This is a genomic window from Dolichospermum sp. UHCC 0352, assembly GCF_009711925.1.
GTDB lineage: Bacteria > Cyanobacteriota > Cyanobacteriia > Cyanobacteriales > Nostocaceae > Dolichospermum > Dolichospermum lemmermannii.
Genome location: NZ_VIKY01000290.1, coordinates 1 through 55,754, shown reverse-complemented (window position 1 = coordinate 55,754; position 55,754 = coordinate 1). Strand labels below are relative to the sequence as shown.

Here is a 55,754-nt window from a genome sequence, read left to right as displayed (position 1 = left end):
CCAAATGCTTCGCCCGTACAGTTGTCAGTTGTTCGTTGTCCCTAGTCCCTAGTCCCCAGTCCCCAATTCCTATGGCTATCTTATCATCATTATTTAGTATAAAAAAAAATACACGCACAGTTGGACGTGGTGTCCAATCCACATTTGTAATTTTATTCACATTATTAATGTTATCTGGTATCGGCGCTAGATTAATATATTTACAAATTATCGAAGGAAAAAACCACCGCATCCGCGCAGAATCTAATCGGATTCGGATTATTTCCAAACAACCAGAAAGAGGTAATATTTTTGACCGAAATGGTAAATTATTAGCCAGCACCCGTTATCCCCGATCTGTATATTTGTGGCCAATGGCACATACCAAACCCTCCTGGCCGGTAGTTGGTCCACGTCTAGCCAAAATTCTTGACACCTCCCCAGAAGAGATCGAGAAAACACTTGAACAATCTGCTGTTAATCATTCTTCACTAATTCGCATCGCTCGCAATTTAAACGAAGCACAGGTAACAGCCTTAAAAGAGTATGAAAATGAACTACCAGGAGTAGAAATAAATACTGAAGCGGTGCGTTATTATCCTCATGGTCAAGAGTTGGCTCATATACTTGGCTACACCCGTGAAGTTACCGCTAAACAGTTGGAAAAAAAGAAAGCTGAAGGCTACAGATTAGGAGATGTCATGGGTCAAATGGGAGTAGAAAAAGCGTATGAAAAATTGTTAAGAGGTGAATGGGGAGGGCAGCAAATAGAAGTAGATGGTAGCGGTATACCTCTACGAATATTGGGGAGCAAACAAGCGAAAGCTGGTAATGATCTGCACTTGACCATAGATTTAGATATACAAATGGCAGCAGAAAAAGCTTTAGGTAAACGCAATGGCGCAATAGTCGCCATTGACCCTAAAAATGGGGCTATCTTAGCCATGGTATCTCATCCCACCTTTGACCCCAATATCTTTTCTAAACAAAAACTTTCTCAAAAAGATTGGGAAACTGTCCAAGGTTCTGAACATCCTTTAGTCAATCGTGCCATTAGTGTCTTTCCTCCAGCCAGTACCTTTAAAATCGTCACCACAACCGCTGCACTAGAATCAGGTAAATTTTCTCCTGATACGGTATTACAAACCTACGGTTCTTTAACTATTGGTGGGACTACCTTTGGTGAATGGAATCATGCTGGTTTTGGACCATTGGGTTTTGTAGGAGCGATGCAGTGGAGTAGCGATACCTTCTTTTATCAAATTGGTAAGCGAGTCGGTGGACCAACATTGATCGAATGGACTCGTAAATATGGATTTGGTCAAAAAACCGGCTTTGAATTTACTACAGAAGAGTCCAAGGGTTTAGTTCCTGATGAAAATTGGAAACAGAAAACATGGAAGATACCTTGGAGTGTCGGTGACACTGTGAATATGTCCATTGGCCAAGGTGCTTTACAAGCTACACCTTTACAAGTCGCTGTGATGTTTGCTGTTCCGGCTAATGGTGGTTATCGCGTCCAACCCCATGTGTTGAAAGATAATGAAGAAGCTAAAAGCTGGAGAGAATCATTAAATCTCAAGCCCACAACTGTCAAAATTTTGCGTGAAGGATTACGAAAGGTGGTTAGTGAAGGTACAGGTAAGGTCTTAAATGTCCCCTCTCTTCCCCCGGTAGCCGGTAAGAGTGGGACGGCTGAAGCTTGGAAGAAAGGAGTTAAAGAAAATCACGCTTGGTTTGGGGCTTATGCACCTGCGGATAAGCCAGAAATTTTAGTGGTGGCCTTTGCTGAACATTCCGGTGGTGGTGGTGGTAGTGTTGCAGCACCCATGATTTTAGAAGTAATGGAAAAACATTTTGCTCGAAAATAAGTAGGTCGGCGTTAAAGAATCAATCTATGTAACGAAATATAAATTAACGAATACCTTATAAATAGGGTGTTTCACGGTTTTTACAAAACTAAACATATATCGATTTTATTGGGCAGACTTACTTAGGTGATTGTTAAAAACACAAAAAAATACCCTGAAATTATCTCCAGGGTACATATACGTTTTTCAGGCATTAATAAATTTAAGACTACTCAACCTCAAAAAATATTTCTACTACCTAAAGTAGAGTTATCAGAAAATAGGCTGAAAACCCCGGAATTGACACCTAAAAATCCAAAAAGTTTTTAGTCATCCTTGATGATTAGCGGGCAAGATGCCCGCACTACCAAAAACCCGTCAAAATAAATTTGACAGACTAAGTAGGTGAACGGAAAAAAACCGTAGACGCGGAGCGGCTTCTCGAAGAGTAATATGTAACGAAAAGTAAAGTTGCTCAAAACCTCTTATCTGTTTCCCGTTCCCCGTTCCCTGTTCCCTCTGAATTTGATTTCGCTTCCAAATTTTCCAGCCGGCTTTTCAATTCCTGATTTTGCTGTTTAATTTGATCAAGTTCCTCACGTAATTGCTTCAGGGTTTTGTCTGTGCCAATATTCTTTTGCACTTTACTCACTTCCTCTTCAGCATAGCGACGAACACGGCCATCTGCGGTTTGATTGGCTAAAGATTGCAAAATACCAATGGCTTTGGGAGTTTCCATTTGTCCCAAGGCTGTTAAAACCGCTACCTGAGTTAAAAAGAAAGTCTCTCTAGCAATTTCCGCTAATCGGTCTAAAATTCGTTCAATATTAGCGGGAGTTTGACCAGTGGAAATTTTGCCAACAGCGCGAATTGCACCGAGACGTAATGGTTGCGGTATCCCAGCTTTTGTGTATTCCAGTAATAAACTTAAAGCTGCTTCTGAGGATTTGAATTCAGCTAAACCAGCCACAGCCCCACTGCGGACAACTTCATTCCAACCAGCCCGTTCTTCTAAAACAGATTTGAGTAACTTGATTACCTTGTCTTCATGGGGTTTATCTTCCAAATGTGCCGCTGCTATAGCCGCAATAGTCCGACAAGCCGCAGCTTCTACATAGTAGCTGGCATCCCCATGTTGGACAACACTCTTTACAGCTTTATAGCTATTATGAGTTTTAATTCGCGCTAAAGAACTAATCACAGCCTGCCGCACAAAGGGACTAGGATCATCTAATCCAGCTACTAAACCATCAAAAGCTTGATCTAATTGAATTTCTGCCAATTCCTTAGCAATTTCGACCCGCACACCCCAAAAAGGCTCATTTTTCAAAGCTGAGGATAGGGCTAAAGTCGCTTCCAATCCGCCTTTTTTCGCTAAAGCTTCCGCAGCATAAATGCGAGAAATGGGATGAGGATCAAATTCTAATTGGGCTTTTAATTCGGAAATTGGAAATTCTAACTTGACTGTTTTTAAGTAATTATTGCCCACATCAAAGCTAATAAAATCAGGCTTTTGTGTTAGTGGAAAGTAAAAACTTTGTTCTTTTTCATGTACCCGAACTGTAAAAGTTGTGAGTTGGGAATTTTCTTTATATCCAAAACCAATGGGAATCCTGAGATTAAATAAATCCTTACTATCGGCTGTGGCTTGGGTTTGGGTGACTGTCACCTTCGCTAAATTTGCGTCACCATCCCAGGCATAAGCTACTTTAAAATCAGGATGACCACCACGATAGACATATTGATCAAACAGGAAAGCCAAATTTCGTCCTGTGGCTTTTTCAATTGCTCTTAATAAGTCTATAGTTTCGACAGTGTTGTGGGCGTTGTCTTGAACAAATGTTTGGACTGCTTGCCAAAATAATTCATCGCCCAATTCTGCCCGAATCATGTGATAAACACAAGATCCTTTTTCATAAATGTGGCGGTCATAAAGTTCAATTGCTTCCCGGTAAACATGAGTTACCATGGGTCTGCGGTAGCGACTGCTATCTTCACTTAAATAACTACACGCTTCCTTTAACCGATAATATGCGGCTTCTTGGTCGCCATATTCCCGTTGGGTCCACATTACCTCTGAATAGGAAGCCATGCCTTCCTTAATCCAAGCATGGGACCAATGTTTAATTACCACCAAATCCCCAAACCATTGGTGTGCAAGTTCGTGGACAACTAAACTTTCGGTATTACGATTATCTAATATTGCTCGTTCGTCTAGTAAACATCGGTCACTTAATAGAGTTGTGGAAGTATTTTCCATGCCTCCAAAAATAAAGTCGTCTACGCAAACTTGAGCATATTTGGGGAAAGCGTAAGGATAACCATACTTTTCACTGAGAAATTCAATCATTTGGGGAGTTTTGCCCATGCTGCGTTGAGCATCTGCTTCTCGTCCCTTTTCGACGTAGTAGGTAACGGGTTTATCATGCCACTCGTCCCGAATTTCCGCAAAATCACCAACGGCTAAGGTCATCAAGTAGGTAGGATGAACTTGTTGTTGTGACCAATGGTAGGTTTTGTATTTTGCCTCCTCTACGGTGTCAATTAGTTCACCGTTGGAGATAGCTACTAAGGGATTGGGAACACGAACGCGAATTTCTGAAGTTGATAATTGTCCAGGGTAGTCGAAACAGGGAAACCAGTAGCGAGAATCTTCGTCTTCTCCTTGTGTCCAGACTTGGGTCGGTTTGTGGGGGTAGTGTTTGTTTGGTTGAATAAAGTAAATGCCCCGTTGGGGTTTTTCGGCGGCGTAGGCGATCGCAATTAACAAGCGATGACCAATTTCAGTGGGTTGTGACAGGTAGATACCAAGTTTTTCGCCATCATATTCAAATTTTTGCTCAACTGCGTTTACTTGTACAGCGGTGATCTTCAGATTTACCGCATCCAAAGTCAATCTATCAATCCCATTCCGCACTGGTAATAGGCGAATACTACAAGTTCCGTAGCAACTTTGGTTAGGGATATCCAAACTCAGATCCAGAAAAATATGTTCTACCTGTCCAGGTCGGTCAGGGTTATAGTGTGGTTTTGCCCCTGGTAACTCAAAACGGTTGTGTCCGGTTTTTTCGGTATCAAAATAAAACTGCAACATTTATTATTTCTAGCCTTCTAATTCTAAAAGATTTAATGGGATGTAAATCATACAAGTAAAGAAGTGTAGCGTAGTATGACATTTTTTGATCAGCAAACTCTTCCCTACCTTGATTCAAGAGAATCTTGATCCGTGATCATTTGTTATTGAGTACAAATACTACTAATTTTCCATATAGATTAGTTTTAGAATAACTTGGAGATGAGAAATTGACTATTGTTTTCACAGGAATAAGATATCATTTGCGGATTCAGCCTTAACCATAATGGAGTATTATTTAGACCCAATTACAACTTTTTGGTGAGCATAAACCGTTAATTATATCAGTAATTACCGTAAAATTAGCGGAAATTAGGGATAAAAAAAGGATTTAAACATCAAAATCTCTGGGAATTATGTTTTTTCACCACTTGATTGTAAACTGTCTCTAACCGCGAGGTATTTTCAACCCTTTTATACTCAATATGCGATATTTACTGATATCAACTCAGTTGACAAAATCCCCAAAATATACTTGTTTTTCATGGGTTCTCCATTAGATAAAATCCTCTGTCTACCAATGATCATTGCGTAGATTCTGCAATAAAATTTACAACAACAAGGAGCATTTACCAATGTCTGAAAAGAAATCATCATTTTTAATCCCTATAATCGGTACTGCTGTAATTATAGCAGGAGGCATAGCAGCTTATATGTATCTAAAGGGTGGTGGTGATAGTTCTAGTCCTTTAGGTAGTGCTAAATTAGTACCTGCAACTGCTCTAATGGCAACTTATATTGACACTAATCCTGAATCCTGGCATAAGTTACAGCAGTTTGGTACACCGGAAGCGCAGAAATTACTGGCAAAAGAATTCCAGAGTTTCAACCAACAAATGTTGAATGATCATAAAATTTCTTACGAAGCAGATATCAAACCTTGGGTTGGTGGGGTGATGATTGCGGTACTACCACCAGATGCAAAAAAAGTATCCGAGAATAACTTTCCCGCCTCCGAAGCCCCAAATTATTTGTTAGTGGTAGGGATTAAAGATAAAATAGCTGCTTTGAAATTTGCCAATAAGTTGAAAGACCAAAAAAACGTCAAAATTCAGGAATCGGACTACAAAGGTCAAAAAATTATCGAATCTACTGGTCAAGGTCAACCGACTTATGTAACAGTTTTGAATAATGACCATTTGCTGTTTACATCCAATAAACAATCTGTAGAAAAAGCGATTGATACCTATAAAGGTGAACCTTCTTTTGCTAGTAAAGAAGGGGCAAATGATATTCTTAGCAAAGGTGTGGATGTTAAAAACAGTTTAGCGCAAATTTATGTTCCTGATTATGCCAATATGGTACAACAATTAACTGCTTTCAATCCTCAATCTAAACAATTACCTCCACAAACCCTCGCGCAAATTAAGCAAGTCAAATCACTGACAGCAGGTGTGGGCATAGATGATGGCGGATTAAGATTAAAAGCAATTGTGAATTTAGATCCCCAACTGAATAAATTTGAATATCAAACTACTCCCGCCAAAATTGTGGGACAATTCCCCAGTGAAACTTTGGCTTTAGCTAGTGGACAAGGTATTAGTAAAAGTTGGCAAACTTTTGTGGAACAATCTAAAGATTATCCCGAATTAAATCAAGGAATTCAACAAGCGCGGACTCAATTAAAAAGTCTGCAAATTGATTTAGATAAAGATATTTTTGGCTGGATGAATGGAGAGTTTGGTTTAGGTGCAATTCAATCTAATCAAGGTTTATTAGCTAATACCGGTTTTGGAGGTGCGCTAGTATTAGATACGAGCGATCGCAAAACTGCTGAAGCCACTTTCACTAAACTCGATAATTTTGCCAAACAGCAACGGCTGAATGTCGCTCAAAGAACCATTGGCGGTAAAAATGTCACAGAATGGCAAATTCCCCAACAAGGCGCTCTAGTGGCACATGGTTGGCTCAATGATAATACGGCATTTCTGGCTATTGGTGGACCCGTTGCGGAAACACTAGCAGATCGCAAAGGTGCAGCACTTGATCAAAGTGATACTTTTAAAACTGTTACAGGTTCTTTACAAAAACCCAATGGTGGTTATTTCTATTTAGATATGGAAAAAACCAAAACCATAATTGAGCGTTTATCCGCTCAAAGTCAACCTTTACCTGCGGACGCTACTGCTATTCTCGATTCTCTTCGTGGTATTGGTGTGACTGTTAATAGTCCTAGTAAATCTCTGACTCAAATGGAGATGCTGTTATCTCTTAAATCTGGTAAAGGGAAATAATATTCTTTTTTGAATTTTTTTCACTTTCAGACGCACAAGGCACAGAGAGTAGTTTGTAGGGTGCGTCAGACCCGATAATTTCGTAAAAAACAGATATCTTCTCTCTGACGCACCTTATTCACTGGAATCAGATTTCTAGAATAATTGACCGCAGATGAACGCAAATAAACGCAGATAAGAACGGATGAATTAATGGATTTTATGATTATGTGCAGTCAAAATAGATCGGTTTGTAGCAAAGAGTTTAGCTCTACTTTTGAGAATCCAAAATATAGAAAAATATCTCTTTGTTATTAGAGGTTGTTTGAAAACTTTTTCGTGTGGGATCTGACACCCGCAGATCCCCCTAAATCCCCCTTGAAAAGGGGGACTTTGAGGAATTTAGCCCCCCTTTGTAAGGGGGGTGGGGGGGATCTCGATTAATTCTGATACTTTTCAAACATCCTCTTAGATACAATTAGCTCTAACCTCCATTATAAGAGTATTGTAGTTTTACAAATCAGTCAACAACCGTGCTTTTCTAAGAATAAACTTTAACACAGTTTCATTTTTAGCAATAATATCAGCTTGCATTTCCATTCCAGACTGTAAAGCATTTTTTGAATCATCTTTTAAATATAACTTGTCTGGTTTAATGGTTACTTCATAGTAAGGAATAACCGGATTATTGCCTGTATTTTGTGGGGTGATTGCATCAGGAGAAATTGCAATTACTGCCCCTTTTAAAATACCATAATCTGGATAAGGATAGGCACTCACTCGCATTTGTGAGACTTGTCCAATTTTAACCTTACCAATATCTTGTGTAGAAACCCTAGCTTTAATTACCAAAGGAGTATTACTAGGAGCAATTTGAGCAATTTCTTCTCCTGTGCGGACAGTTTGATTAGTGTTACGCAAATTTAACTTCAGAATAACTCCAGATATTGGTGCAGAAACAACAGTTTTATTGATATCTTTTTGTACTTGCAAAAATTCTTGTCTATCACTCCAAAATTGTTTTTTTAGTTCGCTTTGACGCTGTAATAAACTATTACCCTCTTGATTTAAACGAGCTAAACTGGCCATTCCTGATGCTTTTTCTTGGGCAATTTTTTCTTGAGCTATTTTTACTAATCCATCACTAGGATTAAGAGTAGCTAATACTGCTTGTAATCTGGCTTTTGCTGATTCTAAGGATTTGGATTGACGGATTATAGTTTGCTTTTGACTTTGTAATAATGCGGTGCGTTCTGCTACTGCTTCCTGTTGTTGTTCAACTGCTAATTGTGCTTCTTCTAATAGGTTTTTACCTAATGCAGATTGTCCTACATTTTGATATCGTTCCCGTTTTTCCTGTGCTATCCTCAAGGCAGACTGACTAGAACGTAAAGATGCTTCGGACGCATTGAGATCACTTTGGGCTTTTTGCCATTCTTCCTCAGCAACTTGCACATTTGCCTTAGCTTCATTAACCTGAGCTTTTACAGCTAAACTACGCTCTCCATACTCTTTCTCTACTCGTAGATAGTTATAGATATTAGGGGTTTAGCAATGCTAAACCCCTACCATTATTCTGTATAAAATCCTCAGACAAAATAACCAAATCTATAGAGACGTTTGTTGTACATAACTAAAGATAGTTATCAATATTCATGAAAAAATATTCCATTGTCCTACAACAAAACGAAGAAGATTGTGGTGCTGCTTGTTTAGCAACTATTGTTAAATATTATAAAAAGAATTTTAATATTAACCGCATTAGAGAAGCTATCGGCACAGGACAATTAGGAACAACATTAACCGGATTAAGAAGAGGTGCGGAAAACCTGGGATTTGATACTGTATCAAAACGAGCGCAACCAGAAATATTCGACAAAATGAAAGATGCACCTTTACCAGCGATTATTCACTGGAAAGGATATCATTATGTAGTATTATATGGACAAAAAGGCAAAAAATATATTATAGCTGATCCGGGTGTGGGAATTCGTTATATTACCCGTGAAGAACTGGCTCAAAATTGGGCAGGATTAACGACACTTTTATTACAACCTGATCCAATTCGCTTTGCACAACAGCCAGATGATAAAGTTCAAGGTATCAGTCGCTTTATCCACCGTGTTCAACCTTATAAATTCATTCTATTCGTAGCATTTTTAATTAATATTTGCGTTGGTATTTTGTCTTTGAATTCACCATTTTTAATTCAGATTCTCACTGATGATGTGCTAATTCGTGGAGATACAAATATTTTGCGAGGAATAGCAATAGCCATTATCGTCATGAATCTAGTTAGTAGTTGTTTAGGAGTAGTACAAGCTAATTTAATTACACAATTTGCTCAACGTTTAGAATTAGGATTTGTTAAAGAATTTGCCAGAAAAATACTCCGGTTACCCTTAACTTACTACGAAACCCACCGCAGTGGCGAAGTGATTAGTCGTTTACAAGATATTCAACAAATTAATCAATTAGTCAGTCAAATAGTTATTAGTTTACCCAGCCAGTTCTTTATTGCAGTTATTTCTTTTGCTTTAATGCTGTTTTATAGCTGGAAACTTAGCTTATTCATTATATTATTAACCATTTTAAATGCTGTATCACCTCTAGTATTTCTCATACCTTTGCGTCGAAAAATTCGAGATATTATGGTTTTAGATGCAGAAAATCAAGGTATCTTAGTAGAAACATTCAAAGGTGCAGTTACTCTAAAAACAACCACCGCAGAACCTCAATTTTGGGAAGATTTACAAAGTAGATTTGGAAGACTTGCTAATTTAGGGTTTAAAACAGCCCAAATAGGAATTACTAATAGTACCTTTTCTGGTATTATTTCTAGTATTGGAGGAGTTGCTTTACTTTGGATAGGTAGCAGTTTTGTCATTAGTAAAGAACTAACTATTGGGCAATTATTAGCTTTTAATAGCATGAATGGTAATTTTTCTGGTTTTATTGGTGCAGTTATTGGTTTAATTGATGAGGTTGTCAGAGTTAAAACTGCAATTGAAAGATTAACATCAGTAATTGATTATCATTCAGAAATAGAAAATGACCAGCAGAAAGAATGGGCAAATATTAGAGATACTGATGATATTTATTGTGAAAAATTACTATTTCATCATTCAGGAAGATTAGATTTACTAGATAATTTTAATGTAAAGATATCAGGTGGTAAGGTAACAGCAATTATTGGTCAATCAGGTTGCGGTAAAAGTACATTAGTGAAATTAATTACAGGATTATATGAACAACAAGGAGGAACAATTAAAGTAGGAGTTTATAATTTACAAAACTTAGCCACAGAATGTATTAGAAAACAGGTTATTTTAGTTTCTCAAGACTCTCATTTTTGGAGTAGAAGTATTATCGAAAACTTCCGCTTAGGTTCACCACATCTTACCTTTGAAGAAATAGTTAAAGCTTGTCAAATTGCCGAAGCTGATAAATTTATTGATAATCTTCCTGAGAAATATCTGACTGTATTGGGAGAATTTGGATCAAATTTATCAGGAGGACAACGACAAAGATTAGCCATTGCTAGAGCTATCGTTAATAATCCACCTATTTTAATTTTAGATGAATCTACTGCTGGTTTAGATCCTATTAGTGAAGCCAAACTACTAGATAAACTATTTGAATCACGTAAGGGAAAAACAACGATTGTTATTAGTCATCGTCCTAGCGTCAATCGTAGAGCAGATGAGATAATTTATATGGAAGAGGGACGATTAAAATTACAGGAAAATTTAAATGACGTTCTGAAAATTGAGGGAGAACATTTAAAATTTTTAAGTACGTTATGACATTGCCCGTCCTGCTACTCCTAAGGAGAGACGTGAATATGAAACCGGAATATGATTTTGATCAAGCTAAACGGGGTGCGATTATCCCACAACAAGGTAAAACTCGTATTACCATCTATATTGATGATGATATTTTGGAAGCGTTTAGACAAAAAGGAGACGCTGAAGGGAAAGGTTATCAAACAATGATGAACCAAGCGTTACGAGAATATCTTGATCAAGCCAACCCCCCCTTAGATGAAGATACACTACGCCGAGTCTTTCAAGAAGAACTGCGGGCTGTAACTTTTGTTAGTTAAGTTTATGATTAATTGAACGCGGATAAACGCAGATAAACGCAGATTTTTATGATTCTGTACAGTTTCATATAAAATTGTGATTATTCCATGACGGCTAATACAGATTTTGGTAAGAGTTTTTCTTTAAACCAAATTATCCTTGCGGGAACGTTATCTAGTTTAATTCCGGCTTTTTCTAGGTTCAATCTTTCGGAAATTGCTAAAATTAAGTTATCACAATTAGCCTTTCTAACTTGAGCAAATTTCTTTTGTAAATATTCTGGTCGCCAATAACCGACAATTTCTAAGATAAACACCCGTCCGTCTGGATGAACTAGCCGAAAATCGGGAATCATCACACTACCAGGAATGGGAATTAAATCTACTTCTCGTTCTAAGATCCAACCACTTTTTAAGCCATCCCATTTACTCGCAAAGGATTCTTCTAACATACTATCATAGGGTTTACCTGGGGGATAATGGGATACTAATCCACATTCTGAATTGAGGGTGAATCGTCCGGTTTTCCATTCGTTTGTATAAGAATCACGGGTTTTTAAGGTTGCTGATAAACTCCATTTGGTGACATGAAGTAAAGCCGGAATTAGTTTGGCTATGGCTAAACCGTAGCGGGTGCTGGGAGTAAATAAACTGGTAGGACCATCCACACTAATTGTAAAACCATGATCAGCATCACCTTCAATATAAGCCATTAGTTGAAATAGCTTTAAATAACGAAATAAGAGTTTATATTCTCCGGGAACATTGCGATGTGCATTTAATACTAATTGACTAGCTTTATAAAAAACTCCTTGGACTTGAGATAAATTATAACGATGTAAAACTTCTTCTGGTTTAGGTGCATCAAAAGCAGTTAAAATTTTATTTTCTGATAAATCAGCATAAAGTCCATTTTTTATTTGAGCAGGTAAAACTTCTTGGTTGAGTTCTTGACTTAAATCATCAGCAATTTTATTTAAAATAATATCAGTTGATTCTCGACTAGCAACGGATTTTGCTGCTAATGCAAATACTTTTGCTCTTAACATGGGAGGTTCGAGGGGACTAACTACTTCAAATGTACAAAAACCACTTTTCAGAATATAAGCTAAACCCCGTTTCATGCGGTAATCTGTGGTATCTCCTTCAAAGTCTGCTAACTGACGTTCTAATAATCCTTGAGTTTTTCCGACTGCTTCCTGAAAAAAGCTAATTAATTCAGTTGCTAGATTCAAATGTTTTTGATCAAGTTTCAGTCTTTTTGGGATAATTTCTTCGCCGTTTTGGCGGTGTATCAGTAGGTCTGTTGGTAACATCTTTCTTTTCGGTTGAATAATTAATTTCTAACTGTTCTGCTGCTTTTAAATCGCTTTTCTTTTCACTACTATAAACAACTTGTAAATTTGCTCTTTGCGGTTTTTCTTCCTGACTATTATTTTCTCCTCTGCGTCTGGTTGAAGTTCCTTCTTCGCTGGTATCTTCGGCTATGACTTCATATAAAATTGCCTGTTTATTTTCTATATTACCTTTGCGTAAAATCCTCCCTAAACGTTGAATATATTCCCTCGTTGAACCTGTTCCTGATAAAATAATGGCAATACTAGCTGCGGGGACATCTACACCTTCATTTAAGACATTAGAAGCAACTAAAGTATTATATTCACCTGATTTAAATTTAGTTAGGATTTCATGTCTTTCTTTAACTGGTGTTTGATGAGTAATCGCGGGAATTAATAAGTCTTGAGAAATGCGGTAAACTGTGGCATTGTCAGCGGTAAAAATTAAAATTCTTTCGGGATAATGGGTGGCTAATAAGTCTACAAGTACCCGGATTTTACCATCTGTGCCTAAAGCGATTTCTTTGGCTTGACGATGTGATAACATTGCCCTACGTCCAGGTTGAGAACGCGCACTCATTTGCACAAACATTTGCCAACCTTGGAGACTTCCTAAAGATATTTTTGATTGCTTTAAAAAATCATTGCGAGTTTGAATTAACTGATTATATTTTTCCCGTTCTAATTGGGATAATTTAACCTTAATTTGCACAATTTCATGAGCAGCTAAAGCTTTTCCTGCTAAATCTTCAGCGCATTTGCGATAAACTTCTTTACCAATGAGGATATCTAAATCAGCGTGTTTACCATCTGTGCGTTCTGGGGTTGCGGACAGTCCTAGCCGATAGGGAGCGATCGCATATTCCGCAATAACTCTGTTAAAATCTGTAGGTAAATGGTGACATTCATCAAAAATTATTAAGGCATATTTATTACCCAAACTTTCTGCGTGAATAGCCGCACTATCATAGGTAGCAACTAAAATTGCGGTTCTATCCCGCGAACCACCCCCCAGTAAACCTACTTCCCCGTCAGGAAAAGCCGCTACTAAGTGAGCATACCACTGGTGCATTAAGTCCAAGGTGGGGACGACAATTAACGTGGTGCGCGGTGTGGCTTGCATCGCCATTTGGGCTAAATAGGTCTTACCCGCTGCTGTCGGTAGCACAACTACCCCCTGTCGTCCTGCGAGTTTCCAAGCCGCTAACGCCTCATTTTGGTGAGGATAGGGAGTCATTTCTAAACTGGCAACCAACTCTAAGGGATAAAAAGCCTTAGCTTGATCAATAAAATCTGTGGCTTCTGCTTGGAGTGCTTCAACTAAGGAACGGTATCTAATAGCGGGAATACGGAATTTTTCAATTCTATCATCCCAAATTGCATAATCTATCCAAGTTTTACTGCGTGGTGGTGGGTGTAAAATTAACGTACCACGATCAAAAGTTAAAGTCGGGTGACGAGCCATTTATTTTCTCTCAATCCAGTTACACTGATGTAACTACTCATAACGCAAAATGGGGATTGAGAGAGAGCACAGAATAATAATCATCCATATTTATCTGCGTTTATCTGCGTTTATCTGCGGTCAATTATTCTTGATATTTTATTCTATGCAGCTTCATATTAATTTGGTTTTAGATGTTCTTAATGCCAAGCGCGATCATACTGCTTGGGGACTGATACAGGTTGGCGTAGTTGCTTTGCAGCCCGCCTTGCCCAGTAAGGATCACGTAACATTTCTCGACCGATTAACACCATGTCTGCTTGTCCAGTGCGAAGGATCTGATCGGCTTGTGCCGGTTCTGTAATCATGCCCACTGCTCCGGTAGCGATTTTAGCTTCGCGGCGAAGGCGATCGCTAAAAGCAGTTTGATAACCAGCACCAAGGACAAATTTCTCTCCAGGTACAATTCCCCCTGATGAGCAATCTATTAAATCAACACCCAGGGATTTTAAAATATGACAGAGGGCAATACTTTGCTCAATATCCCAACCATCACTAATCCAATCAATGGCAGAAATCCTCACCCACAGCGGCATCTGATCTGGTAAAATGTTTCGCACGGCTTGAACTACTTCACATAAAAACCGAATCCGATTTTCAAAACTGCCACCGTATTCATCTGTCCGCTGATTGCTCAGTGGAGACATAAATTCATGCAACAAGTAACCATGAGCCGCGTGAATTTCAATTAAGTTAAATCCGGCTGCTAGGGAACGTTGAGCCGCATTTACAAATGATGCAATCAGTTCTTTAATATCTTCAATACTCAATGCTTTGGGAGCAGGACTTTCTAACCTAAAGGGAATAGCACTGGGAGCGATTGGAGTCCATCCTCCTTCAGATTCAGAAAGCTCTCCACCTCCATCCCAAGGTGGTGTGGTACTAGCTTTTCGACCAGCATGAGCAAGCTGAATCCCAGCTACAGCCCCATGATGATGTAGTGACTCGACAATTTTCGCCAGCATTTCAATGTGGGCATCTTGCCAAATTCCCAAATCTTGCGGTGTAATTCGTCCTTGTGGCTCAATTGCCGCTGCTTCCGTCATAATCAGTCCTGCACCGCCCACAGCACGACTGACAAGGTGAACGAGATGCCAGTCATTTGCAAAGCCATTTTCGCTGGAATACTGGCACATGGGTGACACCGCAATGCGATTGGGAAAGTTAACACTGCGTTGATTTAATGGCTCAAATAAATGCGGCATAATTGAATGTCCTGCGGATACCTGTAAAAGATTATTATAGGGTGACTCGATCCGGTTAAAATAACGTACCTATCAATGAAATTGAAAAATGTAAACTTGAAATAATATGGAACAATTTGCAAGTTAGCAAAACGCAAAGCAGAAAATCAAAATATCCTGATTTTCCTGTCTCCTTGCTTTTAACTTCTGACTCCTGAATTTTTTTAAAGACTATTCATTATCTATATTATTTGGCAAAAACTTATTAATCAAAACTTGCAAATTAATTCAACGAATTTGAGCTAATTGAATCAATGCTTCTGCACGTTCCGCATCTTGTTTTTCAATCAGTTCAACATAAATTAATAACTCTTGATGCTCTGTTTCTGTAATTTCTTCAGTTTCATTTTGCTGACGCAAATAATTCAATCTCTCTTGTTGTTCAGCAGATAAACGCCGTTGAATAATTTGAATTAAATCAGTTTCTCTGGTGTCAGATGTCTTTGTTTCTGATACCTGTAAAGCTTGATGAGAAAGAGATTCTAAAAATTCAACTGCTTTTACTAAAGATTCTCCCGGTAATTGTTCCAGGAGTGCAATTGCCCTTTGACGAATTTCTGTAGGTGCAATCATACTCAATCTGACCTCATTTATATATAGCTTAGATTATAAATCTTGCTCTAAACTAAAATTTATTACCTAATTTCAATAGAATACAATACCCATGACCGTACAACTATCACAAACAGACTTCCAACGCCTAACCCGTATAATCCAAAATTTACCAGATTTTGCCAACGTGCGCGATCGCTGTTGTAATTGAGATGCCAAATTGTGATTATTTTAGATTCTATCGCTCAGTCTTCAAACTTATGTTTATGGGAATTTAATCACAGTCAATTCCCAATCTCTCAACCTGCAACAGCTACAATGAGAATTGTTGTGATGTTCTCTATTAGCTAAAGTGTCAGACTCTTTACCATTACGCGAGCATTATCTCGCTTTAATTAACGATATTATCGAAACCACTCTCAAGGGTAAAATTAGCTCTGTAGAGCAGGTTTATCAAATGTTGCTCAAAGGTATCACTTCCGGGACTGGGGAGGTGTTTGAATTAGTTTTGAGCGATCGCCTGAATACGATACAATCTCAGGTAGACTCGGAAACCGATGAACTGAAAAAAGCCAAAGCCACCCGGAGTTTACGCGCGGCTAAAACTATCCAAACTCAATGGCAACGGTGGCAAGAACAAAATAAAGCCACTGAAGCGATATCTCTATCTATGCGGGAAATTACCACAGCCACCGCAGATGAGCGATTAACGGCTTTGCTACGAGCTACTGATCCTAATCAAAAGTATCCCTTAAATTTGTCTCAACTTCAACAGTTAGCCAAATCTTTACAACAATTTGCCAGTGCTAATCAAGATTTTCAGCAAATTGCTGACGGGATTAATCGTGGTATCGCTTCTTGGCAAAGAATCCAAGCAAATTTACTGAATTGGATGTATGAACGCAAAAATTCATTAGGATTTGGAGGTGTACCTGGAGAAAATAGTCCCTGGGCAAGTTGGGCTAAAGTAGTTAATAGTGAAGTTCCCCAAGCCTTTTTTCATACCTTAGCAGTAGAACAATCAGCCCTAGAATTTGCCGAAAAACAACAGGCAATTAGTTTGAGTAATTGGGTAGAATTAACAATAATTTTACAGCTTTTACAAAGGGGTTTAATTAATTGGTTTGACCAACAAGCTTATGATATTCAAGCAGGACCCAAATTATCTATTTCCACATTTTTAACATTTGCCGTAATTTGGAGTCAATTAGCCAGCGGTTTTCAAAATCAAGCTTTAATATATAGTAACAGTGCATCGCAAATCATGCTGCAAATTTTGCGAACCTTTGCCCAACGTCCTTACTTTCCCCTTTACGGTGGGATTTTTGCCTCATTTTCTGGTAGTTATTTACGAGATGCTTTAGATTATTTAGATGCCCCTTTACGTTCTGCCGAAGGTACTCAAGAAAAAGCCCGGATTTTGACATTATTGGGGTATTCCCAGCGCGGTTTAGGCAGATATGATCGCTCCCTTGATTTTCATCAACAAGCCGTAGAAATAGCCAGAAATGCCGGAGATAAAATCTGTGAAATCGCCAATCTTAACCATCTGAGTCGGACTTATGTGCAACAACAAAATTATGGTGAAGCAATTAATTATAGTCAACGGGCATTAATTTTTAGTAGACAAACCGGGGACAAAACTGGAGAAGCTAACGCTTTAGTAAATCTAGGTTATAGCGAAGTCATGCAAGCCAAGCAAACAGAACTTAGTGAACCAGAAGTTTATGAATTTGCAATTAACTATCTGGAACAAGGATTAAAACTAGCAGAAAAATTAAATGATTTACAAAGTCAAGCTTTATGTTTTAGTAGTTTAGGAATTGCTTATTTAGTTACCGCACAATATCCAACAGCAATTAACTATTTAGAAAATGCCTTTAAAGCCGCCCAAATTTCCGGAGATTTGTATTTACAAGGCAGAAATTTAGCATATTTAGCTGAAGCTAATTATCTTATGGCTAATTATGAAAAAGCCAGTTATACTGGTAGTCTGGGAATGTATCTTTTAGATCAAATTGCTTCTGATGAATGGCGACAACCTGCTGGTTTATTGACTATTATTAGGGGACAAATTGGTACAGACAAATTCCAATTATTACTCCAACAAAATCGCCCCAAAATGATTGCCATTATTGGTGTTGATGGCTATGATTATATTCCTACATTGTTAGTGAAATATCAAGAGGATATGTAATTACTTACCTGTGGGTAGAGAAGGCAAATTAGGGAAAAATACGTTGATTTACCCTTAATATAAAATGTTGGGTTTTCTTGCGTCAATCCAACCTACCTCACTAGAATGGACACCTATTCTATAATTAGGACTAAATGTCTTTGAAGTGCTGAATAAATCTTGTCTAACCCCTAGTGTTTAGAATTAGGTTGCGAATTTTGCTATGCTTAATGTATTGTAGACTATATGTCACAGAACAGTAACCTTTTATATCAATTATCGAATGCAAGGAACACAAATTTCTTTTTTACCTAACGAAGATGAACATAACCCTAGTAAAAAGCAAAAGAAACCAAAATTAGGGCGTTATGAGCGTATTAAGCGCGAACTAGATCAAAACAATTCTGATCCATATAAGATATTTACTGATGTTAGTTCTCAAACAAGTCCATTATCTCAATATACTTTTGTGGATCTGTTTTGTGGTGCTGGGGGAATTACACAAGGATTATTTCAAGCTGGATTTACACCATTAGCTAGTGTTGAAATTAGTCAAGTTGCTTCGGCTACGCACAAAAAAAATTTCCCACAATGTCATCACTTTTGTGGAGATATTGAACAATTTTCTGCCCAAGATTGGCTGCAACAAATAGGCTCACCTGATGTTAATGTTGTTGTTGGTGGTCCACCATGTCAAGGATTTTCAGTAGCCGGAAAACGTGATCCAAAAGATCCTCGAAATAGGTTATTTTATGAATTTGTACGTGTTGTTTCCGAAATACGTCCTTGGTATGTCGTGATGGAAAATGTACCAGGTATTTTGACAATTCAAAAAGGGGATGTAAAGACAGCAATTATTGAAGCTTTTGAATCTATTGGTTATCCTCATATTTCTGTGGCAATTCTGGAATCTGCGGCTTATGGAGTTCCACAAATTCGACCAAGAGCTATTTTTATTGCTAATAGATTTGGAATGCCAAACCCTTATCCTCAATCTCAATTAAATCAAGAAGAATACAAACCTATTGAGTCAGCAATTTCTGATTTACCCGAATACACTCGAATATCAGAGATTAATCACGAGTGGACTAAACATTCACAGGAGTATATGGAACGTCTTGCTCAAGTTCCTCCTGGTGGTTCATTATATGAAAAATATGTTGATGCTTTCAAAAGACAATATCCTGGTAAACCAAGTATGACTGTGAAAGAAAATCATGGTGGTACACATATTCATCCATATTTAAATCGCGTGATTTCCGCTAGAGAAATGGCAAGATTGCAAACATTTCCTGATTCATTTATTTTTGAAGGTAGTATGAAAAAAGCGATGTGGCAAATTGGTAATGCTGTACCACCACGTTTAGCAGAGTGTATTGGTTATGCACTGATTCCTTACTTAAATAATATTTACTTGAACCAAAAACGACCAGTTAATTTTCCTCATTGTCAACAAACTCAGCTAACTTTTGATTAAGTGAATTACGCCACTTTTCCATATCGTACCAACCACAGCCAATACAGCCTGTTTCAGCATCTTTGCCATTTTTAGGTATATAATTTGGCCATTTTTCATCACCTTGATAATAAAACTTAATGCCAAATGGATAAGGTCGAATATTACTTTCATAGCATTGACGGCAAACTTCTCTTTTTTGCAAGTTACGCTGATTTGTCATCAGTTGAAAATCATTTTTAATTTCTTCATCTGTAAGATTATCAAGAACTTCTTTGGTTCTTGGTGTGGTTATATTCCATCTTATTTCAGGAAATTTATGTTCTATTAATAATCCTTTTTTATTGACAGTTTTTCCTTCATAAACATCATAAGAATTAAAAATAATAAAGCATCTATTTATGAAAGTAGGTGACATTATTTCATATTGTAATTCATCTCTACGAGGAAGTGGAACAAGAAGAATATGAGTTCTTTTATCTCCACACTTTTGACATAGCATCAACTCATGAGTTGCAATGCTATAACCCACATCTTTTAACCTCTTGTATCTATTTGCAGGATTATTATTCCCTGGAAGTACGCAGGTAACACAAGTCCACTGAAAGGTTAGTAATTTGTAAAATAATGGTTTTGTTACTAACTTGGGAGGTGATTTTGTAGACTTAGTTGGTAATGGTGATTCCCAAAATTCTTGTTGTTTCTCTATCCATTGCTTATGCTGATTGGGGTCACAATAAATATAGGCCTGTTTTAGATAGTCTTTAATCTTTGATTCTTCCTGTATATCAATACCTGCACGGCGACACTTAATTACGATAGAACCTTCCCATGATCTATCATCATTATAAGTAAAGGTTACATCCAAATAGCTTTCTTGAGCTTTTCTATTATGACGTGGTTGACTATGAACCTTTATATTTTCCAGATCGTCATAGTTATAGTTGAATTCTGGAGATTTTTTTGAGGCTTTACTACTAGTGCGCTTACGAGTAACCTTGTTTTTTTTCATTCTGTGTAACAGCTTTTTCTTCTAGATCACTAAGCAGAACGGAAACACTAATACCTAAGCCATCTGCAAGACTTACAAGAGCAGTGAGAGAAGGATTTCTGACTCCACGTTCCACACCAGAAATGTATGTGCGGTCTAAGTTAGCACGTAGTCCTAACTCCTCTTGTGAAATTCCTAACTCCGTTCTGCGTTGTCTGACTAGATAACCTAAAGCATTCAGAATTTTTTGTTTTGATTCATCCATCTGCTGATTTTGAGCGTTTATGGACTATCAGTCTACGGACGATGTGTCACATTAAACAAGGAAATTCTCAAAAAGAACAACTACTTAAATTTATGATTGTCAGCAATAGCATATTCAAATTACACAACTCGGACAGGCAAGATGCCCGTCCCACAATGGTTTTATTTAAATATAGTCTGCAAATTAGAGATTTTTTAACTGATTACTCCATTGCTTCATTCACAGGGAATCTATCAATTAACTGCATCGCCCGTTGAGCATTCCGCCGCAACATATCTGGTAAATTAGGAACATGAGGAATCTGAGATAATAAATCCAGAGTGCGGCGTAAAATTCGCACTACGTCTCCTTCATCTAAAGTGGTTTTTTCACATAATGATTTCCACTCTACCCCTAACGCCCATTGTTCCACCAAAGAAATTAAGCTGATAAAACGAGTTTCTAAACCTACAGGTAAGGCTACCCCATGACGATACTGCACCTTTAATACAGAACGACGAATGGGTTGCAATGTTAACCAAGCTGCGTCCGCTTCTGGAGATAGATTAAAGTCAACTTTTGTATCTGGACGGGGGCTTTCAGTCACCAAAGCGGCTATTACTGCTGCTAAGTTATGGGGACCAATATTATCTAACTCTCCACTGGACAGAACTAAACCTAACCATAATTCATTTTCACCGCGAATAGCCGCAGCAATTTGTCCTAATTTTGTGGGGACTAAATTATCTAAACATTCAAAGGATTGCAAGATTTCAATTAAACAGAGAAACTCTTCCCAATATCGTTGGGATTGTAATGATACTTGCTCTTGTAAATGTTCAAGTTCTGCTTCTAGTTCCACACAACGCGCTCTATTTTTAAATATTTTGGCAATATTCCCCGATTTATAAATGGGATGGGTTTCTAACTGTTCTTGAACCGCAGTTAAGCGACTGAGTTGCTCCTGTACCTCTGTCGGTAGATGATTAAATTCTTCAGGATTGGGTATACTCTGAGCGATCGCTATCGTGCTTTCATCACCACGGATTGATTGTCCTCGTTTCAAGCTCAATTCTGAAGGTGGTATTAGCTGCGCTGGAACTTCTACCCGTGGTATTTCCGCATACATATCTAATATATCTGCTGAAGTTGCTACATACCAACGGTTATTTTGCCCTAAGCAGACAAAGTAAGATGTTTCACCCACACTCACGGCTTTGTCAACCAACACTACTGTTATCGGTAGGGGTGACATGGCGTTTCTGTCGTTGAGACTCAACATAGTTCCAGATATGGCAAAATCTAGCATCATTGCCAATTGTGCCTGTCTATCTTCCTGTGCTTGTTCTTGTAAGGTTTTGAAAATTTGCCGTTCTACTTTCAGCCGTTGACGCAATTTTTCATATTGCATCAATTCATTTTCATCAATAGCTGCCAATTGTGACTGAATTTGCGATAATTCGCCTTGAACTTGCGCCAGTTCTTCAAAATCTGGTTGCAAATGCAAGTTGGACATATATTGTCCAAAACTTCGTTCTATCAGTTCTCTGGCTTTTTCGATGGTGTGAGTTTGCAGCAGGTTCAATACCATGCCGTAACTGGGTGTAAACTGACTAACTAAGGGATCAGCCTTAGATGTAGCTAAATAAGACGCTTCTTTAGCTCCTTCAAAAGGAGTTTGTAATGTCACTACATAGCCTTGGAGATCCATGCCCCGACGACCAGCGCGACCTGCCATTTGCAGGAATTCCGAAGCATTGAGTAAGCGGTGTCCATTATCAGTCCGCTTAGACAAAGTAGAAATTACTGTTGTCCGGGCGGGCATATTAATTCCCGCTGCTAAGGTTTCCGTAGCGAATACAACTTTAATTAATCCCTGTTGAAACAGTTCTTCGACAAATCCTTTCCAGGCTGGTAAAATCCCGGCATGATGGGCAGCTATGCCTCGATACAGTGGGGCAACTTGTCCAGCCCTGCCAGCATCAGGGTTTTTGCGTAAAAATTCATCAATTTGTTGCCGCAGGATTTGGGACTCATCATTATTAACTAACCATAAATCACCAACTTCTTCGACAGCCTTATCACAGCCCCGACGACTGAAAATAAAGTAAATCGCAGGGAGCATATCCCGTTCTTGCAGTTGGCTGAGGGTATAAATAATACCGGGCGGTTCTGGTCTACCAGCTTTGCCTTTTTCCCAATATCCTTTTTTAGCCTTTTTGACTAAGCGGGGATTAATTTTGGTATTGGTTTCATTTAATAACGGAAATAATCCTTTGGGATTACAAAAGTTAAATTCTAGGGGAACGGGGCGAAAATCGGAGTAAATCAGGTCTGTTGGCCCATGAACATGATTTAACCAACTGGTGAGTTGATCACTGTTGGCAACGGTAGCGGAAAGGGCTACAAGTTGGACGCTGCGGGGACAGTAGATAATTGATTCTTCCCACACTGTACCCCGTTGGCGATCGTTCATGTAGTGGCATTCATCTAGCACTACAGCCTCAACATCTGTCAAGGAGATCCCGATTTGACCTATGGGTGTACCATAGAGCATATTGCGGAAAATTTCTGTGGTCATGACCAAAATTGGTGCATCCCTGTGAATGGAAGCGTCTCCGGTGAGGAGTCCAACTTGATCAAAGCCAAATTTTTCGCGGAAGTCTCGAAGTTTTTGATTAGATAATGCCTTTAAGGGAGTGGTGTAAAATACCCGTTTCCCGCGAGATAAGGCACGATAGATAGCATATTCCCCGATGAGGGTCTTTCCTGAGCCTGTGGGCGCACAGACGACTACTGAACGGTCAGCATTGAGGGAGGCGATCGCTTCTTTCTGGAATTGATCTAATTCAAAGGGGAAGATTGACCCAAGGTCAATTTCATTAGCGAAGGCAGAATAATTCACTCAATCATAATTTACAAGCAGACTATCCACTATCATAACGTGATTCGTGGTTTGCTACGTTGACATGAAAAGCGCAAGTTGTGAGGCTATTACTGAGCTTTTTTTAATCATTTTACTATTTCAGCAATTTTGCGGAGAACTCGCCAAGCAATTACACTGACTACTTCCGCCAAGAAGTTTGTTGCAAAATTTGATCTATTTCTTGAGGAAAAGGACAATCATCAGGAAAAGAAAAAGATTGATAATCAGAGTTCTCTCGCAGAGTCGTTAATGCGCTGATATAACATTCTATAAATATTTCATCCCAATACGGTCTTAAGCTGGGAGAGTCTTCCAATAAGCCTTTCAATTCTCGCTGACTACGCTTAATTGTTTCTGTCCAACCACGATAGTCTTGAACGTAGTCTGAATAACAAAGTTTAAGACAATGTTCTAGCATTGTGATGAGCCGATTTCGCAATTCTCGCTTTTGACTCCTTCCCAAACTTTCAATCTCCTCAATTAAGTCTTCCCAGTCAACACTATGATAATTTTGCTCTTTCAATAGATTAATTGTCTCTTCAATCCAGAGGGCGTAATCTGTTTGGGTTAGCATAGTATTTTTCCTCTTTCCCTAATTTTACACTTTTTTATCATTTTACTATTTCGGCAATTTTGCACAGAACTCGACAGGCAGATTCTAATTCGCTTTGGGTAGACAATGGGGCAAATACTCGTGATATGGCATAGTGTTGATTTTCTAGTTTGACAAACACAATATCGTCGCCATTGGTTAACATTCCAAAGTTAGGTAAATCAGTGTTGGGGCTAGCCATTAAGTAAGTCAGGGTTTGTGGCAATGCTGACCAAACTGATCAATACTATTGCCAAAATAAGAGCCTTGATAATTTTTGGCAAAAACGGCAAAAATAATCATATATAAGCGTTTCGATGAAAAGGTAGTTTAGAATCTAAAACCCTTATCCTACCGTCAATACATTTAAAAAATCCTTGTCGGAAACCTTTAAGGAATTTTTAGGGGTGATTGTTTTTGCCAAGCAAGAGCGAGGAACGGGAGTTCATGGTTAAAGCATTATCATCTCACCCTCGTAATTTGACTAAGGTATTGAACTGATAACATGGTTTTTTTGGATTCTAAAACAATTACCCATAGACGGTCTTGTAATACCAGTAAATCTATTCGACCCTGGAGAGTTTCTTCGCTATCAGCTATTGTTATTTGTACAGATTCTTCTGCTTTGATGCGAAAAGGTGGATCATATAAACCTGCAACGGTCAGCAATGGAGAAACAAGTAATAGCATCACCGTACTTTCTAATAAATGTCCACCTGAACGATGATAAAGATAACGTTTCCAGAGAATTTCTAGGTTGGTGTGGTCATTAGAGTTAATCTCAGGTAATTGATCATGCCATTCTGTGAAAAAATCCAAGCTACTGCGACTCAAGCCAAATCGTTTTTCTGCTTCAGCAATGGTGGTGATAGTTTCAGTAACGGCTAGTGTTTGCATGGTGGATTTTTGTCTCAGTAGTTGCATCTACGATAAAATAATTTCACCGACCTGATTTTATCTAAAACTCTATTATGACTATTGCTGAACAGATTTATGCACTTGTCAAAACTCTTCCTCCAGATCAAGCTGATGAGATTCTGACTTTTGCTGAATTTATCCGTGCTAAACATCTAAATAACAGTCAAACTGTTAAAAATATTGACGAGTTATCTTGGTCAGAATTAGTTTATTCACTTGCTGGAACTTGGAAAGATGACTTTCCCACTTTAGAAGAAATTCGCACCGAATCAGGACAAGACATTCTACGGGAGAGCCTTTAGATGTACATTTTGGATACCAACACCCTTGACCCGCAAAACGCACCAGTAGTGTGATATTATAGTCTGAGTATAGAAAAATTTATACAAAAGATAAATTTTTTGATACATAAAAATTAAGTGCCAATAAAAAACATGAAAAGACAAACCGAACTTTTGGCAGAAGTTGAAAGATTAATATTTATCGTAGCTATAGTCGCATTGATAACATTAGTAGCTACCTACTTCGTAGTTTCTTCAATACAAAATATTCCTCCAGGGATATTGGAGTTTCTAAAAAGTATACTTACAAATTTGATACCAGTTCCCTTTCTTTTCATATTGTCATTTGTTATATATCGACGTATTCAATCTATTCGTCATAAAAATGATACTGAAAAGTTATCTGAATTATTGGTTGAGGATGTAGTTAAGAAGTTACGTGAACCAACTACTAAAATTGGGCATTTGCTCAAGATTGAAGAAATTCTATCCAAATTTGATATAGAAACTATGTCTCAGTTGCTGAAGGAAGCTCATTATGCTGGAATAGTAGCTGTTCATCAAAGCTTATATGATAAAGATTTTGAGAAGCTCATTGGTAGATCAAAAAAAGTTACTATTTTGAATACATGGATTCCAAATCTTGATTTTTTAGCTGATGCCTTAGTAGATGCTTTAAGTAAAAAAAACACTGTGCAGATTCTGATGCTGTACCCTAATTCGGGTATTGCAACATTACGTAGTGAAGCATTACACAGGTTTGGTACTTCTAAATTTCAAGAAAACCAAGTTAGATCAGGTGTAGAACATTGTCTTGATGTATTAAGTGACATTGCTGAGAGAGTAGACGAGGAAAACAGAAAATATTTGCAGATTAAGCTTTATAATGCAATGCCTTCAATTTCTGTATATAATGTTGATGAACACTTTTTTGTAAGCCTGTTCTTTCATGGACAACTTGCTATAAAAGCCCCTCAAATCGAAGTACAGAGTGAAACTTCTATTCTGGGAAAATCAGTCTCTAGGGAAGTAGCAATGTTATGGAGTATTGGACAGGAATTTTCTGATGTGAGAAATTGGCGAACGGAAATCAGTATTATGGCTGACAAATTCTAATTATAATCCTTTAACGTTTAATAGAGAACACTAATGATTACCAATCTTGACAACGAAGAAGAGAAACTGATTGCTTTATTTAGAAGTCACAAAGTTTTTCAAGGAATTGAGTTTATATCTCAAAAGGATTTTCTTCAAATACTTCTTCAGCGAAGATTCCTTTCGCTCGAATTTACTAAAGTTTATGATATGGCGATTGATGGTCTTACAGATATAGAAGCTACCAAGATAGCTCGAAAGATTTTACGGGAAGAGTACCCTGATATCAATGGAAATACGCCATCACACAGGGAAGAATTAGTTCATGACTTAATTTCTCTTGGAGCTACGCAGTCCGAGATTTCAGGTTCTCGTCAAACAGTTACAACAACTCGTACAATTGAGGAGATTGAATCGCTTATCAGTGTTGCTGGATCTGAACTATGTGATATCAAGTTATTAACTGTATTGAGATTTTGGGGTGAGATTTTGATCTCAGTTGAATATGGTGAATTTTGGAAAAGAATGTCTAAGCAACTGAGTATTAGTGGAGACAATCAATCACGCTTTTACTATCCTCACTATTGTCACGATGCTAGAGAATCTATGGAGAAAGCATCACTTTTATCATCTACTCATTCAGGTAGATTGGGATCACGTTTAAGAGAAATGCTAGAAACTGAAAAAAATGGAGAATATTTTCTTGAGATGGAAAGAGAAATTTTAGATATAAAGACCAAGTTCTATGATCAGTTTACCGAACTGCCAAGTTATAAGTTACTTCTTGTGAATTAAATCACAATTTGACGGCTTGCTAATAGATAGTGTTGATGTTACTAAGATTGTCTGTACAGCTAGTTGTTTAGCGATCGTTCTCCCAGACCAATTTAATGAAATTGAGGATAGCGATTCCTACGGAGCGTTTCGCTATCGCACTATATTTTAGGGTACGTTAATGAAGCGATTAAATAAGGCTATGATATAGGGGTAAACCTTTGATTTCTTCCCCTGCGGCTAGTTTATGGAGATATAAATATGACTGTGCAATTTAGAGAAAAAGCTTTGATGGCTTATGAAACCATGCCATCAAGTCAGAAAAATAGGGTTTCTAAAGTAATAAAGCAGCTAGATGTTGATAAATCACAGCGATTAAAGTCTGATAAACTTGAGGATACAGATACGTGGGTAGTCAAAGTAGATCCCACAGTACGGCTACTATTTAAAAAAACAGATCAGGGTTTTTTGATAATTGATATTATTGACCGCAAAAAGGAAGATTATTCGTGATCACACTTTTTCCTTATAAGTTTGATATCAACAAATGTGATCAACAGATCCAAGAACTACAACATTTTCTAACAGCTAATTTAGCAATTTCAGTCAGAATAGAATAGTGTGTTTGAAGTAAGCCGCATTCCTTTAAATCAATATATGGATACTTTAACCAAAAACCGAGAGCAGATTATTGAGTCAATTAAGACATTGCCAGAAGATTCACTCACTGAACTCATCAATTTTATTGATTACCTGCGCTATAAAGCAACTCAAAAACAATCCCAAAAAACTAGTAAAAACTTTTTGCTTTCAATTGCAGCCTTGGGAAGTTCAGTCAAAAAGAGTGATAATGGAAAAGATTAACGCAGCCATTTCTGGTTTCCCAATTTAATCAGCTATGCAAAACCTCACCAGAATTACCCGTAACCCAGAAGTAATGGGCGGCAAACCCTGCATCCGGGGAATGCGTGTCACAGTTGGTACTATCGTTGGACTAATGGCATCTGGACACAGTGCAAATGATATACTCAAGGCTTACCCATACCTTGAAGAAGCAGATATCTATGAAGCTCTTGCCTATGCTGCATGGCGGGCTGAAGAAATTGAAGTCCCGTTGATAAGTGCATGAAAATTTTGATTGATATGAATCTTTCCCCTGATTGGGTAGCGGTTTTTGGGAGGTATAACATTACCGCTGTCCACTGGTCTACAGTTGGCGATACCCGTGAGAAAGATTCGGTAATTATGGAGTGGGCAAGAACTAATGGATATATCGTCTTTACCCACGATTTAGACTTCGGTTCTCTATTAGCTGCCACAGGTGCAAATACTCCCAGCGTTATTCAGGTTCGGACTCAGGATATTTTGCCTAGTAGCATTGAAAATATAGTAATTTCAGCCCTGAACCAGTTTGAATCTTCTCTTTTTTCCGGTGCGTTGCTAACAGTTGACAAAGCCCAATCTAGGGTGCGTATTTTACCCATTAAACGTGGTTAAGAGGGAGTGGATATTTCTGGGTTTTCAACCATAAACCGCTGTATTTTGTAATTTCCCGTGCTGCATATCATAAAAAAACTTCACTTATCACCCTTTCCCCAATTCCTGAGCGCGTTCTTTTGAGGCTTTGACGGCTTCAATGATAGCAGAACGAAAACCGGCTTTTTCCAAGGCGCTGACACCGGCAATGGTTGTCCCCCCAGGACTGGTAACTCTATCCTTGAGTTCCGCTGGGTGGATTTTTGTTTCTTGTATCAGTGTAGCTGTTCCTAATACCGTTTGTACAGCTAGTTGTTGAGCGATCGCTCTTGGTAAACCCACAGCCACACCCCCATCAGCTAAAGCTTCGATCATCAATGCCACATAAGCCGGTCCACTACCAGATAATCCTGTCACCGCATCCATGAGACTTTCCGATACTTCCACCACTTCCCCCACAGCGGTAAAAATCTGCTGTGCTGTTTGTTGGTGATGGGGATGAGTGTAAGCACCTAGAGAAATTGCCGTTACCCCTGCACCTACTGTAGCGGGAGTATTAGGCATAGCCCGAATTATGGGAACTTGGGGAAAGGCTGCTTCCAATTGTTTTAAAGTTACACCCGCCAGTATAGAAATGATCAGGGGTGAATGTTCTGTGGGCAGGATATCTGCTAATTCTTGGGCTACAGCACTAAATATTTGGGGTTTGATTGCCAACATCACCGCTGTTTTTGCTTCCCCTAACACCAAGCTATTATCCGTAGTTACAACCACCCCATATTGCTGCTCTAAATAGCCGCGACGTTCAGCCTGGGGTTCACTGACGATGATTTCTGAGCCTTGATAAATACCACTGACAATAAGGCGGGATAATAGAGCTTCTCCCATTACCCCACCGCCAATTAAGCCAAATTTTATATTCATTTTGATTAGTCACTAGTTAGTGGTCAATTAATTATCAGAACTAATGACTAATTTACCTTACTGTGCCATCCGAGTGGGTTCATTTCCCCAAGCGGTCGTTGCTGCTGTCGCTGCGGGACGAGCGGGACGAGCTTGGCTGATAGGCACTTCATGTATTAAACCACCTTGAGTGCTAACTTGCACGCAACTGGGAGTAAACAAGAAGATGCTTTCACCAATTCGTTCTTGATGTCCGTCTAAGGCATAAGTACCACCGGCAACAAAGTCAACTGCACGTTGAGCTTGGTCGGGGTCCATAATGGTCAAATTTAATACTACTGATTTGCGTTCGCGCAATGCTTGAATCGCTTGGGGCATTTCTTCAAATGTGCGAGGTTCGAGGACTAGAACTTCAGAGATTCCATTAATTGCGCCTGGCATACCAATAACATTACTCATAGGTTTGGATACTGTTGTTGCTACTTCTTCAGTAGTGGTAGGTGGATTTTCCCGCCAACGCCGATTGGCAGGAGTAGTTTCCTGTGGCGCTGGTTGAGGATTTTCTTGCTGATAGATATTCTGATAATTATTGGCTGTATCAGCTTCTTCTTCGTAGTATTCGTATTCTACCTGCTCATTCAAACCAACAAAGTCCCTGAGTTTGGAAAATATATTACTCATGTTGTACGCTCCTGGATTAAAATTCCCCTAATTTTCCTGGCTATAAGTTACATTAAAGTTCCTTTTAGGCAGTAGTCGTAACTATAGTAGATGTTGGACGTAGCAATTGTACTACTGATTTTACTCTTTAGTACAAATTCTCAATTATCAACAGATACTCATGTTAATGCCTGCACATTAACGAATCTGTAACATTGAGTTAAAATTGTAGCCTAATGATCATTAAAAATAAAGGGGGTCTGACCACCTTTGCAATTAAGAATTACTTATGAGAATATTATATTTTTTGACAATTATCAATACTTGGTAGTAAATTCGCAACCGAGTGTTAATCATGCCGTCTCGAAGTATGACTACAGCTATGTCTAGGCTCGTTCACCAAACAAAATTGTACCTAATCGCACCATTGTTGCCCCTGCTTGCACTGCCAATTGGTAATCCCCAGACATACCCATTGATAATTGCTGCATTGTAATATTTGGCCAATTTTGTGATTTGATGGTTTGTGCTAATTTGTATGTACTATTAAATAGTGTTAAAATTTCTGCATCCGCCAAACCTTGCGGCGGAATTGTCATCAAACCTTGAATTTGTAAATTTTGACATTGGTTGAGTGCTGCCAAGTCAGCTAATAATTCTGGAACCATCCAACCAGATTTATTCGCGTCGGGGAGAAGTTTGACTTGTAAGCATACGTTAGGATTCACTCCCAGTTCTTGCGCTAGAGTATTTAAGCGTTGTGCCAGCGGCAAGTTATCAACGGAGTGAATCCATTGAAATAGTTCTAAGGCTTTTCTGGCCTTGTTCGTTTGCAGATGTCCAATTAAGTGCCAGGTAATATCCGATAGATCTTGCAATTCGGCTTGTTTACTGGCAGCTTCTTGGATGCGACTTTCGGCAAAATCACGAACTCCTGCGGTGTATGCTTCCCGCATTAATTCGGTAGATACTCTTTTTGTAACAGCAATCAACCTCACTGTAGATGGGAGTGAGGCGCGAATTTGAGTAAGGCGATCGCTAAGTGAACTACTCATTGGAATGTGCGCTGAAATACACCTTGAAGTTGCTCGTACTCTTGAGAATTACCACTGCGGCGCAAAGTCCGTAGGCGATTTTCCAGCATCATTCTGGCTTCAGTCCGGCCAATTGGCTGAAATTTCAGGGCTTTAAGCTCAGTTGTTACCAGAAAAAATAAGCGTTGGGCGTAGAGTGTGGTAAACAGATCCTGGTTCTCATCAACCATACAGATCCTATAGAGTAAACCCCAAGTTGGATGATTTATGTAAGTTTCTGAGTTTTCTGGATTCATTTCCTAGTCAGGGTGGGGAGTATATGTAGCCGGGAACGGGGAACAGGCTGAAAAGTTTGATGATAACTGGATGTTTTCATGCAACTGACAACCGCTATAGCTTGTTCTGCAATTTACTAACATTCAGAGGATAGTATATCCCTTCCGCCAAATTTTTCGTTGACAGTGCGAAACTAACAATCTTCTTGACGGTTTCTGAAGCAAAACAACACCCTTTTAAGTCTGTGATGTTGCACAGGCTTCTTTCTATCCTGCCACAATTCTCACCCAACGGCGCAAAAATGGACATTTATCCAGCCGGCATATAGTAGGAGTCAGGAGTCAGGAGATTAAGGAGTCAGGAAGAAAGAAGAAAGAAGAAAGAAGAAAATTTTTTCTCGTTCCCATACTCTGTATGGGAATGAATTCTCAAGGCTCTGCCTTGAATAACAATAGAGGCAGAGCCTCTAGATAGTATTCCCAGTCCGAGACTGGGAACGAGATGAAAAATGTCATATTAGAATTGAGGGCTTCTGTCTCTCGACGGATGAAAACACCTAAATTCATTGCTTAAATCTAGAATACCGGGAATTCATGCGCCAATTTACCAACGAGGAGAAGCAACCCTGCTGCTTTTGCCGCAAGCATTAATAATTCCTTTTCCTTTTTGCAGAGGTGAAGTTCCTCTGTTGTCATTTCATCGTAGTCGAGTTCCTCCTCAATGAGATCAATGATCTCTCGAGCTAGTTTCATTGTAACGAAAAGCACTGTGCGCTCGTCTTCGCAGAACGCTACAGGTGCCATATCCCAGGCTTTCGTAAACGTGAGTATATAACCCGCCTTACTGGGACAGAAAAACTTTAACTCAAACCCAATCTCCTTTAGATCCGATATTTTAAGCGACTTCCTGTTCTCGTAAGTGATCGGAACGTCTGTTCTTAGGAATTTCATGTCTTTAGTCTTTCTGCTTTATGTATATTATGTATATTATGTATATATTGTAAGATAAATGCGTTGCTTATTTACCAGAGTCAGATCCCCGACTTCTTGAAGAAGTCGGGGATCTTGTTACCGATTTTTCAGAGAAGGAAAATTTTTCCCACCTAGTTCAATTTGTCCAGTTACGCACCCAGCTTTTAACCTATTTACTAAATACTCCAAATCATTAGCAATAAAATTTGTGCCATGATCTGGTTCTACTAAGCTAATTAAATTGACATCATTGATTATTTGATCACCTAAATCAGCAATTCCTAGAAAATTGAAAACCCCTGATTCATAAGTTCCACAAGGTACAGAAGGATTATTCATCCCCACACAATATTCATTGTCTTGAAACCAATCAAAACTAGGATAGCCATGAAAGTGAACTATGGGCGCACCATTGGCAATTAATTCTGGTGTGTATAAAGCCGCAGCTAAACTAATGGCTAACATGACATAGATATCATAGGAAGGTTTGATATCTGCTTTTTTTGAATTACTTCCTAATGGTAATTGCAGATGTAATTTATCTTGTAAACCAATCCGCAGAATATCAGAATCAATGTTTAAATCCGTTTTATTTGCCCCAGAACGAGAACTAACTAACCAAATATCAGGTATTTGCTTAAATCTATTTTCGGCGTTGATATTTAGTTTAATAAAACGTCTACCTTGTTCATTTTGGCGAAGTTCATAACTACTAAATCCGGCTACAGGTAATAAATTCTCCCATTCATCAATAGTGATTTCTGGCTTACCGACATAATGAGGAGGTTCAGCATAAGCCACAAAACCATAAGATACTCCTGTTCTGCCATTAACGATGACATTAACAATGTCTCTATGGGATTTTCTTTTAATAACTTCATCTAATTTAAATCCGGCGGGAAATAAACCTGTAGATGCTAATTCTTGCCCTAATTTTACCAGCTTTCCGGCATGGTTTGATAGATGAGGATTATATTCTCCTAGTTCAAAGCGACTAATTAATAATGGAGTAATGGGGACAAATACTTTAGGAATAAGTGATTTTAAAGCAAAATTTTCAATTTCATGGGGAGCGAATTTAGAATCAGAAAGATTCATATTCAAAATAGAAAATTTTTCATCAGATACACCAATAACAATTTCTGAAAAGGTTTTAACTAGTGTATTGATACCAATGCGAATTTTTTCTGAATAAGGTGTGAGTGGATTAACAAATTCAGCATCTATATCAGTGAGAATTATTACTTGTGTATTTGTCGGATCTTCCACATATTTGGCAGCATGATCTTCAGCCCAACTACTTAATTTAGCAATTTCAATAACGGACATTTGCTGTTTTTCTTTCAACCATGTATAAGATAACTTATACCAAGCCTCAGCTATAAATATTCCTAATTTTCTTAACCATGAGTTTGGTCTTTCTACGTCTATTACAGCATCAATATCTGCTCTGACACTCTGCATTTTTAAAGATTTCTGCCAGTTAATAATGGGGATTTTAATGGTATGTTTTAATTCGGTTGTGGCTTCTTTCCAGGGAATTACTTTCACACCATGCTTTTGCAGATAGAAAATTAATTGTTGGCGAAATCTGACAATAACTTGATGATGATAATTATCGGGTAAAGGTCTAAAAGTAACTTTTAAGTTTTCAGCCATGAATTGAGGATTAATAATTGGTGCTTGATATCCTGTGGGTGATTCTCCAGAAAAGCCACCAATTAATTTACCAATAGTTTGTAAACTAATACCTTGAGTTAAAGGTTCATGGGCATAGTTATTTGTAACATTCATTTCCTGGATTAATGCTAAAATATCTTCTTTATATGTAGCTATTTCTATTTGTATTTCTGGAGTAATTACACCCTTGGGAGAACGAATATTTAGCTTGCTATTTTCTGACCAGAATAAGACACCTTGTTGAGTGAGTTTTGCTAAAATTTCTGCTGCGTTCATAACAAAATTTCCTGTATTTAAAAATAGGAAGTTAGAAAAGAGGACACCTGGCTGAATTAGGCTATCCTAATCTAGCGAAGTGTCCCAATAATCAAGGAGGAAAAACTGGTTTATCAGTAATTAAACAGAATTTGTAGAGGTTATATCTGGATAATTTCTGACTGGGAATTTTCTAATTCTTCAGATAATCTGAGAGAAAGTTCTTCAATGGTGGGATAATACCAAAGGTGGATAAGTGATAATTTAAATCCCAAAAACTTTTCGGCTCTACTAGCGATAATTATGGTTTGTGCTGAGTCTAAACCGTAACTATCTAAAGGTTCACGAATATTTATTTCTTCTGGATTAACTCCCAGTAAAGAGGAAATTTCGGAAACTAACCAAGCTTGAATTTTAGTGGCGTTATCTTGGTTGTCGGGTAGGGAATGAGAGAGATTGTTATTCATTTATGTACCTCCTGGTATTAAGTAATGAGATGAGATCTTCATGATATAATCAATGCAATTATCAACAAGTTTTTCTATGGTTTGGCGATTAAGTGCAGGTTGAGAAAAAACAAAATTTAAAGTCATTTTTTCTTGAAAAGTAGCAGCGTGAACAATAAACATTCCTGCATATAAAGCATGAGAACCAACAAAACTGATTTCTTCTAGTTCTAATTCTCCATAAGTATGGGGAATATTAACTTTACCAATGTTAGAAACTGAAACTGTAGCAGATACTTGATTCGGGAATAGCAAAGAAAAATTTATCAATTGTTTAGCGAGAAATATCATTTGAACAATTTCTCCTTGGCTAATTTTTTTATTAAGAGTATGTTTTGCTTTTCGCGCTAATTCCCAAAAAGATATATTATTAGTAATTCGATAAAATCCCATGATAGAGGCTGCTAAAACCGTCATATTTTCTTGACTAATTTCTGGTTGTAACCGTCTTCTTAAATCAAGATATGATAAACAACTAACTCGAATATTATCTTCATGGCTTTTAGTCAGTTGTTTGGAGACTGTTAACATTAATGCCGCACATAAAGCACTTTGTACTGTAGTTTTTTCTTGTCTGCATTGCTGAATAAACTGTTGTGTTGATTCTTCGCTAAGTTGTCTATGAATAATTTCGCAACGCCGTTGAGAAATGGGAACATATTTTTCTACTCCTAATGTTTTTGGTTGATTCCAATATTTTTGCAGTGCGAGATTTAATAATAAAGCAATTCTCCCTAGTTTGCCTTTAAAACTATTTGTCCATGGAGGTAATAGTTTTTCAATGGGTGGAAGTGGTTCTAACGTAGTAACTGCTGGAATGGATTTACCTGCGGTAATTTTTTGACAGTAGGTTAAAATTTCTGAATGAAGTTGGATGCTTGATAAACCGTCGGTAATAGCATGATGTGTAGTTGTAATTAGATAATTAATATTCTGCTGATTTAATATTTTTACAAGTACGACTCGTAGCAGATATTTACTACTATCAATTACCTGATTCATTTCTGTATTAACGATTGCTTCCCATTCCTGACTTTCTCTAATATTAACAACTTGCAAAGGAAGTTTTCCTGTACCTTTGGACTGATAATAGTAGGAATTTCTAGAATTAATAATATGAGCATTAAGCGCAGGATGACGATATTGAATAATATCTAAAGACTGTCTGAGAACCGTTTCTTGAATATTTCCTTGAATCCGGCTAATGGTAACTAAGTTCCATGTTTTAGCTCGTTGATTCAGGATTTCCATTGTTTCTTCTAGCTGTCCTAATTTTCTATTTATAGCCATTTTTATCACCGTTGTTGGTAGTGAGGGATAAATCCCTCACTTGCATATAAATCTAATTTGATTTGTTTATGTTGTGGGCATTATTGTATTTTGATAACGAACCACAGAGGCACAGAGATCACAGAGGAAATGCTGTATAGTGCTAACTACAAATTTTGTGGATGATATTGGCTGAATTCTTCTGGCATTTGTAAGCCTTGAATTTTTAAGTTTTGAATACGATATAAATACGCTGCACCTGTCATAATTTGATCGGCTATATCAACTACTCGACGATTATTGATATCTGCTAAGTAAGAATGACGTACCCAATTATTAAAACTTCCCATTGCTGGTCCACACCAGATTTGATAATCAATTTCCCGACCTTTTTCTCCAGTATTTGACCACCGGGAAGATAGTCCTAAATACCAGCGAAATATTAATGCCATTTTTAATTTAGGATTATTAGCTGCTTTGCTTAATTTTTCTGGGTTACGTTGAGATAAATAAGTAGATGTTTCTTGCCAAATTTCGGCAATTGTTTTTCGCAGAATTTGTTTTTCTAACTTTTCTATTTCATCTGGAGGAATTTCGGCAAACGAATTATAATTTCTGTATAATTCCCCTAGTTTTTGAGCGCGAAGGGGGAAAAGAGTTCCCCGCTTAAGAACTTGTAATTTGACTCCCATTTCAAACATATCTGCTGCGGGTGCCATCATTACATCAGTCATTTCTGCTTCAGCTAGGAGCTTTTTTGTATATTCAGAAGTCCCAGCTTCAAGGCAAGATTGATTAATAGAACCGGTGACAATATAAGCTGCACCCATCATTAAGGCTGCTAGTGCTGATTGGGGTGTGGAAATTCCCCCAGCTACCCCAATTCTTACAGGTTGTTTATAACAATATTTACGTTGAATTTCGTCTCTTAATTCTAAGATAGAAGGTAATAAACAAACCAAGGGACGATTATCTGTATGTCCTCCTGAATCTGCTTCTACGGTAATATCATCAGCCATAGGAATCTTCGCGGCAAGATTAGCTTGCAATTCGCTAATTAATCCTTGTTCAACTAATTGGGTGAGAATTTTTGTGGGTGCAGGTTGGAGGAATTTAGTGGCAACTTCTCGCCGGGAAACTTTGGCAATAATTTTATTTTTGATTTCAATGTCATTAGCTGAATTTAAACTTAGTCCAGCAGCCCGATAGTAGACGATATTATCACTCAAATCTAAGAATGCAGAGGCTTCAATTATTCTGACTTGATGCTGTAAATACAAATCAATTAAACGCCGTTCAATAGCAGGTTCGCTAGGACTATGAAGCAAGTTGAAAACATAAGATTTGTTATGCAAAGCTTGTTGAATTTTGTGAATTGCTGTTTCTATCCGGGAAGGAGATAAACCTCCTGCACCAAAGGAGCTTAAAATGTTGGCTTTTCCCAAGGTAATTACCATTTCTTCAGATGCAATACCTTGAGCCATTGCCCCAGTCATATAGGCATATTTTACGCCGTAGAACTCTAGAAAAGTTGGATCACCTAATTGATGAAATCCGATAGTAGGAACAGTTAAAAGCATTTCCAATTTCTGAGTTTTACCGTTAGCACTATATGATAAACTGCCTTCATTGCTAATGCCAATTTGTCCTTCTTTATTCAGAATATAACAAGGAGAATTTAAATTCATCAGTTTATTTTTAATATTTACTGCATCAAAAGACACAGTATTTAAATCGCCTTGCCATCCTTGATAATTGTTATTCATTGAAGGAGAAAATTTGAGTTGTTGTTGATATTTGTTTTCTAAATTAACCACGTTATTTAACCTCTAATCATCAATTTGAATGTTTTGGACAGGCAAGATGCCTATCCCACAATAGATTCACAAGAATTACTCTGTATTTCTACTTTTCTTTTCTAACTTGGGTCACCATTTTTTTGTACAAATCTAATTGCTGCTGGAGAAAGAGACTAAGTTGTTGAAGTGATGTTTGCCGGGACTTTAATAAAAATCCGTGTGCTTTAGCCAGCCGGACATGATGATCATTTAAACTTTTATAATTAGGGGTGGATTTTATTTTGTGTTCATAATTTAATAAGGAATTATCTGGAAAAGATGACTGATTTTCGCAAGCATGATCTTGATCCAATTTGATGTTGGGAAAAGAATATAAAGGTGATAAATCCAATTCAACTCGATGACTAAATAGCTTGGCTAAGGCTTTAATAATGGAGGTATGATCATCTACACCTCTTCTATTTAGAGATACAGCTAGATGTTCTTTGTCTTTGAGAATTTCGCTAATCCACCGACTACAGTTACTACCAACACCAACTTCAATAAAGATTCTGATATTGTCATTGTAGGCACGATTAACTAAGCGAGGAAAATCAAGTTGGTGACAAAGGGCTTTAGCAATATTTTTGCCTATTAAATTACTATCAATTTTCATGGGTGCGTATTCTGCCGCAGAGTAGAAAATTGTTTTTGAATTTGCTTGGCTAGGTAAGGTATTGATTTTTACTAATTCATCATATTCAGAGTGCATTGGTTCACAATGAATTACATGATTAATTGATGTTGGAAAAGCGTCACATTTTAATGTTTGAATAACTCTTTCACAAGCTTGAGTTTCACCAGCAATAATGACTTCTTCAGGTGTATTAATTAAAACGATATAAACCCGACTTTCATTTTTTAGGACTTCTTGGACTAGGGAAGAGGAACATATCAAAATATAGTTACTCCAAAATTCTTCGCTTTTACCTGTATAAATTAAAGGTAATCCCCAATGCTGACGAACTGCATTTTTTTGACCAGATAGCCGGGTTTTAAATAAAGGGGATGAATTCAAATAATCACTGGTACTTTTAAAGCTAGTCCAGACCCCTTGTGCTAACATCATGCTAGTTTCACCAAGGCTATATCCAAAAGCATAGGGGGACTGAATGCGAAAGTGATTTTTCAGCATTACTGTCATTAATCTCGCTAAACCAACTTCCCATTCCAGCATAGAAACTGGATCATTTATTAATTTTTGTTCTATAGTTTCTAGTTGTCTTTTTGATAATTTATTAATGCTGCGAGGATAGATAAATTTTTCAATGTCAGCGGCTCGATTATAAACGCTTTTAACAACAACATCATCGTAGAGTTGAGGGAAAAGACGGAAAATATTTCGTCCCATTCCTATATAAGAAGTAAAAGAACCAGGATAAACAAAAGCAATATGACCTTTTTTTCCTTGGGGATTAACTGTAAAATAACTACCAAGAGGAGTTTGCCAATCTTTGCCAGTGGCAAAAGCAATTTTCACTCCCTGAATTGCCCTTTCAATTTCTCGTTTTAATTCTTCTGGATGTCGTGAAAGAATTGCTAAAGCGTAAGTTGATTGTTGATATTGCTGATATTTTTGGAAATAATCACTAGCAAGTTGCGATAGAGAAGAAACATCTGTGAGACTTTGTTGAAGTGCGGTAATTTGTGTTAATAAAGAAGCACGATCATCAGCCGCAATGGGAAATAAATAATAGGACATTTCTGCTAAATATTGACTACTGCGTTCTATCTGGCTGATTTCTTCTGACAAAATTAAATGTCCATAAATATTATCTTCTTCCATTATATTTACCGCAGCTATTCTTTTAGTCGCACCAGGTTCTAAAAACCAAGGTTTTGATTCTACGGCTACATAAAAGGGGCTTCCATGCCAAATTTCTGGCTGTTTAGGATTGAACCACTGGGGAACACCGGGAATATAACGATAATATAAACAAAGTGCGGTTTTAATGAGGCTAAATATGCCCGCAGAGGCTTGTGTATTGCCAATATTTGCTTTAACACTACCCAAGGCACAACTCAGATTTTCTGCCCCTGTCTGATAAGCCGATATTAAACCTTGAATTTCCGCTATATCTGCGTTAGGAATCCCACTAGCAACAACTTCCAAATAACCAATATCTGCGGCATTAACATCTGCTATTTGAAACGCCTCTTGACAAGCTTGCTTAACAGTTTCTGGATGATTTGGAGCATCTTTCACTACACTCAAACCATCAATGACTGCATAGATGCAATGATTTCGTTGCTTGGCTGTTTCATACAGTTGTAATACTACTGCGGCAGCACCTGCTGTTTTTATGATACTCTGAGCTTTTTCGTCATAACTGAAAGCATATCCAGTCGGATTAATTTCTATCTGGTAATTCTTATCTATCCCGACAATTAAAACAGCTTCAACTTGTTGGGAAATTAATAATTTTTTACTGACATCCAAGGCTGATAAAAGCGAATTTTCTTCGGCAAAAAATGCTAATTCAGCAGAAATATAATTAGCTAATTTAGCAGAATTTTCTGTGGGAGAAATGATGATTAAAGCTATCTTTCTATCTGGTTGAATTTTAGCATCTTCCAGCGCAGAATTGATCACCTCTCGACTTAAAGGAGTTTGCTGATAATTTTCAGATGTAACTGAATTTTGCTTACCTTCATAAATCAGACGTTCAAACTTATTTAATGTTGGTGAACTACTCACAAAACAATCCATACCGACAATTGCTAACTTTTGATTCTGTGCAATTGATTTCATTATGATTCTCCATTTTTTTATAAACTAACCGAAACAGAGGACACAGAAAAAATATTTGCAGATAAATACACTCTTAATTCTCTCCGTGCCTCTGCGTCTCTGCGTGAAAAAATCTAATCTTTGACTATTTGTCGAGGTAGAATTGTTCCTTTAGCGCCAATCATGCGATTATAAATTTGTCCTTGATGACCATAGGTAATCACATCTGTAACCACCGATGATTCTGTCTTTGATTGCACTTCACAAGTCACATAAAATGTCTCACCAAAAGGCACTTTTGCAAATTGTTCAAAGTTCTTAATTTCTGATGGTAAACATCCAACTTGATGAAAATGTTGTGTCCAAATCCAGAGAGAATGAATCTGGACATCTGCTATGTAGGAATTGAATGTTTGCACTGGGAATTGTCCCTGTTGTTGTGCTGTGGGTTCTGGTAAGTAGCATTCAATCGTTATCTGACTAGGGCTGGTATTTAAAACTGATTTTACACCTTGAAAGGTGACTCCATGAAATAGGCTAGAAGCATTTACTTGATATAATTCTTGATTGGTTTTGAGGAGATTTTCATCCTGATTAAAGTTCAGGTTTCCATAATTAGGAGGTGTGGGGATTTCTCGTTTGAGAATTAGATTTGTGCTGAAATGATAGCGGACTTTTCCGTCTGATGTCTTACTACTAATTTTAGCAGCAAATTCTATTTTCTGATTTTCATGTTTTGCAAGTTCTTGAATTTCTAAAACATACTCATTTGTTGAGGTTTCATCAAAAACTATGCCTTTTAAAACTTTGAAATTGGGAGAACCGAAGGCTGTAAATCCAGGATAGAGTTGTTCACAAGCATTAGTCATCCATAATAACCCACAGGTGGCAGGAAGTACGGGACGACCGAGGATAACATGATCATGTAAAAATGGGTTTTCTGCTAATGTTAATTGGCGGTTAATTCGATAGGTTTTTAGCTCATTAGATAAGGTTGCAGGAACATAAGTTAAGGGACTACCAATCACTAATTGAACTGTGTCTTGATTAGCGGTAGTTAGTTCATTAACTAATATTTGTGTTCCTGTCTCTACGGGAATAACTTCAATTCCTCTTTCTGCAAAAGCTTTCTTTAGTTCTGATGATACCATGCCACTTTCCCAGGGACCCCAGTTAATAGCCATGACATGACAATTGGGGTAATTATGTTTAATTAAATGGGCAGATTTGTTCAGGATTTCATTGGCTATGGCATAATCTGATTGTCCCACATTGCCATAAAATCCTACCACGGAAGAAAACAAAACTAAATATTCCAATTGACTCGCTGGTACACACCGCAGAAGATTTTCTAAACCTTTAACTTTAGCTGCATAAACATTTTCAAAATCCTGAATTGATTTTTTTTCAATGCGTTTATCAGCTAAGTTTCCTGCACCATGAATTATGCCAGTTATCGCCCCAAAACGTTCAATTACATCTGCAAGTTTTGATTCTAGTAATACTGTGTCGGTAATATCTACACTCAGATATTCTGCTTTTCCTCCTGCTTGTTCAATGGCTTTAAGAGTACTTTGAATTTCTCGCTGTGAGGAAATTGCTTGATACTTTTTCTGTACCATTATTGGTGTTGCTTTTTCCCCTTGGGCTTGGAAATTTTCTAAAATTCGCTGTTTTAATTCTGCTTCATTTTCGCAATTTTCTGCCCAAACTGGTTCAGGTTCTGGACTGGAACGCCCTAAAAGAATAAATTTACATTGATATTGCTGGGCGATTTTAATGACACATTGGGCTGTGATTCCTTTTGCACCACCACTAACTAGAAAAACTTGATCTTTGGTAATCTCTCTTTGAGAATTAGTAGTTGGTAATGGGCTGAAGTCTGCAATTAAAGTGACTCTTCCTTTTTTGCTATATCCTACTTCTTGAATTAACAAGTTTGAATCATGAATTTCCGCGAGGATATGTTTTACAGATGTTTCTGGATCTATTTCTGGATTTAAGTCAAGGGAACGACAAAATACATTTTCCCATTCTTGATTAATACTCTTGCTAAGTCCGAATAATCCTCCGGAAATTGCACTAAAATCATGGGTTTCTCCTAATCCAAATTCACCATCTAAACGCGCAACGTTAATAAAACAACTGCGGCCAAATTTTGCGGCTTTGTTGAGTGGTTCTTTCAGGTATTTAGCGATTAAGAAGACGTGACGCAGAATGGATTTATCTATGTCTAATGGTGTTGCTGGGTGGAGATGAATAAATGCAGCTACGGTACCATAATTATCAGCAATCTGTTCTAACTGTTGTTGTAAATTTTCTTCATTCCAATCAGTTAAAACTACTCTATTGATTCCTTTATGAATATTTGAATCAATTCCAGGGAAACTTAAAACTACAGTTTTCCAACCTTTAGCTGTCAAACTTTCTGCTAATTTTTCAGTAGTAGAAGAACCATCATCAGTTATTAATACAATGTGGTTTTCAGGAAGAGAAAATTCTAAACTATCAGGTGTGGGAAGTTGCTGTAATTTGGCAATACTGCGGCGGATATTTGGCAGAAATGTGGTTGTTGTGATCTCTACTATTTCTTCAGTCAATAAATTAGAAATTCCCTGGGCTTGTTGCTGCATATAAGTGGCAATTTCGGCCAAAGTTCTCAATTCTCCAATTTCTTCGAGGTTGGGTTTAGGTAAGTCGGGATATAGTTCTAATAAACCTCCTAAAATTTCTACCCGTTTGATAGAATCAATTCCCAAATCTGCTTCCATATCCATTGACAGTTCTAACATTTCTACTGGGTAGCCTGTTTTATCACTGACAACTGTTAACAGAATATCGCTTAAATCTGCGGGAATTTCTACTTCTGCTTTTTGTTCTTCAATTTCAGGTGTGGATGTTATTAATTCCGGTTGAGGAACTTCTACTAATACCTCTGTGGTAATAATTGCGGTTGATGTTTCTATCTGTTGATTTAAGACATCTGAAACTAAAGTTTGCATATATTCGGCAATTTGTTCCAAAGTTCTTAATTGTCCCAATTCTTCGGGGTTGGGTTTAGGTAAATCGGGATATATTTCTAATAAACCTCCTAAAATTTCGACTCGTTTGATAGAATCAATTCCTAAATCTGCTTCCATATCCATTGACAGTTCTAACATTTCTACTGGGTAGCCTGTTTTATCACTGACAACGTTTAGTAGAGTTTGACTAAGGGTGGCTTTATCTATATTTGGGATGATTTTTTCTTCACGCAGAGGCGCGGAGGTACAGAGAGGAAGAGGTGGAGATAAGTCGGTTTTTTCATCGTTTTCTAAGTCTTGTTGAATTTGGGGAGAAAAAGTGGGTTGAGGATGATTTACATAATTGATGACTTTATTTTCTGAAGTCAGTAAATGAAAATGTTTTTGCAGAAGTTGAAAGTAATTTTGGGTATATTCATGTTGATATTTGAGATATTGTTCATGAATGCGGAGGGTATCACCTTGATGATCATGAAACCGCATCATGTTCTGTTCAGAATTGGAAATTGCTAGTTGCTGAGTTTGAGATTGATGTTCTGTAGGTTCATTATTTCCCAATAATGAATACTGCTGCTGCATTAATTGAGAAAATGTCTTTGTGTATTCTGTTTGATTTTGCAAAGATTGTTCATGAACATGGATAATGTCCCGTTGTTGCTGACTAAATTCTGTGATGAAATTTTCTAAGCTGTGAATAACTTTTTCAGAATTTTGAGGGTGAATTTCTACTTTTTCTAATTTACTGTTGAGTGAAGTTGGAGGCTTTTCGTTACCCTGTGGTTGATGATTTCCGTTAAATGAAGTTGGAGGCTTTTCGTTACCCTGTGGTTGATGATTTTCGTTAAATGAAGTTGGGTAATTTTCGTTAATTGTTGGTTGGGAAGATATCACCCCTACATGATGACCATTTTCTAAGGCTTTCGCAAAGGCTTTTTGAGTTCTTTCGGTAATATTGGTACTATTTAACCGCACATTCAAAACTTTTTGTTGAGGAATTTCGGGAATTTTAGTTACGACTTGATAGGGATCTAAATTTTGCAAAGATAACCCAGCTACCTGCAATTGAACTATGGCTTGTCGAAGAGTTTTGTCGCTATTTTTGGTATGATTTGGATTTACAGCTATAGCTATATGGGGTTGATCATTTAAAATCTCCTTTACCAAATTTGTAAGCACATTTTTAGGACCAAATTCCACAAAACAATAACCACCAGCAGCATAAATATTTTCAATCTCCTGCTGAAATAATACCTGATTGAACAATTGTTCTTTGAGGATTTTTTGGATAGCGTGGGGTTCTTGAGGATAACAGCCACCTGTAACATTAGTATAAACGGGAATTTGTGCTTCGTTGAAATTTACTTTTTCAACAGCTTGGGCAAAAGGTTTTTGAGCATGAGATACTAATGGTGTATGAAATGCTGCGGAAACTCCTAATAAAAAAGTAGTAAAACCTTGTTTTTTGAGAATATCTTGGACTTGACTAATTTCCTCTTTCTTCCCAGCTAATACTATTTGGTGCTGAGAATTTTTATTAGCAACTGCTACCTGGGGAAACTTTTTAATTACTGCCGTTATCTGCTGAATATCTCCTTTAACGGCTAACATTCCTCCAGCATCAAAATTGGGATTTGCCGGTGCAGCCATAGCTTGTCCTCTAGCTTTTGCTAAGAACAAATAATCTTCTTCATTTAATACACCTGCAACCCACAAAGCTGTTAATTCACCAAAGCTATGACCAGCAACAAAATCAGGTTTAAATCCAGCTTGTTGCAAAATTTTATATAAACCCGCACTAAATACTCCAATTGCTGGTTGTGCATATTCAGTTTTTTGCAACGTTGCTAACTGAACTTGCTTTTGTGCTTCATCAAAAACAGGCTGAGGAAATACTACCGTTGACAAGGGCTGTAACCCGTCCTCACACAAAAGGCTATCCATGTGCGTATAGGTTTGGCGCAAGCAGGGAAAATTCATCACCAACTCCCGCCCCATTTCTAAGTATTGTGAACCTTGTCCAGAAAACAAAGCCACTACTTTACTTGTCGGATTTATCCCCTTTTGACGGTAGTAAATCCCTTGAGGATGTTCCCAGGATTCGGCTTCAGGCTTCTGTTTTAGCCCTGCAATCGCAATTTTTAGTAATTCCTCAGCTTGCGCTAAATCATTAGCTACAAAGCCCACTCTGGCATAATTAACGGGAATTTTCCTGGTTTGAGAATCAGTAACTAATTGTTGATAGTGTCTTTCTTTACCCTCAATCTGTAATTGTTGCTGGATTTGTTGACAACGAGATAACAACTCTGAAGAGGTGGGGGCAAATAGCAGTAAGGATTCTGGCCTATGGTGTAAACGGTAAGGGTGATGATGTTCATGCTCGTATTCTTCCAGGACAACGTGATAATTTGTACCACCAAAGCCAAAAGCACTGACTCCTGCCCTTCTTGGTTGGGTAGGATGACTTACCCAAGGTCTAGTTTCCGTATTTAAATAAAATGGCGAGTTCTCAATATTCAGTTTAGGATGGGGTTTACTGACATTGATCGTCGGTGGTAAGACTTTGTGGTGCAACGCTAAAGCCGCTTTGATGAGACTAGCTGCACCAGCCGCCGCCTTAGTATGTCCAATTTGAGATTTGACAGTTCCCAAAGCAATATGCTGTTTTTTCGGGTTATTTTCGCCAAAAACGCTGGTAATAGATGTAAATTCTGTAGGATCTCCTACCATCGTTCCCGTACCATGTGCTTCGATTAATCCTACACTAGCAGGGGAAACACCTGCATCTGTATAGGCACGAACCAAAGAACTAATTTGTCCTTCTGCGCGAGGTGCGTAAATACTTTTATACTTGCCATCGCTAGAACTGCCCATCCCTTTAATGACTGCATAGATGCGATCGCCATCTCGTTGGGCATCTTCTAGGCGTTTAAGTACCAGCATTCCCACGCCTTCGCCTAATAGCATTCCATCTGCATCAGTATCAAAGGGTCTTACCTTTTCTCCAGGGGAAACAGCAGGGGTTTTACTGAAGCACATATAGGCGAAAATTGAGTTATCCGTATCCACCCCGCCAGTTATCATCATGTCAGCGCGATGTTCCACTAACTCGCTAATAGCCATTCTTAATGCACCCAAAGAACTCGCACAGGCTGCATCCACTACGCAATTCATTCCGCCCAAATCCAGACGGTTGGCGATACGTCCAGAAATCACATTAGCTAACATTCCGGGGAAGGCATTTTCGTCCCATTGCACATATCCACTTTTGAGTTTTTCAATAATTTTCTGGCTATCTTCGTCTGATAAACCACTATTTTTGAGAACTTTTTTCCAAAGTGGATCTTGCAATCTTGCACCTAAAGGAACAGCCAATTGTCTACCAATTGCTACTCCTAATATTACTCCTGTTCGTTCGTGATTAAATTGGCGAGATGTCCCATAACCAGCATCTTCTAATGCCTCTTTTGCCACTACCAAACCGAGTAATTGAGAAATATCTGTCACCTCCAAAATATTAGGAGGTAAGCCAAATTCCATGGGATTAAAATCAATATCTGGTAAAAAACCACCCCGTTTACAATAGGTCTTATCCGCTGCTTTGGGGTCAGGATCATAATAATCATCTATTTGCCAACGGGAAGCCGGAACATCAGTAATACAATCCACTTTCTGAATAATATTTTCCCAGTATTCCTGTAAATTCTTCGCCTGGGGAAAAATAGAAGCCATCCCAACAATTGCTACATTAGTTGTTCGCAATTTAGCATTAATTTCATTTTTCATCTTTGTGGTATCAGGCATATTTTTTTTAACCTTTATCATCTTGAGTACAGACTTTTCACAGTTACTAATTTCAGATTGCAACTGTGCAAAAGCAGCTTCAAATTTGGAAGCAGCCATGATCATATTTCCCTCTTTTGATCGAGCAATATAGAGGTGAATAGCAGCTTGTTTTTTGACTAAATTAAACTAAGCTAGAATTGATTTTCATTCTTAACAGTATTGAAATCTGAACTCGACATAAATTATTGATAAATATTGTGGCGATTAAATATGAAATAGTCTGATTAATCCTCCAGACTATAAATTAAATTTCCGCCTATATTAATCTGAGTTTGGTGACAACCCTATTGCAACTCATAAGCAACTTACGTGCAACTTTATAAAAGTCTTGCAGATGTAAAATTGATAGAGTCGTCGCAGAAATATCTTTGCTTATCCAATACACTAATTATTATCTAAGTTTTAGCCATTTTGACAAAAGTTGCATAGAGATTGCATATTATTAGTTCCAACTTATTGAAAACTTTATTTTACAATAACTAAGAATAACAAATTCTCTGGATAAAAATAGAATGTGCAATATGTAATTATTGTTCATTAGTTTCTAATGCTAAATAGTTATTTTTTACATCTATCTCCAGAAATATTTTTTCACCTTTGTAAAATAGATCACTATTAAATATATCTCAGGAGTTAAAAATATATTTTTTCATCAACTTAAGTCCTAAATTTGAGATAATGCAAAATTAGTAATCCTCTATTTAAAGAATTAAAAATTTGAGGCTTGCGATTTTTACAAATCCCAGATAGTGCGATAAACAAGGTTCTATGAAACAATCTGTTGCATATAGGTTGAAATTCTCAAAAAATAAGTTTACTCTAAATTATTAAATCAGGGAAATTTAGACTGTGAATTTCAAACAGTCTTCGAGCATAAAATTAGTCAATTAAACGTTATTGCATTATTTGGCTTCTGCAATATTGGAATTACAAAAACTACAAGGAATTGCTGGCATGAGACTATCTGAATTAGATCCACTCATCCCGCTGAATGAGTTACGAGAACAACTCCTCAAATTACCAAAAGGTTACTCATTTCATGAAGATGAATTAGTAGATTTTCTATCACGGAGAAGATGGCCTGAAAGCAATCGTCGAATTGATAGAACCACATTCTGGCGGTGGCGGAATGACAACGCTATTGAACATCAAAAAATCTTCAGTCGCTTGGATCTTCTGAAACTTTGTCAAATTTGTGATCATTATCGAGTAGACGGAACCCGCAGCGAATATTTGGCAATCATGCGGAAGAAAAAAGAGAAAGAGGTTGTGTTAAATAAATAAAATTTTGATCATGGTAATTGGTAATAGTCAGCAACTAATTACCAATTACCTGGCAGAATTTTAGTATTTAAGTATTTTATGTAACTTTCCATTTAGTCAACCAAAGTAAAGAATTTTTGATTAGTTGTATTTTGTTGGATATTAAGGTTATCAATTAATCCAGTTCAGTTAATTATGTAGGTTGAGTTGACGGCAGGAAACCCAACAAAATGATTGATAATGTTGGGTGGTGCTGTCACTTAATCCAACCTACTTTTTTCTTAACTGAACCAGATAAGGTTATCAAGAGATGCTATCAAGTGTAATGGCTTTTCTGTCTCTAATTTAGAGTCAGAAATATTGTCATATTTCCTAATTTAAAAGACAAAATTATGGTACACAAAGAAAAGCACTCATTCACAAAACCTATGAGTTTGTGGCCGATAATGTTAGGAAGTGCTGGAGTTATAGCTACTAGCATAATATCTATCTATAGCCTTTCATATTTTCAGAAAACGTCTAAATCATCCCCGACCATATCTTCTATTTCTCCCATTTCAGCCCCTACTATTACTGCTGTTGCTGCTTTAGGGCGTTTAGAACCCCAAGGAGAAGTAATTCGTCTCTCCGCACCTAATTCTCAAACAGGGATAAGAGTTAATCAACTCCTAGTTAAAAAAGGAGATAAAATTCGTCAAGGACAATTAGTAGCAATTCTTGATAATTATATACCTAATCTTGCAGCTTTAGAAAAAGCAAACCGACAAGTAGAAGTTAGTCGAGCGAATCTTCAACAAGTAGAAGCAGGGGCAAAAGGAGGGGATATTTCAGCCCAAAAAGCCACAATTTCTCGTTTAGAAGCTGATTTACGAGGATCAGTTTCTACTCAAAAAGCTACAATTTCTCGTTTAGAAGCTGAACTAAAAAATTCAGAAACCGAAAATCAACGCTATCAGAAATTATATCAAGATGGTGCTATTTCTGCTTCTGATGCAGATACTAAAAGATTACGCCGGGATACTGTGCAACAACAACTTAATGAAGCTAATGCTAGTCTAAAACGAACTATAGAAACTTTGCAAAAACAGTTAACTGAATCTCAAGCTAGACTTAATAGTATTGCCGAAATTCGCCCCACAGATGTGCAACTAGCTCAAGCAAATGTAAAAAGTGCTATAGCATCTGTTCAACAAGCTCAAGCCGAGCTAAATTTAAGTTCTATCCGTTCCCCTATTGATGCTCAAGTTCTAAAAATTAATACTTGGCCAGGAGAAATAATTGGCAATAAAGGCATAGTAGAACTAGGACAAACTCAACAAATGTATGTAGTTGCAGAAGTCTACGAAACTGATATTAAAAAAGTTCGTTTAGGTCAATCAGTAACTATCACCAGTGAGGCTTTTAGCGGAAAATTAAAGGGAACTGTCGCAGATATTGGTTTACAAATTGGTAGACAAAATATCTTCAATACTAATCCCGGTTCAGATACAGATAACAAAATAGTTGATGTGAAAATTCGCATTGACAACTCGGCAGATAATCAACGAGTTTCTAGTTTAACTAATTTACAGGTACAGGCACTTATTAAAATATAACAAAGTCTGAACTATGATTTGTCTGATTAATTTGATTTGGATGATTTATATAGCGGTATGCACTTGAATGAGATACATCATAGTCCCCTCCTCGCTTGCGGGGTGGGGTGCATTTATATAAGGAATAGGAGGTAAAACATGATTTTAAATATACCTTTGCCTTGGCTACAATTGATCAAACAAAAAGTGCGCTTTTTTGTAGCATTGGCTGGGATTGCTTTTATTTCTGTGTTGATGTTTATGCAAATTGGGTTTCAGGATGCTCTTTATTCTAGTGCTACTCAAGTCCATAAACACCTGCGAGGTGATTTGTTTTTAATTAGTTCCCAATATAAATCTTTGACTTCTACTCAAAGCTTTCCTCGTAGTCGTTTATATCAAATATTAGGTTTTAACGGCATAGAATCTGTTGAACCTTTATATGTCCAATTTGCTAAACTCAAAAATCCCATTAATGGCCGCAAATATCCTATTTACATTCTAGGATTTGATCCGGTAAAATCTATCTTTACATTACCAGAAGTAGATCAAGATTTTCAATTACTAAAAATTCCTGATCAAGTATTTTTTGACCGCGCAGCCCGGCCAGAATTTGGACCAATTGCTGAATATTTTCAAAAAAATCAGCCTATAGGTATGGAAATATTTAGTTATTTGGGAACTATTGGTTATAAGGTTAAAGTTAGTGGTTTATTTACTCTTGGTCCTTCCTTTGGTGTGGATGGTAATTTAATAGTCAGTTCTTCTACTTTTTTTAAAATCTTTCCAGAACATAGATCAAATCAAATAGATATAGGCTTAATTCATCTAAAACCTAATGTTAACCCCCAAACAATTCTCACAACTTTATCTAATAGTTTACCAAAAGATGTCACGGTAATGACACGCCAAGAATTTATTGACTTTGAAAAAAGCTATTGGACATTAAGAACACCAATTGGATTTGTATTTAATTTAATGGTAATGATGGGTTTTGTGGTTGGTGTAATTGTTGTTTATCAAATCCTTTATAGTAATATATCAACTCATTTTGTCCAATTTGCGACACTTAAAGCTATGGGATTTAGAAATAAATATCTTTTAAATGTCGTATTTCAGCAAGCTATAATTTTAGCTGTCTTGGGTTTTATTCCTGGTTTTGCTATCTCTCTAGGGCTATATGATATTGCTAAAGATGCAACTAAATTACCAATTGTTATGGATTTAAGTAAGGGATCATTAGTATTCACTTCTGTGATTATTATGTGCTTAACTTCTGGTTTCTTTTCTACCAATAAACTCCGTAAAGTAGATCCAGCAGAAATCTTTAATTAACTAATAATGCAATATTTACCTGATGCCAATATTTTGAAAATCACAAATCTTAATCATTACTTTGGTCATAGTAAATTACGAACTCAAACTTTGTTTGATATTAATTTAACTATCAAAGCTGGAGAAATTGTGATTATGACTGGACCATCTGGTTCAGGAAAAACTACTTTATTAACATTAATTGGTGGTTTGCGTTCTGTCCAAGAGGGAAGTTTAAAATTTAATGGACAGGAATTATTAGGTGCTAGTAATGAAGAATTAGTCCAGGTACGGCGACAAATTGGCTATATTTTTCAAGCTCATAATTTACTAGATTTCCTCACAGCTATGCAAAATGTGCAAATGTCTTTGGAATTACAACGCAATATTTCTCAATGGGAATCTTATATCCAATCAGAAACAATGCTCCAGGCTGTGAAATTGGGAGATAGAATTAATTATTACCCCTCCGATCTTTCCGGGGGACAAAAGCAACGAGTAGCCATTGCGCGGGCTTTGGTGAGTCATCCTAAGTTAGTCTTAGCTGATGAACCTACGGCGGCTTTAGATAGTAAATCAGGAAGAGATGTGGTTAATTTAATGCAGCAATTAGCAAAAGAACAAGATTGCACCATTTTAATTGTTACCCACGATAACCGAATTTTAGATATTGCTGACAGAATCATTAATATGGAAGATGGTTATTTAATCCAACATGATTGATTTATTTAGATCCCCGACTTCTTGAAGAAGTCGGGGATCTAGTAGTTATAGTAAACTAGCAGAATTAACATCTAAAAATAAAGTAGCTTGGGGTTGTTGACGTAAAATAGAAGCTGGACAATTAGTAGTGATATTTCCTGTTAACAGAGTTTTAACTACTTGGGCTTTTCTGGTTGCTGGTGCTAAACAAATTATTTTTTTAGCATGACAAATCATGGGAATAGTCACAGTAAATGCGTATTGAGGAACATCTGCTAAATTGGCAAAATATGCTGTATTTACTTGTTGTTGACGGTTAACATGATCCAGTTTGACAAGTTTAACTTTAGCAGGATCTTGAAAATCTGCCACCGCTGGATCATTAAATGCTAAATGTCCATTTTCCCCAATACCTAAAAAACATAGGTCAATAGGTTGATTTTCTAAGAGTCGAGTATAGCGATCGCATTCGGCTATTGGTTGTAATGTATCCCCTGCTATATAATAAAATTGTTGGGGACACACCTTTTCTTCGACCCGTTCCCGCAAATAACGCCGAAAACTAGCAGGATGATCGGATGTAATTCCCAAATATTCATCTAAATGAAATAAAATTATCCGTGACCAATCTATTCCCTCTAAAGCAATTAAAGCCTCCAAAAATCGAATTTGGGAATTTCCCGTAGCTAATAAAATCGCAACTGTATCCTGTTTATCAAGCAGATTTTGTAAATATTGATGTGTGATTGTAGCCACACTTTCTGACATTTCCATTTCAGAAGCATAAACCTCTACCAATAGATGATCAACATAAAAAGATTTGCTAGGTTCTATCATTTGTTTACTCCCAATTACTAATTATCAATTATAAAAAAAGACAGGCAAAAAGCCTGTCAAATAGCTGATGATTTAGCAAAGAATTTGTCAGTATCCTCAACCCTGATTGTTGTAATCAATCAAATAAATCAAATCAATCACACAAATCATAGTTATGATTTAGAAATTCATTTCCGCAGCTTGAACTTTTTCTACTTGTTTCTTCTTGAGAACTAGCATTACTTGTGCCAACATCACCAAACAGATAAAAGCAACCAACCATGCAACTCTAGAAGAATCTTGCAACACAATTTCTGCATCTTTTTGACCAAAACCACCAACATTGGGGTTGTTAGTCAAAGCATCACCAATTGTAACTACTTGTCCTTGAGTCACAATTAGTTCAGGACCAGCAGGAACTGTATCTGTAACAACATCACCAGTTGCAGTTGTGATACTAATCAGATTCTTAACGTTACCGTCCTCATCTTCTGTTTTAGCAATTTTGCTAATTGTACCGGCAGCAGAAGCGTTGAATGCGTTATTATTGCTCTTTTCACCTGTGGGGTAAACTTGTCCACGGCCACGATTACCGCCTACATGAACAGAGTATTTGCCAAAGTGGATATTTTTGTCTGTAGCGGGGTTAGGAGAAAGAATAGGGAAGACAATTTCTTGATATTCTTCACCAGGTAATGGACCAACAATGACAACATTATCTGTACTGTCGTTGTAAGGAGTGAATGTCATATCACCCACTTCTGCCTTGAGTTCTTCAGAAATGCGATCTTCTGGGGCAATCTTGAAGCCTTGAGGCAACATTAGTACAGCACCAACATTTAAGCCCACCTTAGAACCATCAGCACCCACTTGTTGCACAGTGGCATCGTAGGGAATCTTGACAACGGCTTTAAATACAGTGTCAGGAAGCACAGATTGGGGAATTTCCACTTCTGTGGGTTTAGCTGCTAGGTGACAGTTAGCGCAAACAATTCGACCCGTTGCTTCGCGGGGGGTTGCAGGAGCGGTTTCTTGCGCCCAGAAAGGATAGGCAGCAGCAGTTTGTGGGACGGCTATATCGCTAGTGAAGAAAAAAGTCACAGTAGCGATCGCTATAAGCAATGTATTAACCATTGCTTTAGCAGTGCGAGTTAACCTCGCAGGTGTAAGGGCATTTCTCATCTCTATAAAGTCATTTGTCAGTGGTCAGTTGTCAGTTGTCAGTTGTCATTGGTCAGTAGTCAGTAGTCAAGAGTTGATTAAAAGCCCTAGATTGTTGACTTGAGACTAATAACTTTTGCACTATTTAAGCCCACCAAGCGGCATCCCCAGTGCGGAAATCGGTTTCTGTCCAAGGTGTTAACAGAATTTTGTCGTCTGCCACTTTGGCATGGGCTAGAGGCAAGGATTTTGGTGCAGGACCGCGAATTACTTTACCAGTAGCGTCATATTGTGAACCATGACAAGGGCATTTAAACTTATTTTCAGCCACATTCCAAGGGACAACACAACCTAAGTGGGTACAAATAGCATTAATCCCGTAGTCAGCGATCGCTTCTTTACTTTCCACTACAATATAGGTAGGATCTCCCTTGAGTCCTTGTACCAAACTGCGACCGCCCACATTATGGCTGTCTAGAAATTGACTAACACTAACATCATTACCCAATTCATTCTTGGCTACTGTACCGCCACCAGCACCACCGCTAGAAGGAGGAATAAAGTAGCTAACAACAGGGTACAATGCACCCAACGCCACTCCGGTAACAGTCCCAAAAGTGAGTAGGTTCATAAACTGACGACGACCCATATCGGGAACATCTGCTGATTCAGAAAATTGAGCCATAATCTCCGCGCTGTTTGTGTAATTTATTAATCATTTTGACAAGAGTACCAGCACAAGAGCCACTCTTATCTGAATCGAAATCATAACGCTCACAGCGATACCCTAATTCTCAGTTGCAAGACATAGTGAGCATCTTTATCTGTTAGCATTACATTTCTTTATATCCTTATCATACTGGAGTCACGGAACTTAATATCATAACTAAATGTAAAATCTAGATAAGCTCAGGGAATAGGGAATAGGGAACAGGGAACAGAAGGAAACTTCTTAACAACGGACAACGGTACGGGCGAAGCATTTGGAGAACTATTTTTGGCAATGACCGATAATTTATCTTCCAAATGCTTCGCCCCTACTGACAACGGACAACGAACAACTGACAACGGACAACGAACAACGAACAACTGTACGGGCGAAGCATTTGG

At 37.6% G+C, this 55,754-nt stretch carries 44 protein-coding genes and 1 pseudogene; 18 read left to right on the top strand and 27 right to left on the bottom strand.

Annotated elements, in window-relative coordinates:
* The first annotated feature begins 71 nt into the window (after positions 1 to 71).
* Complete coding sequence (gene mrdA / locus FJR06_RS21275; RefSeq protein ID WP_041457618.1) at positions 72 to 1,850, top strand: penicillin-binding protein 2; 1,779 nt, start codon at positions 72 to 74, stop codon at positions 1,848 to 1,850.
* A 454-nt stretch (positions 1,851 to 2,304) separates the two neighbouring features.
* Here the strand turns inward: mrdA and FJR06_RS21270 are convergent, their stop codons facing one another.
* Positions 2,305 to 4,923, bottom strand: coding sequence for a M1 family metallopeptidase (locus tag FJR06_RS21270; RefSeq protein WP_168652223.1), 2,619 nt, complete (start codon positions 4,921 to 4,923; stop codon positions 2,305 to 2,307).
* Between the two features lie 614 nt (positions 4,924 to 5,537).
* Here FJR06_RS21270 and FJR06_RS21265 point away from each other — a divergent pair.
* Positions 5,538 to 7,196, top strand: coding sequence for a DUF3352 domain-containing protein (locus FJR06_RS21265; protein WP_168652222.1), 1,659 nt, complete (start codon positions 5,538 to 5,540; stop codon positions 7,194 to 7,196).
* A gap of 492 nt (positions 7,197 to 7,688) precedes the next feature.
* Here the strand turns inward: FJR06_RS21265 and FJR06_RS25015 are convergent, their stop codons facing one another.
* Entirely contained in the window at positions 7,689 to 8,630 is a 942-nt protein-coding gene (locus FJR06_RS25015; RefSeq protein ID WP_051155164.1) for an HlyD family efflux transporter periplasmic adaptor subunit, read from the bottom strand.
* A gap of 200 nt (positions 8,631 to 8,830) precedes the next feature.
* On the opposite strand from FJR06_RS25015, the gene FJR06_RS21255 reads away from it, so the two are divergent.
* The gene (locus FJR06_RS21255; protein WP_015078610.1) at positions 8,831 to 10,981 is read left to right on the top strand and encodes a peptidase domain-containing ABC transporter; all 2,151 of its coding nucleotides are present in this window, start codon (positions 8,831 to 8,833) and stop codon (positions 10,979 to 10,981) included.
* 38 nt (positions 10,982 to 11,019) lie between these two features.
* The gene (locus FJR06_RS21250) at positions 11,020 to 11,280 is read left to right on the top strand and encodes a BrnA antitoxin family protein (RefSeq protein ID WP_015078609.1); all 261 of its coding nucleotides are present in this window, start codon (positions 11,020 to 11,022) and stop codon (positions 11,278 to 11,280) included.
* 80 nt (positions 11,281 to 11,360) lie between these two features.
* On the opposite strand, the gene FJR06_RS21245 is transcribed toward FJR06_RS21250, so the two are convergent.
* From FJR06_RS21245 to FJR06_RS21230, 4 genes are all read right to left on the bottom strand, one after another.
* Positions 11,361 to 12,575 (bottom strand): DUF790 family protein, encoded by a 1,215-nt coding sequence (locus FJR06_RS21245; protein WP_015078608.1) that lies wholly within the window; start codon positions 12,573 to 12,575, stop codon positions 11,361 to 11,363.
* The gene (locus FJR06_RS21240; protein WP_015078607.1) at positions 12,505 to 14,061 is read right to left on the bottom strand and encodes a DEAD/DEAH box helicase; all 1,557 of its coding nucleotides are present in this window, start codon (positions 14,059 to 14,061) and stop codon (positions 12,505 to 12,507) included. The genes FJR06_RS21245 and FJR06_RS21240 overlap by 71 nt, the downstream gene beginning before the upstream one ends.
* Positions 14,062 to 14,240: 179 nt before the next feature.
* The gene (locus tag FJR06_RS21235; RefSeq protein ID WP_168652221.1) at positions 14,241 to 15,305 is read right to left on the bottom strand and encodes an NADH:flavin oxidoreductase/NADH oxidase; all 1,065 of its coding nucleotides are present in this window, start codon (positions 15,303 to 15,305) and stop codon (positions 14,241 to 14,243) included.
* Positions 15,306 to 15,572: 267 nt separating this feature from the next.
* Complete coding sequence (locus FJR06_RS21230) at positions 15,573 to 15,917, bottom strand: hypothetical protein (protein WP_168652220.1); 345 nt, start codon at positions 15,915 to 15,917, stop codon at positions 15,573 to 15,575.
* A 331-nt stretch (positions 15,918 to 16,248) separates the two neighbouring features.
* On the opposite strand from FJR06_RS21230, the gene FJR06_RS21225 reads away from it, so the two are divergent.
* Both FJR06_RS21225 and FJR06_RS21220 read left to right on the top strand, forming a co-directional pair.
* Positions 16,249 to 18,093, top strand: a complete 1,845-nt coding sequence (locus tag FJR06_RS21225) for a tetratricopeptide repeat protein (RefSeq protein ID WP_168652219.1) — start codon at positions 16,249 to 16,251, stop codon at positions 18,091 to 18,093.
* 262 nt (positions 18,094 to 18,355) lie between these two features.
* Positions 18,356 to 19,549: a DNA cytosine methyltransferase gene (locus FJR06_RS21220; protein ID WP_168652218.1), complete on the top strand. Its 1,194-nt coding sequence runs from the start codon at positions 18,356 to 18,358 to the stop codon at positions 19,547 to 19,549.
* On the opposite strand, the gene FJR06_RS21215 is transcribed toward FJR06_RS21220, so the two are convergent.
* From FJR06_RS21215 to FJR06_RS21190, 6 genes are all read right to left on the bottom strand, one after another.
* On the bottom strand, positions 19,506 to 20,540 hold the full coding sequence (locus FJR06_RS21215) for a restriction endonuclease (RefSeq protein ID WP_168652217.1): 1,035 nt from the start codon (positions 20,538 to 20,540) through the stop codon (positions 19,506 to 19,508). The two genes, FJR06_RS21220 and FJR06_RS21215, sit on opposite strands and share 44 nt — an antisense overlap.
* The gene (locus FJR06_RS21210; RefSeq protein WP_168652216.1) at positions 20,515 to 20,784 is read right to left on the bottom strand and encodes a helix-turn-helix domain-containing protein; all 270 of its coding nucleotides are present in this window, start codon (positions 20,782 to 20,784) and stop codon (positions 20,515 to 20,517) included. Before FJR06_RS21210 ends, FJR06_RS21215 begins: the two co-directional genes overlap by 26 nt.
* A 202-nt stretch (positions 20,785 to 20,986) precedes the next feature.
* A complete protein-coding gene (locus FJR06_RS21205) occupies positions 20,987 to 23,668 on the bottom strand; it encodes an RNA helicase (protein ID WP_168652215.1) in 2,682 nt (893 codons plus the stop codon).
* 160 nt (positions 23,669 to 23,828) lie between these two features.
* Entirely contained in the window at positions 23,829 to 24,263 is a 435-nt protein-coding gene (locus tag FJR06_RS21200; RefSeq protein WP_015078603.1) for a DUF29 domain-containing protein, read from the bottom strand.
* A 37-nt stretch (positions 24,264 to 24,300) separates the two neighbouring features.
* Positions 24,301 to 24,483, bottom strand: coding sequence for a hypothetical protein (locus FJR06_RS21195; protein WP_254434464.1), 183 nt, complete (start codon positions 24,481 to 24,483; stop codon positions 24,301 to 24,303).
* A 260-nt stretch (positions 24,484 to 24,743) separates the two neighbouring features.
* The gene (locus FJR06_RS21190; RefSeq protein ID WP_254434463.1) at positions 24,744 to 25,205 is read right to left on the bottom strand and encodes a hypothetical protein; all 462 of its coding nucleotides are present in this window, start codon (positions 25,203 to 25,205) and stop codon (positions 24,744 to 24,746) included.
* A 47-nt stretch (positions 25,206 to 25,252) separates the two neighbouring features.
* Here FJR06_RS21190 and FJR06_RS21185 point away from each other — a divergent pair, with 47 nt between their 5' ends.
* From FJR06_RS21185 to FJR06_RS21155, 8 genes are all read left to right on the top strand, one after another.
* Positions 25,253 to 25,501 (top strand): DUF2281 domain-containing protein, encoded by a 249-nt coding sequence (locus FJR06_RS21185; RefSeq protein WP_096666164.1) that lies wholly within the window; start codon positions 25,253 to 25,255, stop codon positions 25,499 to 25,501.
* Between the two features lie 132 nt (positions 25,502 to 25,633).
* Positions 25,634 to 26,596, top strand: coding sequence for a hypothetical protein (locus FJR06_RS21180; protein ID WP_053540352.1), 963 nt, complete (start codon positions 25,634 to 25,636; stop codon positions 26,594 to 26,596).
* 33 nt (positions 26,597 to 26,629) lie between these two features.
* On the top strand, positions 26,630 to 27,370 hold the full coding sequence (locus FJR06_RS21175) for a hypothetical protein (protein ID WP_174783515.1): 741 nt from the start codon (positions 26,630 to 26,632) through the stop codon (positions 27,368 to 27,370).
* Positions 27,371 to 27,386: 16 nt separating this feature from the next.
* The gene (locus tag FJR06_RS24800) at positions 27,387 to 27,521 is read left to right on the top strand and encodes a hypothetical protein (RefSeq protein WP_256369542.1); all 135 of its coding nucleotides are present in this window, start codon (positions 27,387 to 27,389) and stop codon (positions 27,519 to 27,521) included.
* 89 nt (positions 27,522 to 27,610) lie between these two features.
* Entirely contained in the window at positions 27,611 to 27,862 is a 252-nt protein-coding gene (locus FJR06_RS21170) for a hypothetical protein (protein ID WP_053540354.1), read from the top strand.
* A gap of 108 nt (positions 27,863 to 27,970) precedes the next feature.
* On the top strand, positions 27,971 to 28,213 hold the full coding sequence (locus tag FJR06_RS21165) for a DUF2281 domain-containing protein (RefSeq protein ID WP_235081938.1): 243 nt from the start codon (positions 27,971 to 27,973) through the stop codon (positions 28,211 to 28,213).
* 34 nt (positions 28,214 to 28,247) lie between these two features.
* Positions 28,248 to 28,478: a DUF433 domain-containing protein gene (locus tag FJR06_RS21160; RefSeq protein WP_015078595.1), complete on the top strand. Its 231-nt coding sequence runs from the start codon at positions 28,248 to 28,250 to the stop codon at positions 28,476 to 28,478.
* Positions 28,475 to 28,846 (top strand): DUF5615 family PIN-like protein, encoded by a 372-nt coding sequence (locus tag FJR06_RS21155; RefSeq protein ID WP_015078594.1) that lies wholly within the window; start codon positions 28,475 to 28,477, stop codon positions 28,844 to 28,846. Before FJR06_RS21160 ends, FJR06_RS21155 begins: the two co-directional genes overlap by 4 nt.
* An 87-nt stretch (positions 28,847 to 28,933) precedes the next feature.
* Here FJR06_RS21155 and proC read toward each other — a convergent pair whose 3' ends face one another.
* The 11 genes from proC to FJR06_RS21100 form a co-directional block, all read right to left on the bottom strand.
* Positions 28,934 to 29,749: a pyrroline-5-carboxylate reductase gene (gene proC / locus FJR06_RS21150; protein ID WP_168652214.1), complete on the bottom strand. Its 816-nt coding sequence runs from the start codon at positions 29,747 to 29,749 to the stop codon at positions 28,934 to 28,936.
* Positions 29,750 to 29,806: 57 nt separating this feature from the next.
* Entirely contained in the window at positions 29,807 to 30,409 is a 603-nt protein-coding gene (locus FJR06_RS21145) for a cell division protein SepF (RefSeq protein WP_015078592.1), read from the bottom strand.
* A 365-nt stretch (positions 30,410 to 30,774) separates the two neighbouring features.
* The gene (locus FJR06_RS21140; RefSeq protein ID WP_168632274.1) at positions 30,775 to 31,443 is read right to left on the bottom strand and encodes a YggS family pyridoxal phosphate-dependent enzyme; all 669 of its coding nucleotides are present in this window, start codon (positions 31,441 to 31,443) and stop codon (positions 30,775 to 30,777) included.
* The gene (gene pipX / locus FJR06_RS21135) at positions 31,440 to 31,718 is read right to left on the bottom strand and encodes a transcriptional coactivator PipX (RefSeq protein WP_015078590.1); all 279 of its coding nucleotides are present in this window, start codon (positions 31,716 to 31,718) and stop codon (positions 31,440 to 31,442) included. Before pipX ends, FJR06_RS21140 begins: the two co-directional genes overlap by 4 nt.
* Positions 31,719 to 32,273: 555 nt before the next feature.
* Positions 32,274 to 32,648, bottom strand: coding sequence for a hypothetical protein (locus tag FJR06_RS21130; protein ID WP_015078589.1), 375 nt, complete (start codon positions 32,646 to 32,648; stop codon positions 32,274 to 32,276).
* A gap of 117 nt (positions 32,649 to 32,765) precedes the next feature.
* On the bottom strand, positions 32,766 to 34,625 hold the full coding sequence (locus tag FJR06_RS21125) for a hypothetical protein (protein ID WP_168652213.1): 1,860 nt from the start codon (positions 34,623 to 34,625) through the stop codon (positions 32,766 to 32,768).
* A gap of 140 nt (positions 34,626 to 34,765) precedes the next feature.
* Positions 34,766 to 35,071 carry a phosphopantetheine-binding protein gene (locus FJR06_RS21120; RefSeq protein WP_015078587.1) on the bottom strand — a complete coding sequence of 102 codons (306 nt, stop codon included), beginning with the start codon at positions 35,069 to 35,071 and terminating at the stop codon, positions 34,766 to 34,768.
* The gene (locus tag FJR06_RS21115; protein WP_015078586.1) at positions 35,072 to 36,400 is read right to left on the bottom strand and encodes a condensation domain-containing protein; all 1,329 of its coding nucleotides are present in this window, start codon (positions 36,398 to 36,400) and stop codon (positions 35,072 to 35,074) included.
* A 146-nt stretch (positions 36,401 to 36,546) separates the two neighbouring features.
* Positions 36,547 to 38,145 carry a PfaD family polyunsaturated fatty acid/polyketide biosynthesis protein gene (locus FJR06_RS21110; RefSeq protein WP_083881495.1) on the bottom strand — a complete coding sequence of 533 codons (1,599 nt, stop codon included), beginning with the start codon at positions 38,143 to 38,145 and terminating at the stop codon, positions 36,547 to 36,549.
* A 139-nt stretch (positions 38,146 to 38,284) separates the two neighbouring features.
* Positions 38,285 to 40,969: a PfaB family protein gene (locus FJR06_RS21105; protein ID WP_015078584.1), complete on the bottom strand. Its 2,685-nt coding sequence runs from the start codon at positions 40,967 to 40,969 to the stop codon at positions 38,285 to 38,287.
* A gap of 113 nt (positions 40,970 to 41,082) precedes the next feature.
* Positions 41,083 to 47,871 (bottom strand): type I polyketide synthase, encoded by a 6,789-nt coding sequence (locus FJR06_RS21100; RefSeq protein WP_168652212.1) that lies wholly within the window; start codon positions 47,869 to 47,871, stop codon positions 41,083 to 41,085.
* An 897-nt stretch (positions 47,872 to 48,768) separates the two neighbouring features.
* Between FJR06_RS21100 and FJR06_RS21095 the strand changes: the two genes are divergently transcribed.
* The 4 genes from FJR06_RS21095 to FJR06_RS21080 all read left to right on the top strand — a co-directional run bounded on the left by FJR06_RS21095 (position 48,769) and on the right by FJR06_RS21080 (position 52,688).
* Positions 48,769 to 49,098: a hypothetical protein gene (locus FJR06_RS21095; RefSeq protein ID WP_015078582.1), complete on the top strand. Its 330-nt coding sequence runs from the start codon at positions 48,769 to 48,771 to the stop codon at positions 49,096 to 49,098.
* Positions 49,099 to 49,469: 371 nt separating this feature from the next.
* Positions 49,470 to 50,672, top strand: coding sequence for an ABC exporter membrane fusion protein (locus FJR06_RS21090; RefSeq protein ID WP_168632282.1), 1,203 nt, complete (start codon positions 49,470 to 49,472; stop codon positions 50,670 to 50,672).
* A 138-nt stretch (positions 50,673 to 50,810) separates the two neighbouring features.
* Positions 50,811 to 51,986, top strand: coding sequence for an ABC transporter permease DevC (devC, locus tag FJR06_RS21085; protein ID WP_168652211.1), 1,176 nt, complete (start codon positions 50,811 to 50,813; stop codon positions 51,984 to 51,986).
* A gap of 6 nt (positions 51,987 to 51,992) precedes the next feature.
* Positions 51,993 to 52,688 carry a DevA family ABC transporter ATP-binding protein gene (locus tag FJR06_RS21080; protein ID WP_015078579.1) on the top strand — a complete coding sequence of 232 codons (696 nt, stop codon included), beginning with the start codon at positions 51,993 to 51,995 and terminating at the stop codon, positions 52,686 to 52,688.
* A 45-nt stretch (positions 52,689 to 52,733) separates the two neighbouring features.
* Here the strand turns inward: FJR06_RS21080 and FJR06_RS21075 are convergent, their stop codons facing one another.
* From FJR06_RS21075 to FJR06_RS21060, 4 genes and pseudogenes are all read right to left on the bottom strand, one after another.
* Entirely contained in the window at positions 52,734 to 53,504 is a 771-nt protein-coding gene (locus tag FJR06_RS21075; RefSeq protein ID WP_168652210.1) for a glucosamine-6-phosphate deaminase, read from the bottom strand.
* A 159-nt stretch (positions 53,505 to 53,663) separates the two neighbouring features.
* Entirely contained in the window at positions 53,664 to 54,665 is a 1,002-nt protein-coding gene (gene petA / locus FJR06_RS21070; RefSeq protein WP_015078577.1) for a cytochrome f, read from the bottom strand.
* A 124-nt stretch (positions 54,666 to 54,789) separates the two neighbouring features.
* The gene (gene petC, locus FJR06_RS21065) at positions 54,790 to 55,329 is read right to left on the bottom strand and encodes a cytochrome b6-f complex iron-sulfur subunit (RefSeq protein ID WP_015078576.1); all 540 of its coding nucleotides are present in this window, start codon (positions 55,327 to 55,329) and stop codon (positions 54,790 to 54,792) included.
* A 224-nt stretch (positions 55,330 to 55,553) separates the two neighbouring features.
* Positions 55,554 to 55,754, bottom strand: a pseudogene (locus tag FJR06_RS21060) (hypothetical protein); the annotation flags it as partial.

What these genes read in the sequence shown, in the direction of transcription:
- mrdA (WP_041457618.1), top strand. Translation starts at nt 72, where the DNA reads ATGGCTATCTTATCATCATTATTTAGTATAAAAAAAAATACACGCACA.
- FJR06_RS21270 (WP_168652223.1), bottom strand. Translation starts at nt 4,923, where the DNA reads ATGTTGCAGTTTTATTTTGATACCGAAAAAACCGGACACAACCGTTTT.
- FJR06_RS21265 (WP_168652222.1), top strand. Translation starts at nt 5,538, where the DNA reads ATGTCTGAAAAGAAATCATCATTTTTAATCCCTATAATCGGTACTGCT.
- FJR06_RS21255 (WP_015078610.1), top strand. Translation starts at nt 8,831, where the DNA reads ATGAAAAAATATTCCATTGTCCTACAACAAAACGAAGAAGATTGTGGT.
- FJR06_RS21250 (WP_015078609.1), top strand. Translation starts at nt 11,020, where the DNA reads ATGAAACCGGAATATGATTTTGATCAAGCTAAACGGGGTGCGATTATC.
- FJR06_RS21245 (WP_015078608.1), bottom strand. Translation starts at nt 12,575, where the DNA reads ATGTTACCAACAGACCTACTGATACACCGCCAAAACGGCGAAGAAATT.
- FJR06_RS21240 (WP_015078607.1), bottom strand. Translation starts at nt 14,061, where the DNA reads ATGGCTCGTCACCCGACTTTAACTTTTGATCGTGGTACGTTAATTTTA.
- FJR06_RS21235 (WP_168652221.1), bottom strand. Translation starts at nt 15,305, where the DNA reads ATGCCGCATTTATTTGAGCCATTAAATCAACGCAGTGTTAACTTTCCC.
- FJR06_RS21230 (WP_168652220.1), bottom strand. Translation starts at nt 15,917, where the DNA reads ATGATTGCACCTACAGAAATTCGTCAAAGGGCAATTGCACTCCTGGAA.
- FJR06_RS21220 (WP_168652218.1), top strand. Translation starts at nt 18,356, where the DNA reads ATGCAAGGAACACAAATTTCTTTTTTACCTAACGAAGATGAACATAAC.
- FJR06_RS21215 (WP_168652217.1), bottom strand. Translation starts at nt 20,540, where the DNA reads ATGAAAAAAAACAAGGTTACTCGTAAGCGCACTAGTAGTAAAGCCTCA.
- FJR06_RS21210 (WP_168652216.1), bottom strand. Translation starts at nt 20,784, where the DNA reads ATGGATGAATCAAAACAAAAAATTCTGAATGCTTTAGGTTATCTAGTC.
- FJR06_RS21200 (WP_015078603.1), bottom strand. Translation starts at nt 24,263, where the DNA reads ATGCTAACCCAAACAGATTACGCCCTCTGGATTGAAGAGACAATTAAT.
- FJR06_RS21195 (WP_254434464.1), bottom strand. Translation starts at nt 24,483, where the DNA reads ATGGCTAGCCCCAACACTGATTTACCTAACTTTGGAATGTTAACCAAT.
- FJR06_RS21190 (WP_254434463.1), bottom strand. Translation starts at nt 25,205, where the DNA reads ATGCAACTACTGAGACAAAAATCCACCATGCAAACACTAGCCGTTACT.
- FJR06_RS21185 (WP_096666164.1), top strand. Translation starts at nt 25,253, where the DNA reads ATGACTATTGCTGAACAGATTTATGCACTTGTCAAAACTCTTCCTCCA.
- FJR06_RS21180 (WP_053540352.1), top strand. Translation starts at nt 25,634, where the DNA reads ATGAAAAGACAAACCGAACTTTTGGCAGAAGTTGAAAGATTAATATTT.
- FJR06_RS21175 (WP_174783515.1), top strand. Translation starts at nt 26,630, where the DNA reads ATGATTACCAATCTTGACAACGAAGAAGAGAAACTGATTGCTTTATTT.
- FJR06_RS21170 (WP_053540354.1), top strand. Translation starts at nt 27,611, where the DNA reads ATGACTGTGCAATTTAGAGAAAAAGCTTTGATGGCTTATGAAACCATG.
- FJR06_RS21160 (WP_015078595.1), top strand. Translation starts at nt 28,248, where the DNA reads ATGCAAAACCTCACCAGAATTACCCGTAACCCAGAAGTAATGGGCGGC.
- FJR06_RS21155 (WP_015078594.1), top strand. Translation starts at nt 28,475, where the DNA reads ATGAAAATTTTGATTGATATGAATCTTTCCCCTGATTGGGTAGCGGTT.
- proC (WP_168652214.1), bottom strand. Translation starts at nt 29,749, where the DNA reads ATGAATATAAAATTTGGCTTAATTGGCGGTGGGGTAATGGGAGAAGCT.
- FJR06_RS21145 (WP_015078592.1), bottom strand. Translation starts at nt 30,409, where the DNA reads ATGAGTAATATATTTTCCAAACTCAGGGACTTTGTTGGTTTGAATGAG.
- FJR06_RS21140 (WP_168632274.1), bottom strand. Translation starts at nt 31,443, where the DNA reads ATGAGTAGTTCACTTAGCGATCGCCTTACTCAAATTCGCGCCTCACTC.
- pipX (WP_015078590.1), bottom strand. Translation starts at nt 31,718, where the DNA reads ATGAATCCAGAAAACTCAGAAACTTACATAAATCATCCAACTTGGGGT.
- FJR06_RS21130 (WP_015078589.1), bottom strand. Translation starts at nt 32,648, where the DNA reads ATGAAATTCCTAAGAACAGACGTTCCGATCACTTACGAGAACAGGAAG.
- FJR06_RS21125 (WP_168652213.1), bottom strand. Translation starts at nt 34,625, where the DNA reads ATGAACGCAGCAGAAATTTTAGCAAAACTCACTCAACAAGGTGTCTTA.
- FJR06_RS21120 (WP_015078587.1), bottom strand. Translation starts at nt 35,071, where the DNA reads ATGAATAACAATCTCTCTCATTCCCTACCCGACAACCAAGATAACGCC.
- FJR06_RS21115 (WP_015078586.1), bottom strand. Translation starts at nt 36,400, where the DNA reads ATGGCTATAAATAGAAAATTAGGACAGCTAGAAGAAACAATGGAAATC.
- FJR06_RS21110 (WP_083881495.1), bottom strand. Translation starts at nt 38,145, where the DNA reads ATGAATAACAATTATCAAGGATGGCAAGGCGATTTAAATACTGTGTCT.
- FJR06_RS21105 (WP_015078584.1), bottom strand. Translation starts at nt 40,969, where the DNA reads ATGAAATCAATTGCACAGAATCAAAAGTTAGCAATTGTCGGTATGGAT.
- FJR06_RS21100 (WP_168652212.1), bottom strand. Translation starts at nt 47,871, where the DNA reads ATGGCTGCTTCCAAATTTGAAGCTGCTTTTGCACAGTTGCAATCTGAA.
- FJR06_RS21095 (WP_015078582.1), top strand. Translation starts at nt 48,769, where the DNA reads ATGAGACTATCTGAATTAGATCCACTCATCCCGCTGAATGAGTTACGA.
- FJR06_RS21090 (WP_168632282.1), top strand. Translation starts at nt 49,470, where the DNA reads ATGGTACACAAAGAAAAGCACTCATTCACAAAACCTATGAGTTTGTGG.
- devC (WP_168652211.1), top strand. Translation starts at nt 50,811, where the DNA reads ATGATTTTAAATATACCTTTGCCTTGGCTACAATTGATCAAACAAAAA.
- FJR06_RS21080 (WP_015078579.1), top strand. Translation starts at nt 51,993, where the DNA reads ATGCAATATTTACCTGATGCCAATATTTTGAAAATCACAAATCTTAAT.
- FJR06_RS21075 (WP_168652210.1), bottom strand. Translation starts at nt 53,504, where the DNA reads ATGATAGAACCTAGCAAATCTTTTTATGTTGATCATCTATTGGTAGAG.
- petA (WP_015078577.1), bottom strand. Translation starts at nt 54,665, where the DNA reads ATGAGAAATGCCCTTACACCTGCGAGGTTAACTCGCACTGCTAAAGCA.
- petC (WP_015078576.1), bottom strand. Translation starts at nt 55,329, where the DNA reads ATGGCTCAATTTTCTGAATCAGCAGATGTTCCCGATATGGGTCGTCGT.